Consider the following 57,671-nt stretch of genomic DNA (forward strand, 5'->3'; position numbering starts at 1 on the left):
GAAAAGGCAAGCGGACCGCCCCCCGCGGCGGCGAGCCGGCGATCGAGTTCGGCCTCGGCCGCCGACGCGTCGGCCGCGGTGACCCCCGCCTTCTTCGCCATCGCGACAACCGCATCGTCGGCGCGCGCACTATCGCTCGACAAGCGGATGGCGTGGATGATCGGTATGAGCAGACTGATCGCGACCAGCGCGATAAACAGCCGCTTGGCAAGCCGCAGCATCGCGGGATCGACCGACCAGCTCCGCTTCGGTTTCCACCCGCCGCTGAGCAGGTCGAGCGGCGGCGCAGCGAGCGTCAGAAGTAGCGCCTCGCGCATGCGATCGGCGTCGAGCGGCGCGATATCGTGCCCTCCCGCGATCAATCGATCGAGTTCGGGATCGGACGCATAGGCGCGGTCGGCGGTGCGCACGATCTGCTCGCCGCCGAGTTCGGCGGTCCATAGCGTGCCCGGTTCGGGCGGGGGCACCGTCGCCGCCGCAGGAACGATCGCCGCGGGATCGAAGCCCCGCGCCTTGAGCCAGCCCGTCCATGCGGTCATTGCCGCGTGGGTCGTCACGGCGACGGGCACCGCCTGCCCCGTGTCGGCGGGCTGTCCCGACACGACATGCAATCCGGCGGCATCGCCCAGACTGTCTTTCAGCGTATCGATCCGCGCCGCCGCGGCCGCCTGCGCCGGGGCCGCATCGGGATAGTGCCGCCACTGGATCGGCACGTCGGCGGCGGGAGCAAGCGCGACAAGCCGGTCGTCGGCACCATCGTCTTCCGGCTTTTCCCACGCGTCGACCCAGCCATCGTCCTGGCCCGAATCAACGATCACGCCATCGTCGACGCGCAGCCACGCCGGCCGCGTGCCTTCGTCGTCGAGCGCCGCCAGTGGAGGAAGCCACAGGATGAGCGTACGCGCCACGTCAGTCGCCCTCGCCCCAGTCGCGGCGAACGATCGACGGCGGCGCGGTACCGGCAGCGGGTGCACCGCCATTGGCATCGATGAGCGAAACCGAAGTCAAGAAACCGTCCCCCATCGTCACATTCGTCGTCAGTGTCAGCCAGCGGCTCGTCATTCCCGCCTGTTCGGCGGCGTCGCCCGGGTCGATCCCGGCAAGCGGCCCCGCCTTCCAGAATCGGACGCTGCTGCCATAGCCGTCGGCGGGCCGCGCTGCCAGCGCAGCGCGCGCATTCGCCACCCCGATCTCGCCGGGACGCAGCATCGCGACGAGCGGCGCCTGTTCGGGCGCCAGCGTGTTAACATTGAGCCGGATCGGATCGGCGACCGGCAGCACGCAAATCCACGGCTTGAGCCGCGCATAGATTTTCGGCGTCACCCCGCGCACCGCGCGCAATTCGCTGATATCGGCCATCTTGCGGTTACCGGGCAGATAGGATGCCTGCATCGAGCGGTAGACGCCGTCCTCGGCGCCGAGAGGCCCTTCGTTGCTGTCGCTGTCGATCCAGTCGGCCGCCGCCGCCGCGATCGCCTTCGCCTGACCGGGGTCGATGCCGAGCAGGCTCATCAGTTCGGCGAACTGCGCCACGGCGCCGGCGCGCTGGCTGAGCCGGCCGGGCGCCGCTTCGACCACGAGCGCGTTGAGATTGAAGCAATTGTTCGCATCGGTCAGCCGCGCCCGGCCTTCGCCGCCCGGCAGCGGCAGCACGAACTCGCGCCCGAGCCAGCCGCCGGCAAGCGTCAGCCGCGACGGATCGCGCCCGACCAGATCGGCGACGCGGCGCAGCGCAATCTGTTCGGCGGCAAAGCTGTAGGCGCGGCCCTGATCGATCGTCGATGCGCTGCCCGCGATACGCGTCGCGAGCGTCAGCCGGTCGAGCGCCGTCGCCGCAATCACCGCCATGACCGCGACGAGCAGCAGCACGCTGAGCAGCGCGGCGCCGCGTTCGCCTCTCGCCGGCGGCGTCATGGCGCAGGCGCCTGCAAGGGCGGCGGCGGCAATGCCGGGGCGGTCAGGAACAGCATGGCAAGCGGCGCCCGGCCCCGGCGGGTCAATCGCACTTCGACCGCGCGCGGCAGGCGGTCGCCGGGCTCCGACGTCCAGCTCTCGCCCCAATTGCCCTTTTCGTCGCGATAGCGAACCGCGACCGCGTCGACCTCGCCGATCAGGCGATCGCCGTCGCTCAGCACCGCGCCGTCGAGCATCGGCTGTATCGCGCGCCGCCATTCGCCGCCGGTCAGGGCATAAGCGACGCGTTCGACAGAGGGCCGCGGCCCGCCGTCCTGCGACGGTGCGCCGCCGTGGACGAAGGCGAAGCCGGTGGACGAACCGATGAATGCGGGCACGGGCTCCCCCGCCTGCCCGCGCGTCGGACGCTGCACCGCTTGCGCAAGATCGTTCGCCATCAGCGCCCGCACCCGGTTGACACCGCCCATTGCCTTCAGGCGAAGCTGAACGGCATCCTGCGTATCGATACTGCTGCGCAACAGGCCAACCCCCATCGCGGCGATCGCCGCAAAGATCGATAATGCAACGAGCATTTCGACGAGCGTGAAGCCGCGTTCGTCCTTCATTGCGACGGCCTGATGATCGTCAGGACCGCCTGCCCGCGTCCGCTTTCGGGCCGGACGGTCAGGTCGATGCGGAGCAGGCTGTCGTCGGCGGTCCTGGCGACGCGCTGTTCGACGCGCCAGTTGCGGCCGGCATTGGCGACGCCCGTCGCGCTGTTGCCGATCGTCGGCGGCGCCGGATCGGTCCACAGTTCGACAGCACGATTCTGCGCGACGATCCCCGCCATGGTGCTTTCGTCGAGATCGCCGGCTGTCCGTACGGCAAAAGCGTCGAGACGGACGAGCGTCAACGCCGCAATGCTGATGATGCTGAGCGCGACGAGCATTTCAAGCAGCGTAAAACCGCCTTCACGATCATTGGCCACGGCTGACCTCCCCCGTCGCCGAAACGCGCACGGTTTCGCGCGCGTCGCCGCCCGCGAGGACGACGGACTGCGGTGTCGGGCTGGTCCCGACGCGATCGAAAAGGATGCGCGATACGCCCTGCCCGTCGCCGGCAACGAAACGGACATCGCCCGGCCAGTTACGCTGTTCGAACGCGCGGCCGGGCAGCGGCTGCCACGTCCCTTCGACCCGCCGCTCGAAGCCATAGCCCGACGGCGCGAAGTTGACCGCGACGCTGCGCCCCTCGATCACCGCCACGTCGCGCGCGGCGGCAAGACGGGCGGCAAGGCGGTCGGCCTCGCTGCGCACCGTGCGTTCGTCGCCGGGGATCGTCAGCACCACTGCGGCAGCGGCAAGCGCGAGGATGGCGAGCACGACCATCAGCTCGACCAGCGTGAAGCCGCGCTGGCCGTCAGGGCAGTGCGCCCCGGTGGAAACCGGGGCCCCGAAAAGATTGGGTTGGCGCGAATGGGCCCCGGCTTTCGCCGGGGAACATCCAGCGAGCGCCTCAGCCTTCTCCGTGGATGTCGGCATTGTCGTCGGTCCCGCCGGGCGCGCCGTCGGCGCCAAGCGACCAGACGTCGAACGCCTTCCCGTTCGGCCCCGGCGCCTGATAATTATAGGGACGGCCCCACGGATCCTCGGGCAGCTTCTTGATATAGCCGCCGCGGCGATAGCGTTCGGGCTGGGCGAGTGCCGGCGGTGCCGCGGTGAGCGCGTTCAGCCCGTCGGTCGTGGCGGGATAGGTGAGATTGTCGAGGCGATATTGTTCGAGCGCGGTTTCGAGCGTTGCGATGTCGGCCTTCGCCTTGGTCACCATGGCGCGATCCTGGCTGGGCAGCACGTTGATCATCACTACCGTGGCGAGCAGCCCGATGATGAAGATCACCACCATCAGTTCGGTGAGCGTGAAGCCGCGCTCGCCCTGCTTGCGGCGATCGGCTGGGGACCGGCCGGGATCGAGCATCAGGCGAAAGAAAAGCTGCATAAGCGACATATTATAGACCTGCGAGGTTCTGCAACTGGAGGATCGGAAGCAGGATGGCGAGAATGATGAGCGCGACGCAAGACCCCATAATGACGATTATGACAGGTTCGAGAAGCGCCATCGAGGCGGCGGTGAAACGGTCGAACTCGCGTTCGAGATAGTCGGCCGCGCGTTCGAGCATCTGCTCGAGCCGCCCGGCGCTTTCGCCGCTCGCGGTCATATAGACGAGGAGCGGCGGGAAAACGCCCGCGTCGCGAAGCGCGGCCGAAAGGCTACCGCCGGCACGGACCTGATCGACGATCGCTGCGGTCGCGCCAGCGAGCGCCGCATTGCGGATCGTCGGGACGGTCAGGCGCAGCCCTTCGACGAGCGGCAGCCGGCTCGACACCATCGTCGATAGCGTGCGCGCGAAGCGGGCCGCGTAAAGATCGCGGAGCAGGCGGCCGAGCAGCGGCAGGCGCAGCAGCCGCGCATCGACTCGCGCCTTGAACGCCGGGCGGCGCATCGCGGTGACCCAGCCGAAAATTCCGGCGGCCAGCAGCAGCGCGACCAGCCACCACCAGTTGGCGGCAAAGCCCGAGATCGCAATCACCGCGCGGGTCAGGAAGGGCAGTTGCTGTCCCGTGTCGGTGAACTGTTCGACGACACGCGGGACGACGAAGATCATGAGTGCAGCGACGACACCGACCGCGACCACGGCGAGGACGATGGGATAGGCGAGCGCGGCGACCAGCTTGCCGCGCACTTCGGCCTGCCGTTCGAGCAGGTCGGCGAGCCGTGCGAGGATCGTCGTCAGGCTGCCCGTCGTTTCGCCCGCTGCGACCATCGCGCGATAGAGCGGCGGAAAGCTCGCCGGCTGGCGCGCCATCGCATCGGCGAGGCGGCGGCCTTCGAGCAGCCCGGCATGAACGTCGGCGATCACCGCGCGCGCGCTTTCGGCTTCGCTCTGGCGGGTCAGCGTGCGCAGCGCTTCCTCGAGCGGCGCCACTTCGACGAGCGTCGCCAACTGGCGCGTAAACAGCGCCAGCTCCTTGCGGCTGAGCTTACTGCGGCGAAAGGCGAGCAGCGAGCGCGAGGCGGGGCGCGACCCCGCCGCCTCGACCGCGACGATATGGAATTTCCGCCGCACGAGATCGGCACGCGCGGCATCGTCGTTCGCCGCGGAGACCCGCCCCTTGCGCTCGCGACCCTGCGGGTCGATCGCGACATAGCGGTAATCAGGCATCGACATCCTCGCGCCGCGCGACGCGGATCGCCTCTTCGGCGGTCGTGAGGCCCTTGGCGACCATCGTCCGCGCCGCCGACGCCAGCGTCGGCGCCTTCAGAAACGCATGTTTGGCGATCATCGCCTCGTCGCCGCCCGCGTAGATGTAGCGGCGCACCGTCTCATCGACCTTGATCGCTTCGAACACCCCGATGCGGCCCTTGTAGCCGCTGCCGCCGCACTGGTCGCAGCCCTTGGGCCGCCAGATGACAGTACCGATATCGAGCCCGAGCATTGCCGCAACGCTGTTGTCGGCCTGCACCGGTTCGCGGCAATGCTCGCAGAGCTTGCGGACGAGCCGCTGCGCGATCACCGCGCGCAGCGTCGAGGCGAGCAGAAAGGGCTCGACCTTCAAATCCTTGAGGCGCGTGATCGCGCCCACCGCATCGTTGGTGTGGACGGTCGACAGCACGAGGTGGCCGGTCAGCGATGCCTGCACCGCGATATCGGCGGTCTCGCGGTCGCGGATTTCGCCGACCATCACGACGTCGGGGTCCTGGCGCAGGATCGCGCGCAGCCCGGCCGCGAAATCGAGCCCGACCTTGCTGTTGACCTGCGTCTGGCCGACGCCGTCGACGGCATATTCGACCGGGTCCTCGACCGTCAGGATATTGCGCTGGCCATCGTTGAGCTGCTTCAGCGCGGCATAAAGCGACGTCGTCTTGCCCGATCCGGTCGGCCCGGTGACGAGGATGATGCCATTGGGTTCAGCGAGCGCCTCGCGCAATATCTGGTCGGCGGCGCCCGTCAGACCGAGGACATCGAAATCGATCCCCGCGCTGTCCTTGTCGAGGATACGCATCACCACGCGTTCGCCCGCGCGGCTGGGCAATGTCGAGACGCGCACATCGACCGCCTTGCCCGCGAGCGTCAGGCCGATACGCCCGTCCTGCGGAATGCGGCGTTCGGCGATGTCGAGCCGCGCCATCACCTTGATGCGGCTGACGACGACTGGCGCGACGTGCGGCGGCATCCGCAGATGCTCGCGCAGCACCCCGTCGGTGCGCATCCGTACAACCAGCCCGCTTTCATAAGGTTCGATATGAATGTCGCTGACGCCCTGCCGCACCGCTTCGGCAATGATCGCATTGATCAGCCGGATCGCGGGGGCATCGTCGGCGCTGTCGAGCAGGTCTTCGGCGCTGGGCAGGCTGAAATCGAGGTCGCTACCGTCGAGCGATCCCGCCATCGCCGCGGCCGAGGCATCGACGGCATAATGGTCGGACAGCAACCGGTCGAAATCGGCGGCGCTGGCCGTCGCGACCTTGAGCGGCTGCGCGAGGTAGCGCTTGACCTCGATCAGCACTGCCGGGTCGCTGTCCTCACGGAGCGTCGCCAGCCAGATACCGCCCTCCCCCGGGGCGATCACGACACCGTGCGCGCGCGCGAAGCCATAGGGAATATCGACCGGCGCCGGCGGCGCGGCGGTCGGTTCGGAATCGGTCACGGATATTCTCCGGGCGGCGGCGCGGGGGCATTCGAGATCGAGGGCGGCACGTCGGTACTGATCACATTACCATCGGGCCCACGCAGCGCGGGCAGATCGACGGGAGTGACGGTCACATCGCCGGCCGAGGGCGGCGACGGCGGCGTCGTCCCCATATAGTCGCGGACCAGCGTATCGATCGCCGGTTCCTGATCGGGGTTCCGCTGCAACTGGAAATTGCGGACATAGCCGTAACGCCGCGCGGTCAGCGCAGCATTATCCTCGCGATTGCGCAGGACGGTCGGGCGGATGAAGACCATCAGGTTCGTCTTCGAGCGTGACCGGCTCCGCGACTTGAACAATTCGCCGATCAGCGGGATGTCGCTGAGCAGCGGAATACGCTCGATCGTCTTGCGCTCGTCGTCGTTGAGCAGGCCGCCGATCGCGAGGATTTCGCCGTCGTCGACCGTCAGCACCGTCTCGAACGAGCGCTTGTTAAGGATGAGGTCGCTGTTGCGCGACGACACCGGCCCGGCGACGCTCGACACTTCCTGACGGAGGAACAGCTTAACCTCGCCCGCGCCGTTGACCTGCGGCGTGACCTCGAGCTTGATGCCCACCTCTTCGCGCTGGACGGTGCGGAAGGCGTTGTCGAAATTGTCGCTCAGCGCCTCGCCCGTCGTAATCGGCACTTCCTGTCCGACGAGGAATTTTGCCGCCTGATTGTCGAGCGTGACGATATGCGGCGTCGCGAGCAGGTTCGACGTCGTGTCCGATTTCACCGCGTTGATGATCGCGCCGAAGATCGTGTTCTTGCCGATATCGCCCGCGAACCCCGCGAAACCGCCGGTCGCCTGGAGCAGCGACGCCGCCGCGGCTTCCTGCAGGCTGCTGCCGAGCGCGCTGTTTGTCTGGGTCACCGTGGTGTTGCCGTTGACCGTCGTCGTTTCCTGCGACAGCCGGTTCGCCGCATAGGCGCCGCCCAAGGTGAAGATGTTCGGCTGGGCATTGCTGTAATTGGTCGCGACGAACGGGATGTTCTTGCCGCCGAGCAGGAACTGGACGCCGAGCCGCTTTGCCGCATCGTCGCCGATCTCGACGACGATCGCCTCGACGAGCACCTGTTCGCGGCGGCTGTCGAGCTGGCGGATCAGTTCGCCGAGCATCCGCTGCACTTCGCTGTTGGCGGCGACGATGATCGCATTGGCGCCTTCATAGCGGGTGACGATCGCCGGTCCGCGCGTCGAGATGCTGCCCCCCGCACCGCTGACCGAGGTCGGCGCGCTGTTCGTTGCGGCGGCAGGCGCGGCACTAGCGCTGCCCGACGACGAGGAAGAGGACGAAGCCGGCGGCAGCCCGGCCTTCTGCGCCGGATCGCTGCCGCCGCCGATCAGTTGCTGGAGCGTCGGCAGCAGCGTTTCGGCATTGGCATGTTCGAGCCAGTAGACGCGCAGTTCGGTGCCGCCCGCCGCCTTGGCATCGAGGTCGTTCGCCATCTGGACGAAGCGCGCGACCATCGCCTGATCGCCGCGCAGCGCAATCGCATTGCTGCTGTCGATCGGCACGATGGCGACGGGCGATTGCGCGCCCTCGCCGGCTGCGGGCACCAGCGCCTGCAGCGCGGCCGCGATCTCGCGCGCGCCGGCGTTTTTCAGCGTCACGATCTGGCTGGTCGAACTGTCGCGGTCGATGCTGCTCGCGAGCGCGCGGATGCGGCGGATATTGTCGGCGAAATCGGCGACGACCAGGCTGTTGGCGTTGCGGTTGGCGGTCAGCGAGCCCTGCGGGCTGACCAGCGGGCGCAGCGTTTCGACCGCCGACACAGCGTCGATGTGGCGGAGGCGGATGATTTCGGTGACGAACTGGTTCTGCGCCGCGCCGCCGCTGCCGATCCGGCCGGGCTGGGCGGCGGCGCCGTCGATCGGCTGGACGCGATAGCTGCCGTTCGGTCCCGGCACCGCGACGAGGCCGTTCGAGCGCAGCGTCGACAGGAAAATCTCGAAATATTCGCTCCGCGACAGCGGCCGGTCGGTCACGACCGACACCTTGCCGTTGACGCGGCCGTCGATGACGAAGGTGCGGCCGGTGATCCGCGCCGCATCCTGGATGAACGCGCGGATATCGGCGTCGCGGACGTTCAGCGTATATTGCGCGAGCGCGGGTCCCGGCGTTGCGGAAACGAGCGCGGCGGCGAGCATCAGGGACAGTTTGAGACGCATAAACCTATTGCTTCGAGAGGAAGATGGCGACGGGGACGACGCTGGCACCGCGCTCGACCTCGAGCGAGATGCGCGCCCCCGGCGTGAATTGGCCGGCGAGCGAGGCGGCATCGCCTGCGGAGCCGATCGGGCGGCCGTTGACCGAGCGGATCACGTCGCCGGGACGCAAACCCGCAGCGCGGAACACGGCGCCGTCGCCCTGCGGCTGGACCGCGAGGCCGGTGACCTTGCCGCTCTCGGTCCGCGGCGCGAAGCCCACGCCCGATTTCAGCGCCGCCGGCGACATCTCGCCGCTGGCCGAGACACCGCTCGCCGGAGCCGCAGCCGTTTCGGGGGTCGGCATGGCGGGGGCGGCCGCGGGACTGGCGACCGGCGCCTCGCCGCTCTGGTCGAGGAACAGGCTTTCGCGTGCGCCGCCGCGGTCGAGCAGCACATGGTCGAACGCGACGCCCACCAGCTTGACGCCGGGCGCGATCTCGTCGCCGACGGCGTAGCTGTTCTGCACCCCGTCCTCGCCGGCGATGATCGCCGAACCGCTGCCCGTCGCTTCGTTGATATTGACCCCGAAGATGGTGAGGCCGAGCGCGGTGACGGTGGCGCTGGCGGGGCCCTGCGGTGCGGTGCGGAAGAAGGGATCGAGGCCGACGAACAGCGCACGGCGCTCGGCGGGCGACGCAATGACCGCCGCCTGCGGTTGCCAGGCGCCGAGCGGCGACAAGGGCACGATCAGGGTCCAGAGCAGGCGGACGCATTGCCAGAGCAGCAGCGCGCCGAGCAGCGCAACCAGCAGCAGCGGCCATATGTCGCGCGGCGCGCGTTTGGTCCGCAGCCAGGCGGGCAGACCACGCGGCAGCCGAACGGCCGATCCGGGCATCAGCGTCGCCATGAAATAACCCTGTCCCCCGCCTGAAAGCATTGCACGCGAATCGCCTAGAGGCGATTGATGACAATCAGTTGACGGGAAGATTACAGTTTTTTGTCAGCCGGGCGAGTCCGGTGCGATGGTGAGAATGATCCTCCCTGTGGCGTAGCCATCGGGAGGTGGCAGCCCGCAGGGCTGACGGAGGGGCCGTAACGCGACGGCGACGCCCCTCCACCACCGCGTCGCGGTGGTCCCCCTCCCCATCGCTTCGCGACGGGGAGGATTCTTTACCTCAGAACTTCACCGACGCGCTGAGCGAGAAGGTCCGGCCCAGCTTGTAGCGGTTGAAGAAGATCTTGTTGTCGCCCGCGGTCTGCACTTCCTGATATTTGCGTCCGGTCAGGTTGCGCGCCTCGAACTTCAGCTCGATTTCCTTGTTCAGCAGCGTCAGCCCCTGCCGCGCCACGAAGTCGAGCTGGATGCCCGGCTTTTCCTCAAGGTCGGGCTGGCCCGACGGACCGCGGCTGGTGACGCGCGGGCTGGCATAGGTCAGCAGCAGCGTCTGCTGCGACAGCTTGTCCTGATCCTCCAGCCCGATCTGGAAATTGAGCAGGTGGTCGGACTGACCCGTCATCGGCGCGCCGTCGAAGAAGAAGTTGGCGGCATTCTGCACCACGCCGTTGATCACCGTCGTGTCGCCGTCACGGACCCGGATTTCGGATTTGGTGTAGGTATAGTTGCCGATCAGCACGAGGCGGCGGCTCTGCCAGAAGGGCGAGTCCGACAGCTTGTCGAGCGGGAAATATTTCTGCACCTCGAACTCGGCGCCGTACAGCGTCGCCTTCGGCGCGTTGGCGTAGCTGCTGTTCACCGACGAGTCCGAAATCGAGGTATAGGTTTCGATCGGATTGTCGATCGACTTGTAGAAGCCGGCGACCGTCAGGCGCTGATCCTTGGCGAAATACCACTCATAGCGCGCTTCGGCGTTCCACAGCTCGCTATCGGTCAGCGACGGGTTGCCGCGGAACAGGCGGTTCGATTCGGGGTCCTGGTAGACCTGCGCCACCAGCTCGCGGAACTGCGGCCGTGCGATCGTCTTCGATCCGTTGACGCGAAGCTGCATGTCGGGCGCGACCTCCCAGGTCAGCGTGACCGCAGGCAGCCAATAGTCGTTATTAAGGTTGGTGGCGACGATCGCCGACGATCCGGTGCCGAACAGGTCGATCGGAACCACGGTCTGCTTCGCTTCCTCGTAACGCACCCCGGCATTGACGTTGACGCCGGGCACGATCTCCGCCTGGATCTGGCCGTAGCCGGCGTGCGTCGTCAGCTTGGCGTCGAAGGCCGCGGTGCCGTCCTGCGCCGAGGTTTCGAGCAGCGTGATGTCGTAAAGCTGGATCGTCGCGTCGGAGAGCAGATAGTCGGGGCGCAGTTGCTGCACCGCCAACGGCAGGTTCGAGGCGCGGAACTGGAAGGTCCGGCGTTCCGAGACACGATGCGTGTCGCTGTAGGCATAGCCGACCGTCGCGGTGATCCGCGGGGCGAGCTCGTACGACAGGTCGACGCCGCCCGACCACAGATCCTCGTTGAGGTCCGAAAAGGCGATCGTCGCATCGCCGCGGTTGCCGCCAAGGTCGTTGACGAACTTGTCGCCCACCGGGTCGCCCGGCTGGTTGGTGCGGACATAGGTGAAGCCGCGCTCATAAGGCGCTTCGCGCTGCGAATTGGCGTAGGCGCCGCGCAGGTCGAGCTTCAGCCGGTCGAAGTGGAATTCGCCGACGAGCTGGGTGTTGATGAGCTGGCGCTCGTACCAGGCCGTATCCTGCTTCATGATGTCGCGGTCCGACTGGTTGGCGTCGGTACCGAGCGCAAGGCGCGCCTGCTTCAACGTGTCGCGGATATAGAGGTTGGTCCAGCGGATCTTGTGGTCGCCGAGTTCGAGCCCGAAACCGAGCAGCCCGTTCACCACGACGCGATTGTCGGTGATGATGCGGTTATAGCTCGTCTGCGGATCGCCCGACAGGTCGTCGTTGACCGACGTCTGCTGCAACGTGTCGCGGGTGCGCCACTTGTTGCTGATCCCCGCGGTCGCGATGATACCGAGTTCGCCGTTCGGCAACGCAATCGTCGTGCCGCCGGTGATCCCGGCCGACCAGTTGATCGGGATATGGTCGTTCTGCTGGAGCAGCGTCGTTTCGGCGTTGACCAGCTCCATCTGGATCGCCTCGAGCTGGTCCTGGGTGAAGTCGGCGCCTTCCAGAATCGGCTTGCCACTGGCGAGCGCGGCCTTGAGCAGCGGCGGCACGTCGCGCGTGCCGTCGTCGAAACCGGTCCAGTCGGTGTCGCTGCCATAATAGGTATAACCGAGCTGGTTCGTCGTTTCGCTGTCCCAGCCGATCCCGCCGCTGAAGGTCAGGAAGGGTTCGCGCGGCGTCGCCTTGGTCGTGAGATTGATCACGCCGCCGCCGAATTCGCCGGGGAAGTTCACCGAGAAGCTTTTCTGGACCAGCGTCGAATCGATGACATTGGTCGGGAAAATGTCGAGCGGTACGACGCGCTTCAGCGGCTCGGGGCTGGGCAGCGGCGAACCGTTGAGCAGCGCCAGCGAATAGCGATCGCCGAGGCCGCGGACATAGACGAAGCCGCCGCCGACGACCGACAGGCCGGTGACGCGCTGCAGCGAGCCCGAGATATCGCCCTCGCCGGTCCGCGCGATGTCGGCCGACGACAGCGACGACACGACTTCGGGGGTCGAACGGACGATGTTGGGGGTATAGCGGCCCGTGACGACGATCTCCTGATCGGCGCCGCCCGGAATCGAAATATCGGCTTCTTCATCGGCGGGCGCGGCGTCGTCGGTGGCCGGTTCGGTGGCGACGGGCGGCGTGTCGGCGGCGGGTTCGGCGCTCGCATCCTGCGCCAGGGCGGCAGGCGCGACGAGCGCGGAACTGAGGAGAAGCAGGCTGGCGAAGATCGGCCGCTTGGTCATGTGAAAGTCCCCGAGGAATATGCAGGTAGGGAGCGGGCCGCCTGTGTCAGGCCTGCCCGCTCCCCATTTGGCTTGCGAGCAGCGGTCAGGTGACCGGGAGCGCCGAGCAGCTGCCGCTGCTGGTGCCGAAGTCCGCCGTCGCCGAGTTACAGGTCCAGCCCTGATACCAGGTGTCGTTGGCATCGCGGACCGCGCCGACATAGGCCGTGGTGTCGAAGAAGGGCGCGATCGTCTTGGCATCATAGGCCGCGAAGCCCGTTTCGGTCGCGCCGTTGATGAACAGGTTCGCGAGGCTCGGCGCATAGTCGAAGCGGTTGTCCGTGCCGGCGTTGAAGATTGCCTGGACTTCCGCGTCGGTCACCGCCGGGCTGCCGCCACCGCGGAACGGACGATCGGCGCTGCACTTCAGCGATACCGAGAAGAAGCGCGGCGGCCCCTGTTCGTCGGCACCCGCCGTCTGCGTCGTCGACGTGCTGTCGATACGGATACACGAGGTATCGCTGGTCATCAGACCGTTGACAAAGCTGTAGTCGGCGCCGCCGCGGATGCGGATGGCGGCGGCGTTGCTGTTGTTGGCGTTGCGATGGATGAAGGTGAAGTTCGAGATGGTGACGTTCTGGCGCGGAACGGCCTGTTCGTTGCCGTCCGAGTCGATTTCCATCATCGAGTCGCCCACCGTTCCGCCGGCGCGGCCGATCGCGATCGCATATTGGATATTGCCCTTGTAGCCGACGTCGGTGTCGAAGCTGTCATCCTCGGCGCCGGTGACGACCATATGCTTGAAGTTCGGCCGGCCGCCGAAAACTTCCATGCCGTCGTCCGAGCTGTTGTGGATCTGGATGTGGTCGAACTGGGTGGCCGAACCGACACCCGACGGGGTGAGGCCCTGCAATTCCTTGTCGGCGCTCAGGATGAAACCCGAATAGCGGATCTGGACGTACGACATGCGGCCCGAATTGTCGGCCGGCTGCGCACCGCCGTAGAGCGCGTTCGACGTGCCTTCGGTGTCGCGTTCGCAATCGACCGTACCTTCGGCGGCGCCCGGCGCGAGGCAGTCGGTGACCGGCGCACGTCCGAGCACAACGACACCGCCCCACAGCTGCGAGGTGCTGTCACCCGCCGAACTGACGACGTTGCCACGACCGGTGAAGATGATCGGCTGGGTCGGGGTACCGACGGCATCGATCTTGTTGCCGCGGTTGACGACGAGGTACGAAACGCCCGTCGAGCCGAAGACGATGACGCCCGGATCGATGGTCAGCGTCGCGACGGTGTTGGTGCTCGCCGCACCCTGGTCGGTGCCGACGTCGACGCGGCCGGGCAGCGAGTAGATGACGCCGTCGACCTTCGGGATCGCCGTCGTCGAGTTGAAGCGCGCGGGGAAGCCGCAGTTGCGCCACGTGCCTTCGTTGCCGGTGATCGTGCCGAGGTCGGTGAGCTGGTCGGCACCCGCGATGGTCGGGCAATTCGCCGCCGGGGTAACGCCCATCGGGGTCGGCGTCGGAGTCGGGGTCGGCGTGGGCGTCGGGGTCGGCGTCGGAATGACGATCACACCTTCGCCCGGCGATGCGACGCCGTCGGCGCCGCACGCCGCAAGAATGGAACAGGCCACGCCGCTGAGCATGACCAAACGAACGCGTGCGAAAGCCGCCATGAAAATCTCCGTTCCCGGTGCGCCTTCGCGCCCCACATGAAAAACCACCGATCAACGAGAAATGTCTGTGCTCGCCCCCGGTGACGCCGCCACTAGGGTGATTCGATGACGGTCTGACGCCAGAACGATGACAGTTGAGTGACGGTTTCAGGACGCTTTGGTGACACGCCCGGCGCGCGGGGCCCGGCATTGCCGTGCCGCGAAGAAACAAATGCTGCGAAGCTCGCTTGCATCGCCCCCAAAGCTTTGCTAGGCGCCCGCTCCTACCTGGTGCCGGCCCGTCCGGACCATCATGATGTGCGGTCGTGGCGGAACTGGTAGACGCGCAACGTTGAGGTCGTTGTGGCCGAAAGGCCGTGGAAGTTCGAGTCTTCTCGACCGCACCATCATCGCCATTTCGTGGCGTATTTTCCTGATTTGGCGGCCCTTCGCGGTCGCGCTGGGCCGTTCTTCCAATGCTGGTGGACGGCGTTGTCACCGCATCCGGCCCGTCGCGCCCTGCTGACGACGGTAGAAACCGGCGCGCGCATTTCGATGGCCATGCCAGTTATGCACTGCGAATAACGGCGCCCCGAACTTCATCGCGGCATCGGCTTGCGCGCATCGGCGCATCGGCTAAAGACAGCCGATGGATCAGATCGTCATTCGCGGCGGCCAGCGACTCAAGGGCCGAATCCCCATCTCCGGCGCGAAGAATGCGGCGCTGACATTATTGCCCTGCGCACTGCTCACCGACGAGCCGTTGACGCTCCGCAACCTGCCGCGCCTCGCCGATGTCGACGGTTTCGGTCACCTGCTCAACCAGCTCGGCTGCTCGACGACGATCGAAGGCTCGCGCCCCGAGGATTTCGGGCGGGTGATGACCGCGCGCGCGACTACCCTCACCTCGACCGTCGCGCCCTATGACATCGTCCGCAAGATGCGCGCCTCGATCCTCGTCCTCGGCCCGCTGCTCGCCCGCGCCGGCGAAGCGACGGTGTCGCTCCCCGGCGGCTGCGCGATCGGCAACCGTCCGATCGACCTGCACCTGAAAGCGCTCGAAGCCTTCGGCGCCGAGATCGAGCTCGCCTCGGGCTATGTGAAGGCGAGCGCGCCCGGCGGGCGCCTCGCGGGCGGCAAATTTACCTTTCCCGTCGTGTCGGTCGGCGCGACCGAAAATGCGGTGATGGCCGCCGTCCTCGCCAAGGGCAGCTGCATCCTCGAAAACGCGGCGCGCGAACCCGAGATCGTCGACCTCTGCAATTGCCTCGTCGCGATGGGCGCGCAGATCGACGGCATCGGCACCGAAACGCTCACCATCGAGGGCGTCGACCGCCTGCACGGCGCGACCTATCGCGTCATGGCCGACCGGATCGAGGCAGGCAGCTATGCCTGCGCCGCGGTGATCACCGAAGGCGACGTCGAACTCGTCGGCGCCAAGGCCGCCGAAATGGAAGCGACGCTCGCCGCGCTGCGCCAGGCCGGCGCGACGGTCGAGGACACGAAGGGCGGCATTCGCGTCGCCATGTCGGGCCGTGCCGAGCCCGTCACCCTGTCGACCGCGCCCTATCCGGGCTTCGCGACCGACATGCAGGCGCAGTTCATGGCGATGGCGACGCTCGGCAAGGGCGCCTCGCTGTTCACCGAGACGATTTTCGAGAACCGCTATATGCATGTCCCCGAACTGGCGCGCATGGGCTGCGACATCGACGTGCGCGGCCGCAGCGCGGTGGTGCGCGGGGTCGACAAGCTGATCGGCGCGCCGGTGATGGCCACCGACCTGCGCGCCTCGATGAGCCTGATCATCGCCGGTCTCGCCGCCGAGGGGACGACCGAGGTCAACCGCGTCTATCACCTCGACCGCGGCTATGAACGGCTCGAGGAAAAGCTCCAGGCCGTCGGCGCCGACATCGAACGGATCAGCGCCGGGTAAGCTCCCACACCTTCATTATCGTCATCCCGGCGGAGGCCGGGATCTCTCCGGCGGTTCAAAACGCGATGGCGAGATCCCGGCCTTCGCCGGGATGACGAATATGATTTAGACCTAACGGGTCGCCGTCAGATGTTCGGCGCGGCCGTATGTGCCGTGCACATCGCCCCTGATCCAGTCGCCGAGCAGTTTCAGATAGCCGTCGGTGATGCGGGTCGCGCTGCGCGACCCGTCGGCGGCGGTGGTATATTCGACCATGCCATGGTCGGTGTCGGGGAAGAGATAGACGTCGAACGGCTTGCCCGCCTTGGCAAGGTCGAGCAGCGCGGCGCGCGTCGTTTCGATCGGCGCCTCGCGATCCTCGCCCGCCAGGACCCAGAGCAGCGGAGTATCGAGCCTCCCCAGCGCCGCGACCGCGTCATAGTTCCAGATCAGCTCGACATTGTCGAACCGCGCGCGGCCGATCCGCCGCAGTTCGTCGTCGGTCATCCGCGCGATATCGCCGCTATATTCGCCATCGATCTTCGCCGCCCAGGGCTTGTCCGCCATCTCGCGCCGGACCGCGTCCAGATCCGCATATCCGGCGGTAAAATTCGACAGCACCAGCTTCGCCGTCGCCGCCGACAGCCGGTTGACGAGCGCCACCGCATCGTCGCCGAGCCCGGCGGCGCGAACCTCCGACACCATCTGCTCGCGATCCTCCTCGATCGGCGAGGCGACGAGGCCGAAGCCGATCGCGACGAAATCGGCCTTGGTGCGCGTCGCGGCGAGCGGCGCAACCCAGCCGCCCTGGCTGCCGCCGAAGAAACCCGCGCGGCCGAAGCGGCCCGCCGCCATGCTCCGCGCCTGTTCGAGCGCATGCGCCGCGTCGTCGGCGAGCAGTTCGAAATTCTGCGTATATTCGCCGTCCGATCCGCCGGTGCCGCGCTTGTCGTAAACGAACACCGATATGCCGTGCGCCGCCATCGCATAGCCATAGACGCCGCCGATCGGCGACGTCCGTTCGGACCCGTGGACCATGACGACCAGCGGCCGCTTCGCATCGGGCGCGCCTGGCGGCTCGATCAGCACGCCGTTCATCTTGGTGCCGACGCTGTCGAAAGTGGCAGGGGTCTCGCGAAAGGCGATCCGGGCCCAGCGCTCGCCGCCGACCGTCGCCGCGTCGGCGCTGCACGCCAGCGGCACACCGGCATCGGTCGTTGCGCCGCGGCGCCCGTCGCGAAACAGGTAACGCAGCCCGGGCGCCGGAATATTGGGTGCCTTTGCAAGAACGACGAAATCGCCGCCGGGCGCCCGATAGGCCCCCGGGGTGCAATCGGCGGCGGTCTGTGCCGACGCCGGCGCGATCGATGCGAGGGCGAGTGCGAACCCGAACACTATGTTTTTCATCGCGCGGGTCTAGCGCAGGCCGATGGGGCCTGCAAAGGCCCCGCGATCACTCGGGCCGGTCGACCGTCACCGCGACCATATTGCCGCTCACCGTCGGGCGCTCGGGGCGCTTCGCGACCGCGATCACCAGCCCGACGAGCGCGACGACACCCCCGGCGATCGACAGCGGCGACCAGCGATAGCCTTCGAAGGCGGTCGAAAACCCCATGGCGATGATCGGGACGAGGACGCTCGACCACGCCGCCTGCCCGGGTCCCACGGCGCGGATCACGTTGAAATAGAGCGGAAAGGCGAGCGCGCTTGCGATCACGCCGAGATAGAGGACACCGCCGAGATAAGCGAAGGTCGGTTCGATCACCGGCGGCCCCGTGGTGATCCATGCGTAACAGCCGTCGAAGAGCGTCCCGAACAGCATCGCCCACGCGATCATCACCGTCATCGATTGCGCACGCGCGATGCCCGTTCCCTGCATCACATTGGCGACCGACGCGCTCATCACGCCGGCGAGCGTGAAGGCGGTACCCGTGAGCACCGCCGCCGGCCCGAGCGCCGCGGCGCGATATTCGTGCAGGATCATCATGCCGACGCCGACGATCGCGATCCCCGCCCCGGCGAGAAAACGTCCCTCGAGCGGCGTTTTCAGGAAAGCACGGCCGAGCAGCGTGTTCGGCACGATCAACAATGCAAAGAGCACCGCGACCAGTCCCGAGGTGATATGCTGCTCGGCGCGATAGACGAAGTTGAAATTGAAGGCGAACTGCGCCGCGCCGAGGATGACCGCAAACGCCAGCGCGCGCGGTTCGAGCCGCAGTCGCTCGCCTCGGATCATGGCAAAGGCGAACATCGCCAGCCCCGCAACCGCGAAACGATAGGTCACCGACCAGCTCGGCGGGACGATGCCAAGCTGTCCCGTAATGACGATCCAGGTCGATCCCCAGATCAGCGTTACCAGCGCGAAGGGAATGAGGACGCGCGGGCTCAGCAGCGAATGCGCTGCCGCGCCGCTCATAGCGCCGCGATGGCCGCCGCGAGCGGCGCGACCGATTCGCTATCCTGGTCCCAGCTGGTGACGAGGCGCGCCGCGCCGGTTCCCCAGTCGTAGAAATCGAAGCCCGCCTTGCGGAGCCGCGCGGCTTCCTCCGCGGTCAGCTTGACGAACAGTTCGTTCGCCTCGACCGGATACATCAGCCGGTCGCCGCATGCCGCAGCGAGCGCTGCCGCCCCGGCATTGGCCGCCCGCGCGTTGGTGAGCCAGAGGTCGTCCTTCAGCATCGCGCGAATCTGCGCCGCGACGAAGCGGCCCTTGCTGAGCAAGTGCCCGCCGCGCTTCTTGAGCTCGCGGACGCCCGCACCGCCGCTGCCGCCGAAAAAGACGATCGCCTCGGCCATCATCGCGCCGTTCTTGGTGAAGCCGAACGATAGCGCATCGACCCCGGCGCGCCACGTCACATCGGCGGGCGCACATCCGGTAAAGGCAACGGCATTGGCGAAACGCGCCCCGTCCATATGGAGCTTCAGGCCTTCGGCACGCGCAACCTCGCTGATCGCGCCGACCTCTCCGGGCCGCCAGGCGAGGCCATATTCGGTCGCATTGGTGATGCTGATCGCCGCCGGCTGGACCTGATGGACATCCTTGCGGACCATCGACAGGCGGGTCTTCAGTGCCTCGGCGTCGATCTTGGCCCCGCGCCCGGGCAGCGTCATCAGTTTCGCGCCGCCCGAGTAAAAGGCGGGCGCCCCGCATTCGTCGACCTCGATATGCGCTTCCTCGTAACAAAGGATGCCCTGCCAAGGCCGCACGAAATGAGCGAGGATGATGCTGTTGGCGGCCGTTCCGGTCGGGATCCAGACGACTTCGCAGGTCGTTTCGAATAGATTCGAAAAGGCCGCATCGAGCGACTGGCTGAGCGCATCGCCGTCATAGGCGGTGTCGACATGGTTGGCGGCCGAAAGCGCCTCCATCACCGCAGGATGGACGGCAGCGGCATTGTCGGAAAAAAAGCGGGTCGCAGTCATGAGCGGCGCCTTAGCGCAGGTCATGCGTCATGCTAAGCCTTCATTTGGATTGCTGTGGGTCATCCTCGTCGGCCCCCGCCCCGCGCGCGACGCTGGCGCCGCCGGCAAGACCGAGGCCGCCGGCCATTCCCATGCCGCCACCTCCCGCGCCGCCACCGCCGCGGCCGCCACCGCCGCCGCCCGATTCGCCGCCGCGCCCGGCTCCGCCGCCCCTGCCGCCGCTGCCGGACGGCCGCGCCGGCCCCTGCACCGGGATGCTGACATCGGCGGGGACCGGGTCGAGATCGAGCGCCTTGCGGATGAAATCGCGCAGCGCGACGACCAACTCATGCACATGCACCGGCCGGCCGGCTGTCAATTCCTCCGCGGCGCGGCTGGCGAGGCGGACCTGCTCCGCCGTCCCCAACAGGATGATGTCGGACAGCGCCGCCTCGACCGCATCGCGAATGCGGCGCGGCCGGTCCGATTCGCCCGCTCCGCTCTCGCTCACCGACGAATCGGCTGCGGGCGCACCTTCGGGCTCGCTTTCGGCCTTTGCGCCCGTTTCGCGCCGCAAGTCACGCAAATGCCGCGGATCGACCGCGAGATTGCCGGTGAAGGAACCGCCAAGCGTCTTGTAGGCGGCGATCAGCGTTCGCAGCCGCTCGTTGATCTGGCGGTTCATCCGCTCGCGGCGTCGCTGGATCGTCATCATGATCATCAGGCGGATACCAACGCCGAGAAAGGTGACGAGCGCCAGTCCAAGCAGGGTCGTCCCGATGCTTTGCCATGAAGAAAAGTCGAACAGGCGCATTGCAGTGGCTCCCCTGACGAAGGCTTGCCCCGTGCCGGAAACCGCGCGCTGCAAGCACGGCCGGTTTGGCGCGTTCAAACCCGCAAGGCCACCATGTTTTTCAGGTCAGGGCCATGCCCTCAGGCGCGGCGGTAAATCCACTGCCCCAACGTCCGCGACCGACGGACCAGATAATGACCCGGCATGATCACGCGGGTGCGCGGTCCATGCCGGCTCAGGATCAGGCCGACACGCGGCAGGACGAAGGAACAGGGTTGCCAGTCAAAAGCATCCTGATCGGCATATTGTTGATTTGCCATGATAAATCTTCCGCTAAAACAGCGGCATCCTCTCCCGGAATATCTTGTCTCGGAATCGCCAGCGACTCCGGCGATATGAGTCAGGGATAATCGAGGCAGAGGCAAATTTTGTGACAGGCGGCGGGCGCGGCTTTCCATCGCTTGGGCGCGATCGGACACCCAAGTGCGATGAGCCGAGTCGGCAGGACCGAATCGTGCGCGCAGTCGGCCCGGGAGCCGACGGCTCAAGCGTCGCCTAGCGGTCGCGTTTTGCGAGGAGCTTCAGGCGCAGCGCATTCAGCTTGATGAAGCCCGCCGCATCCTTCTGGTCATAGGCGCCGGCATCATCCTCAAAGGTCACATGGCGTTCGCTGTACAGGCTGTTCGGCGACCTGCGGCCGACGACGCTTGCATTACCCTTGTAGAGCTTGAGGCGGACGGTGCCCGACACCTTTTCCTGGCTGTGGTCGATTGCCGCCTGCAGCATTTCGCGTTCGGGAGCGAACCAGAAGCCGTTGTAGATGAGCTCGGCATATTTCGGCATCAGCTCGTCCTTGAGATGCGCCGCGCCGCGATCCAGCGTGATGCTTTCGATGCCGCGGTGCGCCCGGGCATAGATTTCGCCGCCCGGCGTCTCGTACATGCCGCGCGACTTCATGCCGACGAAACGGTTCTCGACGAGGTCGAGGCGGCCGATGCCGTGCTTGCGGCCAAGGTCGTTGAGCGCCGCGAGCAGCGTCGCGGGCGACATCGCCTGTCCGTTCAGCGCGACGCCGTCGCCGCGTTCGAAATCGATCGTGATATATTCGGGCGTGTCGGGCGCATCCTCGGGATTCACCGTGCGCGAATAGACGTAATCCGGCGTCTCTTCCCACGGATCCTCGAGCACCTTGCCCTCCGACGAGGTGTGGAGGAGGTTCGCGTCGGTGCTGAACGGGCTTTCGCCGCGCTTGTCCTTGGGAACCGGGATCTGGTGCTGCTCGGCCCACGCGATCAGCGCGGTGCGGCTGGTCAGGTCCCAGTCGCGCCAGGGTGCGATAACCTTGATGTCGGGATTGAGCGCATAAGCGCTGAGTTCGAAGCGCACCTGGTCGTTGCCCTTGCCCGTCGCGCCGTGCGCGACCGCGTCGGCGCCGGTTTCCTTGGCGATCTCGACCAGCCGCTTCGAGATGAGCGGGCGCGCGATCGACGTGCCGAGCAGATAGTCGCCCTCGTAACGCGCATTCGCGCGCATCATCGGAAAGACGAAATCGCGGACGAATTCCTCGCGGACATCGTCGATATAGATATGCTCGGGTTTCACGCCCATCAGCACGGCTTTCTCGCGCGCCGGGCCCAATTCCTCGCCCTGCCCCAGGTCGGCGGTGAAGGTCACGACCTCGCAGCCATAGGTGACCTGTAGCCATTTCAGGATGACGCTGGTGTCGAGCCCCCCCGAATAGGCGAGGACAACGCGCTTGATGGAATCGGACATGATGGTTCCCTTGGCGAGAAAAGACGGTCGCGCGCCTAACAGGACCGCCCCCGCGGCGCAACGCCTTGGCGCGTTCTTACAAGTATCGGGCGCGAATATGCGCCAAGATGCGATGGGGTATCTGGGGGGAGAAATTTGTCATGCGGACGATATTGGCGATTGCGGCGCCCTTGCTGGCGCTGGCGACGGCATCTTCGACGACCGGCGGCGGCGGGTCCATGCCCGATCCGGCGCGCGAATATCACCAGAATGTCGACTGCCATAACGCCTATGACCGGCTGGTCAGCGACCTTCAGGCCGGCACCGCGATCTCGCCCGCCGAGCGCGAATGGGCGGTGGCGCACGAAGCGGCGGCGAATGGCGGCACGCCCTGCGCGCCGCCGCTCCCCGAAATGATCGCGCGCGGCGACGCGTGGCGGATCCGTACCATCGAAGGCCGCGACACCGCGGCCGCCTTTTATCACAAGCAAAAGGACCCGGCGGCGCTCAGCGAACTCGGCATGGCGTGGCTGGGCGGCACGGTCGAGGGCGGCACCCCGCAAGAGGGGCTGGAAATGATCAACGAGGCGGCAAAGCTGGGCGACCCGGTCGCGCTGTTCACGATGGGGACGGTATATGCGGCGGGCGCGCTGGGGGCGAAGCAGGATTATGCCAAGGCATTCGAACTGCTCAACCAGTCCGCAGCGGCGGGCCATATCGACGCCATCTATCGCGTCGGGCTCCAATATCATGAGGGCCTTGGCGTCAAGAAAGACTATAAGAAGGCCTTCGAACATTTCCGCATGGCGGCCGAGCGCGGCCATTTCTATGCGATCATCATGGCGTTCGACATGATCAACAGCGACCGCGGCGTGAAGCAGGACTTCAACCTCGCCTATCGCCTGTCGCGCACCGTCGCCGAACAGGGCGAACCCTATGGCGCCGTGATGGCGGCGTCGTCGCTCCTCCAGATGAAAGACCCGCTCAAGGATGAGGACGAGATTCTCTATTGGATGGACGAGGGCATCAACAAGGGCGACGAGAATATCCGCAACCAGTTGATCCCCCTGCGCGAGCGGGTCGTCGCCGCCTTCACCAAGGCCAAGGCGCCGCCGCAATATGTACCCCGGGCGTTCAAGGCCTGTCCGATGAAGACGGTGTGCACGGTCAATCATTATTCCGGGCTGCAAAGCTGCACCACGAACAAGGATTATTGGAACGACTGCGACGGTTAGCCGGAGCCCCGGGGCCGGTCAGCCGGCCCGCGTCCAGTCCATAAACCAGCCGTCGTCCCACGTCCGGCCACCATCTCGCGAAACGCCTTGAAACCAGCGGCAACTGGTCGGCGTGATCCGGTCCCAGACGCCGCGATAAAGCTCGCCCCCTTTCTCGCCCTCGCCTGCGGAGAGGAAGGGGCCGACGCCATCCTCGAACACGCCAAGCTGCCCTGGCACGCCGATAACGCCCGATTTGGCGTTAACCCAATGGTCGGACCAGATTTTCTTTTCGACGTCGAGCAGGCGGAGGCCCATGCCCGAAAAGCCGCGGGCCGGGATGCGCAATTCCTCTACGCTCGCAATGCCGCGGAGGATGGCGACCACGGTCGCTTCACCAGCAAACTCGATCCACTTATCCCCTTCGCGGAAGCGGTTGTGGATTCGCCACTCGCCGGTGAGAAAGTCGAAGTCGCCGGGCTTGCCCACGGGCCTGGGGTCGATTGCGGCAACCGCCGCTGGGGGAATCAGGCTGGTCATCATCGCTCCTGTGCTGAGGGCGATCATGCGGCGTCGGTCGATCTGGCTCATGAAATCGCTCCTTGATGGGGCGCCGATGTAAATCGGCCTACCTGACATTTTCTGTCAGTTATTTTCTGCTAGGACGAAAAAATGCGCGCGAGCCGTCTCCTCTCGATCCTGATCCTGCTGCAGTTGCGCGGTCGGCTGACGGCGGCCGAGCTTGCCGCCGAATTCGAAGTGGCGGAGCGGACGATCTACCGCGACATCGACGCACTCTCTGCGGCGGGAATTCCGGTCTATGGCGATCGCGGCCCGGGCGGCGGGTTCCAGTTGCTGGACGGATACCGCACCCGCCTGACCGGCCTGTCGGCGGACGAAGCAGAAGCGATGATGATGATCGGCCTGCCTGGTCCGGCAAGCGAACTCGGCATCGGCGCCGCAACCAGCGCTGCGCAAAACAAGCTGATCGCCGCACTGCCCGGCGGCGGCGGCGCGATTGCCGACCGCATGGCCTCGCGTTTCCATATCGATACCGTCGACTGGTATCGCAGCGGCGAGGACTTGCCCTTCCTGCCCATGATCGCCCGCGCGGTGCTCGACGAAAGGATGCTCTCGATGCGCTACGAAGGGTGGAACGGCGCGCGCGACTGGATGGTCGAGCCGCTCGGTCTCGTCCTGAAAGCCGGCATCTGGTACCTCGCGGCGCAGGGCGGCGGCAAGATACGCGCCTTCCGCATCGCAAATATCGCCGCGCCGACGGTAATCGACACCGCCGTCCGGCGACCCGCCGGTTTCCATCTCGCAACATGGTGGCAGACCGAGCAGGCGCGGTTCGAGGCCGAACTGTTCGCGACGCGCGCGACGATCCGAGCGTCTGCCAGCGGTTGCCAGCGTCTCGCCGCCCTATCACCGCGCGGCGCCGAAGCGGTCGCGGGGGGCAGCGAGCCCGACGCCAACGGCTGGCGCAATATGACGATGCAGGTCGAGGACAGCGACCATGGCGCGCGCGAAATGCTCGCGCTTGGCGCCGAGGTCGAAGTGGTGGCACCCGAGAGCTTCCGCCGCTGCATCGGCACGCTTGCCGAAGCCATCGCCCTTCGACACCGCTGAACGCCCCGGATCAGATCATCTGGTCGATATCGGCTGCAGACGGTTCCAGATCACGGCTGTCCGGCAACAGGGCGTGATATTCCTGCACGATCTCCGAAAGGATCGAGAGCGCCAGCGTTGCCGGATCGCGCGTCGCGGGAATGAAGCCGACTGTCTTGCGAAGCCGCCGGACGAGATGGTCGGGCGTACCCGCCGACCGCAAGGCATCGCGCCGGATCGCCTGCGTCCGCGGGCTGCCGATCGCGCCGACGTAAAAGCCCGGAAGGCCCAGCGCACGCGGCAGCAATTCCTCTTCCCAGTCGCGGTCGTGGAACACCGAGACGAAGGCGGTCCACGGGTCGCTGGCGAAGGACGGCAGATGCGCCCGCGCGACCCATTCGACGGTGTCGATTCCCTCGGCGGCAAGCCCAGCCAAGGCCCCCCGGTCCGGCGAAACGGCGCAGACCTCGGCACCGAAACCGGCAGCGAGGCGCGCCAGCGCGGTGAGTTCCTCACCCTGCCCCATCGCCAGGAGGCGAAGCCCCGGCAGGTAGCGGATATGGAAGCCGTCGCCTTTCCAACCGCTGGCCATCGCGTCATCGACGCTCACCCCTTCGTGCGACAAGCGCAGCGCCGCCGGTTCGCGGCGGTCGTGGTGGGCCAGCACGCGCGCCAGCGCCGCAGGGTCGGGGTGCGGATTGAACAACAGATCGATACCGCTGCCGCACGGCAGGCGGATGTCGAGATAGGGCGATCCCGCACCGAAACGCACGAGCTTCGCCCGGCCGTCGGCGAGCGTGCCGATCGCCTCGGCGACGACCGCCGCCTCGATGCAACCGCCGGAGAAGGATCCGGCGTAGCGGCCATCGTCGGCCACCGCCATTTGCGCACCGATCGCGCGCGGCGACGATCCCTCGACATGGGTGAGCGTGACGAGCACAGTGCCCAGCCCTTCGTCGATCCGCGCCGCGGCGAAGCGCAATATATCGGCAGGGGTGGTTGCTATCATCGGGCTATTGCGCTGAGACGGGGAAGGAAGGGCAAGCCCGAATGAACGACGCCGCGACCATTGCCGCTGTCCTGCTCGCTGCCGGCCGGTCGCGGCGCTTCGGTCCCGAGGACAAATTACTGATGCCGCTCGCCGGCGAACCGCTGGCGCTGCACGCGGCGCGGCGGATCGCCGAACTGGCACCGGGGCGCCGGATCGCTGTCTGTCCCGACCGCGACGGCGAATTGGCCAAGATTTTGTCCGCGCTGGGATTCGAGATCGCCGTCAATGCCGATCCACAGTCGGGCCTCTCGCAATCGCTGTCGCTGGGCATTGCGGCGGTCGCGCGCGGCCCCGAGCCCGCCGCGCTGGTCTGCCTCGCCGACATGCCCTTTGTCGGCACCGGCCATTTGCGGAGCCTGCTCGCCCGGTTCGATCCGGTCTCCGCGCCGGTCGTGGCGTCGAGCGACGGCGAAACCGCAATGCCGCCCGCGCTGTTCGACCGCGCGCTGTTCGACCGCCTGCGCGCGAGCGAAGGCGACCGGGGCGGCAAGGCGCTGCTGGCGAATGCGACGCTGGTCATGGCAGGTGCCGGCGAACTGGCCGACATCGACCGGCCGGGCGATCTGCGCGCAATCTGACCCCTCGCCCGCATGGCATCATGCGATTTCCGGCAACTGACCGAGCAGCTTGTCGAGCGTCACCGGATAGTTGCGCACCCGCACTCCGGTTGCATTATAGACGGCGTTGGCGACCGCGGCGGCGACGCCGCAGATGCCGAGTTCGCCGACACCCTTGGCCTTCATCGGCGAGGTCGTCGGGTCGGTCTCGTCGAGGAAGATCACCTCCTGATGCGGGATGTCGGCGTGGACCGGCACTTCATAGCCCGCGAGGTCGTGGTTGACGAAAAAGCCGAAACGCTTGTCGACCGCCAGTTCCTCCATCAGCGCCGCGCCCGCTCCCATCGTCATCGCGCCGATCACCTGGCTGCGCGCCGATTTGGGGTTGAGGATGCGGCCTGCGGCACAGACCGCCAGCATCCGGCGGATGCGGATTTCGCCCGTCATCGCATCGACGCCGACCTCACAGAAATGCGCGCCGAAGGTCGATTGCTGATATTTTTCGGCGAGGTCGCCATATTCCATCATGTCTTCGGCGACGAGTTCGCCGTCGGCGGCCGCATCGCCAAGCGCGGCGCTCCGCTTTCCGGCCTTCACCTTACCGTCCGCGAACACGGCGTCGGCGGCATTCATGCCGAGCTTCTGCGCCACCGCCTCACGCAGCTTCACGCAGGCGGCGTAGACGCCGGCGGTGGAGCTGTTCGCGCCCCACTGTCCGCCCGAGCCCGCCGAGACCGGGAACGCGGAATCGCCGAGCTTCACGACGACCTTGTCGAGCGGCAGTCCCATCATTTCGGCGGCAGTCTGCGCGATGATCGTATAAGTGCCGGTGCCGATGTCGGTCATGTCGGTCTCGACCGTCACCACCCCCGACCGGTCGAGCCGGACCCGCGCCGCCGACGGCCCGTTGAGGTTGTTGCGGAATGCCGCCGCGACGCCCATCCCGACCAGCCAACGCCCGTCGCGGACCAGCCCCGGCTTGGCATTGCGCTTCGCCCAGCCGAATTTTTCGCCGCCCAGCGTCAGGCATTCGCCCAGCTGGCGCTGCGAAAAACGCCGCTCGGGCTTTTCCGGATCAACCTGCGTATCGTTGAGGATACGCAGCGCGATCGGATCCATGCCCAGCTTCTCGGCCAGTTCGTCGACCGCGATCTCGAGCGCCATCAGGCCGGGCGCTTCGCCGGGCGCGCGCATCGCATTGCCTTCGGGCAGGTCGAGCACCGCGAGCCGCATCGCGGTCATCCGGTTCTCGCCGGCATAAAGCAGCCGCGTCTGCGCCACCGCAGTTTCGGGGCCGCCGCCCGGCAGGTCGCCCGACCAGCTTTCGTGGCCGATCGCGGTAATCTTGCCTTCGGCGGTCGCGCCGAGCCGGACGCGCTGGATCGTCGCCGGCCGGTGCGTCGTGTTGTTGATCATCAGCGGCCGGGTCAGCGCGACCTTGACGGGCCGGCCCGCCGCCTTGGCACCGAGCACGGCGAGCAAGGCATCGGCGCGGTTGAACAATTTGCCGCCGAAGCCGCCGCCGATATAGGGCGAGTCAAAGCGGATATTTTCCTTCGGGATACCCAGCGTCTTGGCCATGTCGCCGACCGACCAAGCGATCATCTGGTTCGACGTCCACACGGTCAGCTTGTCACCCTCCCACGCCGCGATCGACGCGTGCGGTTCCATCATCGCATGGCTGTGGTCGGGGGTGGTGTAGCGCGCGTCGACCTGCACCGGCGCCTCCGCAAAGGCGTCGGCGAAATTGCCGATGGCGGTGTCGGGTTCGACCCCGAAAGACGCCGCCGGTTTGGCCGCGCCATCCAGCGCGGCGGCGAGGTCGTAGTTCCCCTTGCCGCGGGCATATTCGACGCGGACGAGCCCCGCAGCGGCGCGCGCCTGCTCGAAGCTTTCGGCGACGACAAGCGCAATCGCCTGATGATAATGCTCGATCGCGGGGCCGCCGAGCAATTTGGCGGTGTTAAAGTCGCCTTTCGTGAGCTTGCCGGCATTGTCGGCGGTGACGACCGCGAGCACGCCGGGTGCCGCCTTGGCGTCGGCGAGGTTCATCGACGCGATCCGTCCCTTGGCGATCGCGGCGCCGACGACGAAGCCATAGGCCTGGTTCGCCGCGACATCGTGGCGTTCATAGGCATAAGGTGCGGTGCCGGTCGTCTTGAGCGGGCCGTCGATGCGGTTGGTCGGTTTGCCGATGACCTTCAGCTGGTCGATCGGGTTGGTCGTGGCGGGGGTCTCGAATTTCATGGCTCAGCCCCTCGCCTCTGCCAGCACCCCGGCGAGCGTTCGCTCGACCAGCGGCAGCTTGTAGGCATTTTCATGGGTGGTCTTGGCGCCCGCAAGCAAACCGGCGGCGACCGCCTTGGCGCCGCGCGGCAATTCTGCTTCCGCCGCCTCGACACGCCACGGCTTGTAGCCCACCCCGCCGAGCGCGACACGGCCGGTGCCATCGGGCTGGACGATCGCACCGACCGAAATCAGCGCGAAAGCATAGGAAGCGCGGTCGCGGACCTTGTGATAGACATGCGTGCCGCCGACCGGTCTGGGCAGCGTCACTGCGGTGATCAGCTCGCCGGGCGCCAGCGTGGTTTCGAGATGCGGCGTCGTGCCGGGAGCGCGGTAGAAATCGGCAATCGGGATGGCGCGTGCACGTCCCCCCGCATCGACCGTCTCGACCGCCGCGTCGAGCGCGCGCATCGCCACCGCCATGTCGCTGGGATGCGTCGCGATGCACGCCTCGCTGGCGCCGACCACCGCGTGCAGCCGGTTAAAGCCGCCGATCGCGGCGCAGCCGCTGCCGGGCTTGCGCTTGTTGCACGGCTGGTTGGTGTCGTAAAAATAGGGACAACGCGTTCGCTGGAGCAGATTGCCCGCGGTCGTCGCCTTGTTGCGGAGCTGCCCCGAAGCGCCCGCGACCAGCGCGCGCGACAACAAGCCATAGTCGCGCCGCACCCGTGCATCGCTGGCAAGATCGGTGTTGCGGACCATCGCGCCGATGCGCAGCCCGCCCTCCCCGGTCGCCTCGATCTTGTCGAGCGCAAGTCGGCTGACATCGATCAGATGCGCGGGGGTCTCGATCTCGAGCTTCATCAAATCGAGCAAATTGGTGCCGCCGGCGATGAAACGCGCGCCGGGCGCGCGGGCGAAGGCGGCGGTGGCGGCGGCGGGCGTATCGACGCGTTCGTAGGTGAAGCTTTTCATGCCTTCACCCCCGCGACATCGGTGATCGCATCGATGATGTTCGAATAGGCCCCGCAGCGGCAGATATTGCCGCTCATCCGCTCGCGCAGTTCGGCCGCCGTTACCTTCGGCCGCGCGGTCAGATCGGCGGTGACATGGCTCGGCACGCCGGCCTTGATTTCGTCGAGCACCGCGACCGCCGAGCAGATCTGCCCCGGGGTGCAATAGCCGCATTGATAGCCGTCATGCTCGACGAACGCCTGCTGCATCGCATGCATGTCGCCGGGCGTGCCCAGCCCTTCGATCGTGGTGATCCTGTCGCCGTCGTGCATCACCGCCAGCGTCAGGCAACTGTTGATCCGCCGCCCGTCGACGATCACGGTGCAGGCGCCGCACTGGCCGTGATCGCAGCCTTTCTTGGTGCCCGTCAGATGCAGATGTTCGCGCAGCGCATCGAGCAGCGAGGTGCGCGTGTCGAGATCGAGCGTGCGCGTCGTGCCGTTCACTTCGAACGCGACCTTGGCGGTAGGTGGCGGCGCGGCCGCGGGCCGTGCGCCTTCGGCGGCTTCGGCGGGCACCAATGTCGCGGCTGCGACCGATGCCGCGCTGCCCGCGAGCATACCGCGCCGCGACAGCTCGAATTCCCCGGGGGTCTGCATGCATGTCTCCGATTCTCTTTATCTGTTTGCCGGCAGGCGCGGAACCTGCGGGAAAGGTCAGGCAGTCGATGCCGCGCGGTTCTGTGCTGTGCCGCGTCGGCTAAGAAATTTCGGACGTGTTTGATAACGGTATCAGATTGGCGTGGGCGCGAACAGATAGCGGGCAAGAAATGTTCTTCAGCGAGTTCCCTAATCGCGAGCAATCGTGACGCATCTGCGAGCCCAATCGAAATTGGCGCCATTGCCTGCTACGAGGGTCGACCGAAGGGATTAACATGTTCGACTTCTTCGCCTTTCTTGCCATCATCACCCTGTTCATCCTGCTGATGGATACGCGCAGCCGCCTGAAGCGATCCGAGGCGATGTGGAAGGACACGGCAAAACGGATCGGCGCGCTGCAACAAGGCCGGATGGTAGTGACGGCGGCGGAAGAAGCGGCGCAGGACGTCGCAACGCCCGTTCCCGAAACCGCCGTTCCTGTGCGAGGCGAGCCCGCTGCCGCATTCACGGCGGCACCTCCCGCAGCGATATCCGACATGGCTCCGGAGACAGCGAAGGCTGAACCCGCGTCTCCGGTCGCAACGCCGTCGCCGCGAAAGAAGGCGAAAGCCCCCGCACCGTCCGAACCGCCACGCAGCCTCGCGTCGCGGTTCGAGAATCTGTTCGGCAAGACGCTGCCGATCTGGGCCGGCGGGCTGACGCTGGCGATCGCCGGCGTGCTCATCGTCCGCTATGCGATCGACGCAGGTTTCTTTGCGCGCGTCTTCACGCCCGGGGTGCAGATCGTCACCGGTCTGCTGTTCGGCATCGCGCTGATCGGCGGCGCCGAATATGCGTGGCGCAACGAGGCGAAGCTGCGCGACGTGCGTGTGCCGCAGGCGCTGTCGGGCGCGGGGATCGCGACGCTCTATGCCGCGATCATGGTCGCGGCGAATGTCTACCAGCTTGTCGGACCGCTGCTGGCCTTTTTCGCGCTCGCACTCGTCACCGCGGCGGCGCTCGGCCTGTCGCTCCGTTTCGGCCCGCCCAGCGCGCTGCTCGGCCTCGCCGGCGGGCTGGCAGCGCCGGCGATGGTCGGCGCGGTCGAACCCAATGTGCCGCTGCTCGCCGTCTACCTCGCGCTGACGATCGCGGGGCTTGCGGGCGTCGCCAAGACCCGGCGCTGGCCGTGGCTGGCGCTCGCCGCACTCGTCGGCGGCGCCGGCTGGGGCGTGTGGATGGTCCTCACAAGCGCCGCGCTCGACACACTCGCATCGCTGTCGACCGGCGGTTTCGTGCTGCTCCTCGCGATTGCCGTGCCGATGCTCGGCTATGACGGTCCGCGCGCGGCGATGCTGCGCGCGGCCTCTGCCATCGTCGGGGCGCTCCAGCTTGCCCTGCTCGTCGGCTATGGCGGTTTCGCGCCGCTGCACTGGGGCCTGTTCGCACTGATCGCCGCTGCCGGCCAGTGGCTGGCATGGCGCGAACGCGGCTTCGCCATCGTCCCGACGATCAGCCTGCTCCTTTCGCTGGCGCTGCTCGCCGCCTGGCCCGACCCGACACCCTTCTGGTTCGGCCTGATCGGCCTTGCGCTGCTGGCGATCCACGCGGGTCCGCTTCTCGCGCGGCTGTGGGCTGTGCCAAAGGAATTGCGGCGCACATGGGAAGTCTGCGCGCTCGCCGTCGCGCCGCTGCCGCTCACCAAATGGCATTTCTGGGATATCGCCGACAATAGCCTCGCCCTCGTGGCGCTCGGCGGCGCTCTCCTTGCGGCTGCGGGCATTGCGCGCGGGTGGCAGGCCCCCGATCGCGGGAGCGACAGCCGCGTTGCATGGCTGGCAGCGACCGCCGGTGCGCTGCTGGCGCTCGCGCTCCTGCTGATCCTGCCGATGTGGACGGCGCCGCTTGCCGTCGCGGCCATCGCGGCAGGCCTGCTCTTCTTCGGCAAGGCAGCGGGCGACCGCCGCATCGAGCGGGTGGCGACGGGCTTCCTGGCGGCGGCCGTTGCTGTCCTCGTCGCGACGCCGCTGGCGCTCGACGAATTGCCCCGACTGGTCGAGGGCGCCGCCAGTGCGGATGGCCAGGCGCTGCTCCGCTGGATGGGCCTTGCCGCAGCCGCGCTGCTGTTCGCGGTCCGCGCCGAGGGCGCGGTGGTGCGACGGATCGGGCAGGCCGCGGCGGCGCTGCTCGCCTATGGCGCCTGTGCCCAGTTCCTTCCCTTGCGCGCGCTGATGCTGGTCCCGGCGCTCGGCGGCACGGCGGCGCTGCTCGCGGCACGGCGGGTGCGGATCGACCGCGTCGATGCCGCGGCCGCAAGTTTTGCGCTCCTCGGCCTCGGCTGGGCCGCCCTCCCGATCGCCTCCTGGACGACGGAGGCGTTGCTTTCGCTCGCGGCCATACCGATGCAGCTCAAGAGCGGCCTGTTGACCGCCGAGCCGCTACTGCTGCGGCTCTTGCTTCCCGCGCTGTTCTTCGGGGTTTCGCTGTGGCTGATCCGGGACAGCGTGCCGCGCTGGCTCCGGATCGCCGGCATCGCCCTTGCCGGAACCGTCGGCGGCATCGCGCTGCACGCTTTCTATCGCCTCGGCTGCGCCGCGCTGGCGGGCGACGATTTCGTCGCGACCGGGATCGTCCAGCGGCTTGTTTGGGAAGGCTTGCTGATCGGCGGCGGCTGGCTAGCGCTGCGCCGCGGCATGACGGGCCTCGCCCGCCCGCTTGTCCTTGCAGGCACGGCGCACGCCCTGCTTTACGGGCTTGTCCTCCACAATCCGCTGTGGTCGGCGCAGGCCGTCGGCGCATGGCCGCTGGCGAACCTGCTGCTGCCACTCTTCCTGCTGCCATGGTTCGGAGTTACCCGCATCCCGGCGCTCTTCGCCAAGCCGCCGGCCGCGCTCGACCGGTTCGTGCAGGTCGCCGTCATGCTGCTTGTCGCCGGTTTTGCCTGGGCGACGCTGCGCCAGTTCTTCCACGGCACATTGCTCGCGGAGGGCGGCGTGACCGATGCCGAGAATATCCTGCGGTCGATCCTGCTCCTCGGGCTCGCGCTCGGCTTCCTGCTCTGGGGCATCCGTACGCAGCGCCACGACTGGCGGATCGCTTCGCTGGTGCTGATGATCGGCGCCGCGGGCAAGGTCTTCCTGTTCGACGCCTCGGGGCTCGAGGGGCTGGCGCGGATCGGTTCGTTCGTCGCGCTCGGCTTCAGCCTGATCGGGATCGGCTGGCTCTACAGCCGCCAGCTCGCGCCGGACACGCCGCGCGAGTCAGCGACCGGATAGGGCATGGCCGGCAGCCCGGCCGGCCATGCCCCTCACAGCCGTCAGGCCGCGAGTTTACGGATCGTGTCGCGGCCGTCGGCGAACGACAGGCCGAGCGCTTCGGCGACCGCTTCGTTGGTCACCTTGCCGCCCGAAACGTTCAGCCCGGCGAGCAGATGGGGGTCTTCGTCGAGTGCCGCGAGGCCCTTGTCGGCGAGCGCGAGGCCGAACGGCAAAGTCGCATTGTTGAGCGCCTGGCTCGACGTCAGCGGCACCGCGCCCGGCATGTTGGCAACGCAATAATGGATCACCCCGTCGACCTCGAAGGTCGGGTTTTCATGCGTAGTCGGGCGCGAGGTTTCGAAGCAGCCGCCCTGATCGATTGCGACGTCGACCAGAACCGAGCGCGGCTTCATCCGGCCCAGCATTGCACGCGAGACCAGCTTCGGCGCGCTCGCGCCGGGCACCAGCACGGCACCGACGGTAACATCGGCGTCGACCAGTTCTTCCTCGATGCTGTCGATGGTCGACATGCGCGTCCGCACGCGGCCGCCGAACAGTTCGTCGAGCTGGCGCAGGCGCGGCACCGAACGGTCGACGATCGTCACTTCGGCGCCAAGGCCGACTGCCATGCGCGCCGCATGCGTGCCGACGACACCGCCGCCGATCACGAGCACGCGCGCCGGGGCCACACCCGGGACGCCACCCAGCAACAGCCCGCGACCACCGGCATGGCGACGCAGCGCCGAACCGGCCGCTTCGATCGCCAGACGCCCGGCAACTTCGCTCATCGGCGCCAGCAGCGGCAGCGCGCCGGTGCGGTCGGTGACCGTCTCATAAGCGATTGCGTGGCAGCCCGATTCGAGCAGGCCCTTCGTCTGCTCGGGATCGGGAGCGAGATGGAGGTAGGTGAAGAGGATCTGACCCTCGCGCAACTGGACCCATTCGGACGGCTGCGGTTCCTTGACCTTCACCACCATTTCGGCGCGCTTGAAGACTTCGGCGGCATCGCTGGCGATCATCGCACCGGCGGCGCGATAGACATCGTCGTCGGCACCGATGCCGAGCCCCGCGCCGGTTTCGACGAGCACTTCGTGGCCGCGAGCGACATATTCGCGAACCGAGCCGGGGGTCAGGCCGACGCGATATTCATGGGTCTTGATCTCTTTGGGAACGCCTAACAGCATAATGCCTCCGGTCATTGGGGATTGAGCCGGACGCGCGCCCGGCGGCTGGGGCAACTACCCTCCCCACCCCCGCCCCGCGCAAACGAGTAATGCTGCTTCCGAGGATGAGGGTTTTTCATCCTGCCGCGAGTTTGCTCCGGTGGCGGCCGTAGAGCGCGTAGATCAGGATTCCGACGGCATTCCAGACCAGACACCACAGCAATGTCTGCACGGGCAGGCTGAAGAAGAGATAGAGGCAGCCGCCGACCGCGCCGAGGCTGACCAGCGCGACGGCCGGAACACGAAACGGACGCGGCAGGTCAGGAGAGCGCCGGCGCAAAATAATCAGGCAAAGGCCGACGGCGATGAAGGCGATCAGCGTACCCGCATTGGCGAGCGCCGCAATCTCGCCGATCGGCAGCAGCCCGGCGAGGATCGCGACGAGCACCGCGGTCATCACCGTGATCCGCGTCGGCGTGCCGCGGCTCGAAATCCGCGCCCACCCCTGCGGCAGGAAGCCGTCGCGCGCCATCGCAAGGAAGATGCGGCTCTGCCCGTAGAGGAAGGCGAGAAGTACCGTCGGCAGCGCAATCACCGCCGCGGTCGCGACGACGTGCGCGACGCCTGCTTGGTCGATCGACCGCAGGATCAGTGCGAGCGGCTCGGGACTGTCCGCAAACCGCGTGAAGGAAACCGCACCGACCGCGGTCGCGGCAACGAGCAGGTAAATGAGCGTGCAGACGACCATCGACCCGATGATGCCGATCGCGAGGTCGCGCTCGGGCCGCTTCGTCTCCTCGGCCGCGGTCGAAATCGCATCGAAGCCGTAAAAGGCGAAGAAGATGATCGCCGCCGCCGCCATCACGCCGCGCTGCACGCCATCGCCGCCGGCACCCGCCGCAAAGCCATAGGGCATGAAGGGATCGAGGTTGGCAGCATCGAAATGCGGCAAGGCGTAGAAGACAAAGAGCGAAAGGGTCGCGATCTTGACCAGCACAAGCACGGCATTGATGCGTGCGCTCTCGCGCGTCCCGAGCAACAGCAAGCCCGTGACCACGGCGATGATGAACACCGCGGGCAGGTTGATGATCCCGCCGAGTTCGGGGCCCTGCGTCAGCGCCGCCGGAAAACCGATGCCGGTGAGCAACGGCGAGGCATAGCCCGACCAGCCGACCGCGACCGTCGACACGACCAGCGAATATTCGAGGATCAGGCTCCACCCGACAACCCATGCGATCGCTTCGCCGAGCACCGCATAGGAATAGCTGTAGGCGCTGCCCGCCGCCGGCATCATCGCCGCAAGCTCGGCATAGGCGAGCGCCGCGCACGCGCACACTGCCCCGGCGATGACGAAGGACAGCAGCACCGCAGGACCGGCGCGGTCGGCACCGACCCCGATCAGCGTCAAAATGCCGGTACCGACGATCGCCCCGACGCCGAGCGCCATCAGGTGCGGCCACGACAGGGTTGGCGGCAAGGCGTCGGGGTGGCGTTCTCCGGCCGGGGCGATCGGCTTGCGGCGTGTCCAGCTATTCAATGCGATTCTCCGGGAATGACCTATTCGTCGTCCTGCGAAGGGCGGGATCTCAACGGTGCATTATGATGCAAGGTCGAGATCCCGGCCTGCGCCGGGATGACAATTCAAGATGATCGAAAGACGTCTTAGCGAGCCATCGCCGCCGACTGGTCGAGCGGAACGACGGGCAGCCACACGCGGCTGGGCGTCTTGCTGCCGCGTTCGATCGTCACCGTCGCGGGCCGATAGTCCGATGGCTTCGCGTGGAAGATGTTGGGGACATAGGTCTGCGGATTGCGATCATAATAGGGAAAGAGGCTCGACTGGACCTGCACCATGATCCGGTGCCCCGGCTTGAAGACATGGTTCACCGTCGGCAGGCGGAATTTATACTGCTGCACCTTGCCCGCCGGGATTGCCGAGGGATGCTCGAAACTCTCGCGATAGCGGCCGCGGAAGATTTCGAGGGCGATCGCAAGCTGATAGCCGCCCATCTTCGGCTCGCTCGAATTTGTCGCGGGATAGACGTCGATCACCTTCACCACGAAATCGCCGTCGGTGCCGGTGGTACGCGCAAAGATGTCGGCGATCGGCGTACCCGACACGCGCACCGCTTCGGTCAGCACTTCGGTCTGGTACGTCATTACGTCGGGACGGCCGTCGAACGAGCGCTGATCGCTGGTCAACCAGCTCTGCCAGCTACCGTCGTCGAAATTGACCGGCCGCGGGTAATGCGGAACCGGCTTGGCGGGGTCGGCGACATAGGCGTCGCCGCCGGCCGCTCCCGCCTGAAAGCCCAGCCCGCCATTGGCGCCGAGATAGATCGGCGTCAGCGGCGCCTGACATCCCGTTTCGCAGGCGAGCGGCCAGTTGGTCAGCCGTTCCCAGCGGTCTTCGCCGGTATTGTATGCGGTCACCGCCGGAATATTGGCTGGCGGACCATCGCGGAGATGCTCGTTGAAGAAGGGCAGGATCATGTCGCGCCAATATTGGGTGATCGTATTGCTGCCCCACTGGAGCGGGCCGAGGTTGCGGCCGACGTCGTTGCGGTTCACCTGGCTGTGCGACCAGGGCCCCAGCAGCAGATGGTTGTTGCCCATCTTGCCCTTCGCCTTCAGCACCTCCCACGAACGGATTGCGCCATAGATATCGTCCTGGTCCCACAAGGGCTGGACCCACAGCGTCGGCACGTCCGACGGGTTCGCCGCGAGCAGCTTGTCGAGCGCCAGCCCCTGCCACACCGCGTCATAGGCCGGATGCTCCTGTAACCGCCGCCAGAAGGGCAGCCGGTCGTAGCCCCGCGCCTTGCCCCAGTCGCCCGCCGATCCGGCGACGCGGAAATTGTCATAATCGTCGTAACCGCCGCGCGACGCCGCCTTGGCGATCGACCGGTCGCCCGTTTGCTGCGCGATATAGTCGGCCATCACCTGCCGGAAGGCGCCGTTGTGGAACCAGTCGTCGCCCGTCCACGCATCGACGAGCGGGCTCTCGGGCACCGCGACCTTGACCGCCGGATGCGGCTTGATCAGCGCCTGGACGACCGTCGTGCCCTCATAGGACGAACCGATGATGCCGACGCGGCCGTTGCTTTCGGGCAGGTTCGCCTTGTTTACCAGCCAGTCGATCGTGTCATAGGCGTCGGTACCATTGTCGACGCCGGTGTCGTTCAGCGGGCCGACCATGGGCCGCGTGACGACATAGTCGCCTTCCGACTTATACTTGCCGCGAATATCCTGCCACACGCGGATATAGCCCGCCTTCGCGAACTCGCGATCCTCGAAGGGCACCGCGTCGACCATTACGGGGCTCGTCGTCCGCAGCACCCGCGCCGTGGCATTATAGGGGGTGCGGTTGAGCACGATCGGCGCGTCTTTCGCCCCCTTGGGGACGAGGATGACCGTGTAAAGCTTCACCCCGTCGCGCATCGGGATCATCATTTCGCGGCGCTCGTAATCGGCGTCCGCCGGCAGCGGGCTGTAATCGCCCGGAATGTCGCCGCCCGGCCTGACGATCGGCTCGGCGCCCGCCGCCTGCAACATCACGGGCAGGGGAAGCACGGCAGCAAGCGTCAGCACGACCAGCAGCGATTTCATCATATTCCTATGTCCCCGGCACGCCCAGTTTTTCCAAGGGTGCGCGCGGGGCGGAGATGGCGCAATGCGATTATTCCTGCGCCTCTGGACCAGAATTGCTGCCTCTTGCCGTCACCCCGCCGCGCCGTCCGGCGTTGCCTGCTCGACGATCCAGTCGATGAACGTTTCGGCGATGTCGGAGAGCGGCGATGACGCCTTGGTCAACAGGTAGAACTGATTGCCCGCTGCCACCCGCTTGTCCGAAAGCGGTTGCAGCCGCCCTTGCGCGATCAGGTCGGACAGCACCGACGTATGACCGATCATGAAACCGCGCCCGCTCAGCGTCGCCTCGACGACCATCGAATAGAGCGAAAAGGTCTGGGTGATCAGATTGGCCGGGCGCGCGTGGCCCGTATGCTGCAGCCAATGTTCGAAATCATTCGCCCAATAAGTGTCGAGCATCAGCGGCATTCCGACCGGCAGCCCGTGCTCGTCGCGCTCCGCAGTCTCGATGAGCGACGGCGCCGCGACGGGAACGAGCTCGTCGAAAAACAGCGGGCGGGAATCGCAGCCCGGAAAGGGCGGCTGGCCATAGCGGATGGCGACATCGAAGTTCGATGTGCGCAGGTCGACGATCACCGGATCGGCCCAGATCTCGATCGTCGTATTGGCATGTTCCTTGTGGAAATCCTCGATCCGCGGGCCGAGCCACAGTTGTGCGAGCGCCGGCAGGATGGTCAGCCGCACCGCTTTGGTCCCGCCCGAGGCGGTGATGTCGCGCGTCGCGGCCAAAAGCTGCTCGAGTGGCGGAAGCACGCGCTGCGCATAGCGCTTCCCCGCCTCGGTCAGCCGGACGCCCTGCGGATAGCGCTGGAACAGTTCGACGCCGAGATAGGCCTCGAGCGCCTTGATCCGCTGGCTGACCGCACCCGGCGTCACGCTGAGTTCGCCGGCGGCAAGCGCGAAGCTCTCGGTTGCGGCGGTCGACGCGAAGACGCGCAGCCAGTCCAGATTCGGTAGCTCCCTCGGCATCAGAATATATCTTCCTCAGCAGCAAAATTAGTCGATTGCACAGGCACGCCGTTCGCGCGCCTTATGTCCCCGGACACATAGAGAATCATAAGGCCGCGCTGCGCATGGGCAAGCCCGGAGGAGGATACAGCAATAGTTCCTCTGATGGTAGCCGTCTCGCCGGTGCGCGCCTTGACAGCCATGGAGCGCAGCAGTGCAGACTTTGAGAAGCCTTTATCCGCCGATCGAACCCTATGAAACCGGAATGCTCGACGTCGGCGACGGCCACCATATCTATTACGAACGCTGCGGAACGCCGGGCGCCAAGCCCGCCGTCTTCCTACACGGCGGCCCCGGCGCCGGCTGCTCGCCCACCCACCGGCAACTCTTCGACCCGGCGCGTTACGACGTACTGCTGTTCGACCAGCGCGGCTGCGGGCGTTCAACGCCGCATGCCGAGCTCAGCGCGAATACGACATGGCATCTCGTCGCCGATATCGAGCGGTTGCGCGAAATGGCCGGGGTCGAACGCTGGCTCGTCTTCGGCGGCAGCTGGGGTTCGACGCTGTCGCTATCCTATGCCGAAACGCATTCCGAGCGCGTCAGCGAGCTCATCCTGCGCGGCATCTTCCTCGGCGCCGACCGGGATGTCGACTGGTATTACAAGTTCGGCGTGTCGCAAATCTATCCCGACAAATGGGAAGCCTTCCTCGCCCCGGTTGCGCCGGCCGAACGGTGGGACCTCGTCGCCGCCTATAACCGCATCCTGACCGGCAACGACCGGGCTGCCCAACTGGAGGCGGCGAAGGCATGGAGCGTCTGGGAAGCCGGAACGATCACCTTGCTCCCCGACGAGGAGTTGAGCGCGAATTTCGGCGAGGATCATTATGCCATCGCCTTCGCCCGGATCGAAAATCATTATTTCTTCAACGACTGCTGGCTCGAACCAGACCAGTTGCTGCGCGATGCCGGACGGCTCGCCGGTATCCCGGGAACGATCGTCCACGGCCGCTACGACATCCCGTGCCCGCTCCGCCGGGCGTGGGAACTGCACCAGAGCTGGCCCGGTTCGGACCTCCGCATCGTCGAAGGCGCCGGCCACGTCTTCAACGAGCCCGGCATCCTTCATGAACTGATCGAAGCAACCGACCGCTACGCGCGCAGCGGATAACCGGTTCGCCCGCCGCTATTTCCGTTTGGCGGCGGGCTTGCCCGTCGCAGCGGGCAGGCGTCCGTATTTGGCAAGGATCGTGCGGAGCGCGTCGTGCGGCAGCGCATGGACCGTGACGCCGTCGCGTCCGGTCATCGTCTTCGCCGCAACCAGCGCGTTGACGATCGATTCCTCGGTCGCATCGACCGCCGCCTCGAACACCTTGGTGATCTCGCTATTCGAGATGGCCGAGACCGCCTGCACGCCCGCGGCGCTTTCATCGAGCGCGCCGGCGTTGGCGGTCGAGAAGGCCATGAAGATATCCCCCGACAGATTATGGCTGATATCGCCCATCCGCCCGATCGTCTGCGTCGGCCGCTTGGCGATGCGCTTCAGCTGGTGCGGCAGCAGCGGGATGTCGGTCGCGATCACCACGATGATCGACCCCTCCGGCTCGTAAGGCTTTTTGTCGATCGGGGTACAGCGGCGCTCGGGTTTATAGACCGCCTTGCCCGGTAGGTCGCTGCACGGCAGGTAGCTCGTCGCGAGTTCTTGCCCAACCGGGGCGCCGGCGATGCGGAGCAGCGGCCGCGCGCCGTAATTGCACTGGACGAGCACCCCGACGGTATATTTGCGGTCGCCGATTTCGACCTTGCGCGACGCAGTGCCGATGCCGCCCTTGAACCCGGCGCACACCATCCCGGTACCGCCGCCGACATTGCCCTCGGGTACCGGCCCGCTAGTGGCGGTCGCGATCGCCTGCAAGGCATGTTCGGTCTTCACATGCTGGCCGTTCACGTCGTTGAGGAAGCCGTCCCAGGTCTCGGCAACGACCGGGGTGTAGAACAGGCAGCACGCCTTGCTGTCGGCCAGATATTTGACCACGGCGTCGCGCACCACACCGACGCTGTGGGTGTTGGTGATCATCACCGGCCCGTCGAACGAGCCGCGTTCCTCCATCCAGATCGTGCCGGTCATTTCGCCCGCCGCATTGGCCGTCGCCCATGCGCCGAACACCGGCACGGTGGAATTCTTGCCGCGCGGCAGGATCGCCGTGACCCCGGTCCGTATCGGACCTTCGCCGACCTTGAGCAGGCCGTCGCCGGCGATCAAGGTCGTGTGGCCGACCTCGACCCCCGGCACATCGGTAATCGCGTTGAGCGGGCCGGGCTCGCCATGGAACGGCACGCCGAGGTCGCGGGCACGCGGTTCCTCCGCCGCCGCTCCCGGCGCGAGCAGCCCGACTGCCATGGCCGAAGCCACTACCCACCCGAAACGCCGTGCCGTCATGACCAATCCCCTTGTTTCATCTTTAATTAGCTGGCTTCCCCGGCCGCCCGCCGCGCATCATAGGCGGCGATCGCGCGATCCCGCCGCAGCCAGAGCAGCAGCGCGACGACGAAAGTCGTCAGCGGAATCAGGAAACCGAACTCGTCGATCGCATAGGCGGTGATGTCGCCCTTCGGCGCGGTGAGCGGGGTGTAGATCGTCTGGATGTACAGATTGTGGCTGCCGTGCATGATCGCGGCGGGCCAGACGCTGCCCGATTTCAACCGGAACCACGCCATGATGAAGCTGAGGTTCATGACCATGACGAAGAAGCAGGTGAGCGCGAACCATTGCGGCGCCCCGCTGTTGTAATTGGCGAAGATGATCAGCGGGACATGCCACAGCGTCCAGATGACGCCGGTGACCGCCGCGCCCCCGGTGAAGCCAAACCGGTCGTGGAGCCGCGGCGCCAGAAACCCGCGCCAGCCGATCTCCTCGCCCAGCCCGCGCGCCGTCGCGGCGATGATCCCGGTGATCCCGACGAACAGGAAATAGGCGGGAACGAAGCGCCCCGGATCGGTGAAGGTCCAGCCGAGCCGGTCGGCCAGCGCCGCGATGCTTTCGGGCTCCGCGAAACCGCCCATCCCCGTCGACCAGATGATCAGATAGGCGACCGCCGCATAGCCGATCGGCAGCAGGTAGCTGTACCAGGACGACCGCGTATCGCGCCACGCGAAGCCGAGCGAGGCCCAGTCGAGCTTCTTCCACGCCACGGTGACGATCGCGGCCAGCGCCGGGCCCCACATCAGCGCTGTGACATAGCCGGCGTTGCCGCCGCCGACCTCGCCCGTGTAACCGATCAGGAAATAGGGCAGCGCACAGAATAGCACCGTGAGCACGAGATAGGTCCAGATTACCGATCCCTGACGCGTGTCGTTCATAGTCGCTCCCCTTTATCCGGCCTGCCCTGTCGGCAGGCTCATTGACGGATCGTCACCGGTTCGCCGATCGCCTGCGCCGCAATCTCCTCCTTCGAGAAGGGATAGGGATGCAACGCCAGCTTCGAAAATTCGCGCGTCTGGTCGGCGTAGTGCGGCGACGCAGGATCGGTCGATTGCGAATAGGTCAGGATCGCTTTCGCGACCGGCCCTTTGTCGTCGAAGCTGACCGACTGGACATAGCTTGCCCCGTGGACGACGCCGAAACCGCCCTTGACCGGTAGCGCCGCGGTATAGTTGAGCACCCCGGCGGGCGATCCCGAAATCGGAATGCGCTCATCGCCGCGTTCGGCGAACTGCACCTCGCCCAGCGGCGCGTCGAGCGCGATGCCCATCTTGGTCAGCGTATCGGCCGCGAAAGCAAGGTCGGCGAGCAACGCGGCGCCGGCGGTTCCATCGATGGCGAGCGTGCGCGGCGTACCCACCACGTCGCCGCGGTCGAAGGCATCGGCCCAAAGGTTGGCCCGACGCTCGGTCTTGGACCAGAAGATTGCAAACAGCATCGCCCCGCGGCTGTCGAGTTCGGCCTTGCCGTCCCATTTGGCGAGGGCTGCGCAGGCGGGTTTCGGCGCCTCGGGACGCTCGCACAGCTTCAGGACCGCAGGCATGACGAGGTCGCCGGCGAAATTCTTGTTGCCGAGCATCGTCCGGATGCCGACGTCGATATCGAACTTGCCCGATTGCAGGACGCTCCGGATTTCCTGGAGTCCCGACCGGGTGCGCATGCTGGGCAGCAACAGGAAATCGGGGCCCATCATCGGCCCCCGTTCGGCGATCGGCGCTTCGATATTCGTCCAGCGATAGCTGTCGTTGCTGTTCTGGACATAGTCGCGCCGATAAATCGCGGCCATCTTCGACGCGGGAAGCAGCCCCGGCGCCGGGGTGCCGGGCGTCTTTTCCCATTCGCAGGCCGAACGGCTGCCGTCGAGGACATAGAGCCGCTGCAGAAAACCGGGGGTCGGCGGCGACATCGTGCCGCACGCGGCGAAGCGTTCGGCCGAGACATTGGCCGCGGGGCTGATGTCGGCATAGAGCGCGTCGCCCTTGCGGTCTGCGGCGAGGGTGTTGAGGAACGGCGCATGCAGATAACGGGTCAGCGCGGCGTGGATTTCGCCGACATTCCGGGCCCGCGCCATGGCGAGATAGCCCTCGCCGCTCCGCACATTACCCTTGTTGGCATCGGCGAGGGCATAGGCGGTCTGCCGCGTCCACGCATAGTCGGTGCCGGGCATCGAGAGTACCGGGCCGTAGCGCGACTGGAACAGCGTCCGCACGACGGGCGCCCCGTCCTTCATCGCGACGGTAACCTCGCGGCGTTCCATCGGCACGCGCTTGCCGTCGACGATATAGGCGGTGGGATCGGCGGGATCGAGGGTCAGCTTGAACAAGGTCATGTGCGCCGCGGTGTCGACGGTGTGCGTCCACGCGACATCCTTGTTGAAGCCGATCCCGACATAGGGCTGGTTGGTGATCGCCGCCCCCGCGACATCGAACTTGTCGGGGATGGTCAGGTGGATCTGGTAGAAGCGGTTGGGACCGTACCAGGGAAAATGGGGATTGCCGACGACGAGCCCTTTGCCGTTCGTCGTGGCGTCACCGCCGAACGCCCAGCCGTTGCTGCCCAGCTTCATCGATTCCCGGATTTCGTCGGCGAACTGCGGCGCCGCTGCGACCGGCTTGGCCGCCGCGGCTTCGGCAGCGGGCGGTCCAGCCTCCGCAATCTTCGCGGCGGCCATCGCCGATCCCGCCAGCATGGTGAAACCGTTGAGCGAGCGCAGCACATCGTCGCGGCTGATTTCGCGCACCCATGGCTGGCCCGCGCATCCGGCGGGCAGTTTGTCCCGATTGTCGCGCAGGAAGCGGTTATATCCCGCCACCCAGCCCGCGATGAGCGCCCTTGAATCCTTCGACGTCTTGGCGAAACCGGCGCGCAGCGCCGCGATGTCCTGCATCGTCGCATAATAGAGATCGCTGTCGATATTCTTCGCCGGGACAAGCCCGATCACCGTCGCGCCGTCGAGACCGAAGTATCGCGACCGCTGGCCCGACGCGCTGACATAACCATCGGCCATCAGACAGATATTGTCCTGCGCCTGCGCATAGGCGGCGCCGAACCCCAACCCGCCGAAATCTTTCGCCTCGACGTGCGGAACGCCGAAGGTGGTCCGAGTGATCGTCGCTTCATAGCGGGGCGCTGCAAGCGCGGGCGAGGCAAGCATCGCCGGGATCACGAACAACGCCGCCATCGGTCCCCGCCCGCTCAAGCGGCGCATGCGTCGGCGCGAACGCGGTGCAAGGATGACAGCACTGTTCATTTCTTCTTTTCTTCCTCTGCCTGGATGAAGGGCCGGTCCATCACCCGATAATCTTATAGCCGAACGGCCCGGCCATCGCGCCCCCGCGCGATGACCGGGCCGGTCTTTTGACGCCATCCGGAAGCAAGGGATTGGACGACGCCGATTTCTGAAGTCCCTAGAAACGATAGCCCGCCGTGATCCCGAACGTCCGCGGACGCCAGGTCTGGACCTGGATGCGCTCCGACGGCTGGAAGTGCAGCCGGCCGATGATATCGCGCGAGTTGGTCAGGTTGTTGACGAACAGCGAGACATCGAGGCCGTTGCCGGTGCGCACGCCCAGACGGGCATTCAGGTTGTTCTGGCTGTCAACCGACCCAAGGATCGGATTGAAACCGACATTGCCCGGCTTCGTCGAATAGCCGCTCTTGTACGTCCACTGGACGGTGCCATAGCCCGTCAGATCGTCGGGACCGAGCGGCGTTTCGTACATACCGGTCAGGTTCACGGTCCACGGTGCGGTGAAGCGATCCCCGGCACGCGTGACGGTGTTGGTCGTGCCGGGAACGAAGATCGTCTCGCGCTGCGTGCCGTCGTTATAGCCGAGATTGGCGTCGAGCGTCAGGCCCGTGACGGGAAACAGCGTGATCTGCGCTTCGAGACCGCGGGCACGCGCCTTGCCGAAATTGTCGGTGAAGATGGCAACGCAGCCCTCGACCTGGCGGCTGCGCTGCACGCCGCTCCAGTCGATCTGGAATGCGCTGGCCGCGAACGTCGCGAAATTGCCGACCCGGCCCTTGGCGCCGAACTCATAGTTCCACACGCTGTCGGATTTATAGGTCGCGGGAATGGTCGAATAGCCGATTTTCTCGAGGCCCGGCAGACAGCCCGGATCGACATCGGCGGCGGCGGTGTTGACGCCGCCCGAACGGAAGCCCTTGGCGACGGAGGCATAGAGCATCAAGTTCGGGTTGACATCATAGGTGATGCCGAACTTCGGCGTGAAGGGCTTTTCGACGCTGCGCAGCAGCGGACCCGTCGTGGTGACGTTGGTCGCCGCATCGAAGCTCTCCGCCTGCGATTCGAACTCGAGACGCGAATAGCGTGCGCCCGCGGTCAGCGTCAGATTCTCGATGATTTCGAAATCGATGCTGCCGAAGAAGCCGAGGTTTTTGTCGACGATGCGGGTCTGCGCATAGCCGCCCGTTCCGGTCGGTCCGAGCGGGAAGAACGGCGGGAGCGCCCCGGCGAATATCCCCAGCGGAAATGGCAGAGCGACCGGAGGTGCCGCATGATATGATGAAGGATACAGGTAATTGTCATACGGCGAGAAGCTCATGTCCCCGTCGCGCGCGCGCTGGCGGCTGTTTTGATAGAATGCGCCGAACACATATTTGAGGCGCGAGTCCGGATTGTTGGACTGCAGGCGTAATTCCTGGGTAAAACTGCGTTGGACCTGATCCGACAGGAGGACGAAGCATTCACCGCAATTCGGTCCGCCGGGACGGCCGGGCGACTGGGTATCGAAACCGATCTGCGGAGTGTTGCCACCGGCCGCTTGCGCGAATGCATCATAGATGCCGCGGAGCGGCACATTCGTGCCGAACGCCGGATCATTCCCCAGCCCATTGAGAATATTGTCAAAAATATCGAGGATATAGGCGGTGCCGTCATCGACCGACTGGTTGCGGCGATCGACGATGGCCGAGTTGCTGATCAGCGAGACCGGCCCCATGTCCCACTCGCCCTTGAGCTGATAAAGCTTGAACTCGTCCTCACCCCGCGACGCAATGCCTTCGCCGCTCTGAAAACGCGGCGGTTGGGCGCGCGTGGAACCGTTGCCATAGGTCCAGTAAGTGCTCTGATCGTCGCGGTTGGTCTTTTGATAGAAGATCGACGGCGTGATCGAGATGTCTTCGGTCGGCTTCCACAGCAGCGAGCCGTTGAAGGCCATCGTGCGGTTCGAGTTCGAGTTCTTCTCGGCCGTGCCGCGGGTGGAATAGAAGGGCACGCGATCGATATAGCCACCGTCGCGCCGATAATAGCCACTGACCCGGAAGCCGAGCTTGTCCTCGACGATCGGGCCGCCGACCGCGGCACCGAGTTCATAGGACGGATCGCCGCCCTCGGTGAAGGCCAATTCGGCGCGCGCATTGCCGGTGAACTTGTCCAGCGTCGGCTTCGCCGTGATGAAACGCACCGCGCCGCCCATGGCGCTCGATCCGAACAGCGTGCCCTGCGGCCCGCGCAGAATCTCGACGCGCTCGAGATCGTAAAGCGCCGGAGAGGCAAAGCTCATCAGCACGAGCGAGCGGATGTGGATCGGCGTATCGTCGATATAGATACCGGTCATGGTCGCGCCGACCGACGATTGCAGGCCGCGGATCGCGATATATCGGATACCCGAAAAGCCCTGCGTCAGATTGACCCCGGGGGTGTTGCGGGCGAGATCCTCGACGCTGCGAATACCCTTTTGATCGAGCGTTTCCTGGCTATAGGCGGCGATGCTGAGCGGCACGTCGAGCACCGTTTCCTCGCGCCGGGTGGCGGTGACGATGATGTCATTGTCCGACCGCGGCCGTTCGTCGGCAGCAGTACGCCCGCTCTCGCCCGGCGCCGCCTGCGCCGCGTCCGCGGCCTCTGCGGTATCGACCGTCTCTGCAAACGCCGCGACCGGGTAGCTCAGCGCCAGCGCCGAAATTCCGGCAATCCAATATTTCTTTCCGTAGTTCATGCTATCCCCCTAGTATCTTAATTAACATATTGATTTAACAAAATTAAAATTCACTCGATTGCCATGACGTTGTCGTCGGTATTGCGGTCGATATATTTGAGGTAAGGATCCAGCCCGACGAACAGCGGCTTTGCGTTCACGACCAGGGTAATCTTGCGTTTCCCGGTCGTCAGGCGCTGCGATTGCATCGACAGGACATTGGCTTTTCCGAACCCCTTGGCGCTCGGGTTGGCGGTGAAGACGCCGACATCGATCATTGCATCCAGCGGCGCATCGGTCTCGACACCCTTGCCGTCGGCATAACGCTTGTGCGCCTCGACGGTCATCGTCACCGTCCACTTGCCGTCCGGACGGCGGCTCGCCTGCGCGCCGGCGACCTTGAGGTCGTACAGCGTGATGTGCTGGAAGGAGTCGGTGATCAGTTGCTGTTGCTGGGGCGTCTTCGCCTCGGCGCGGAGCAGGTCCACCAGATGGCGGCCGGTCGGATAGGGCGGGCCCTTGAACGCGAACTGCTGGACCAGCGTGCGCAGCGCGCGGTTGACCTCGACCTCACCCAGTTGGTCCTTGAGCAGATACATGATGTTGCCGCCCTTCTGGTAGCGGACATAGGCCTGCTCCTGAACCCGCTCGAGCGTCGGTTCGGCGACATTCTCCTTGCCGCGCGTCATGAGATAACCGTCCATGCCGCGCTTCAGGAACTTGCGGATCATCGCGTCGCCGTAGCGCTTCTCCATCACCATGATCGCCGAATATTGGGCGAGCGTTTCCGACAGGACGGTGCTGCCCTCCATGTCGGCACCGGTCACCTGGTGGAACCACCACTGGTGCGCCAGTTCGTGCGCGGTGACATAGGCGATGAAGTCGACGCCGTCCTTGTCATCGATCTTGGTGATGAACCCGGCGCCTTCCGAATAGGGCACGGTGCCCGGGAACGCCTGCGCGAAATTATTGTAGACCGGGAATTCGATGATGCGGAACTGCTTGAACTGGTACGGGCTGAAATTCTTCGAATAATAGGCCAGCCCGTCCTTCGCGATGTCAACGAACCGATCGACGTTATAGGTGTGCGTCGGGTGGTAATAGATTTCGATCCCGATGCCGTTCCACTCGTCCTTGCGCACCGCATATTTGGCCGCGTTGATCGAGAAGAAGTTGAGGATCGGCGCCTCGGTGCGGAAGCGCGCGATCTGGCGGCCGCCCTTCACTTCGCGCGAGATCCGCTGGCCGGGCGCCACGAGCACCTGGTCGACCGGACCGCGCACCGTCACGTCGGCATTCACATAATCGCTGTCGTGACGCAGATAGGTGAAGGCGCGGGCATGCTCGTCCTCGAGCTTGCTGAGCTTGAGGTCGGGGTCGAGCCCATATTTGCGCCGCGTCGCGCGATCCTGCAGCAGCGGCCAGCGCGACACGCCGAGGTTCGGCGTCAGCGCGAAATTGTTGAGGAAGGTGCCGTTGCCGACGATCCGGTCCTCGTTGCCCGAGTTGCGGAACCCGCGCTGCTCGCGCAGCGTCTCGAACCGCACTTCGCGCTTCTCGCCCGGCGCCATCGGCTTGTCATAGGTATAGACGCGGAAATTATAGTCCTTCAGTTCCTTCGTCAGCCGCGCGCCGGGCACGTCGAGCGACAGCATCTTGATGCCCGGCTCGATCGTCGTGCCGAGGAAGCTCTTCGAGACCGACGGATGGGCCCATTGCAGATAGACCTGGCTGATCGGCTTGTCGGACTTGTTCTCGATGACATAGCTGCCGCGCGTGACCGCCCGCAACTGATCGGGATACAGATCGACGTCGAGCGTCATGTCGGTGATGTGCGGCTGCGAATGCGCCTCATAGGGCAGCAGCGCCTTTTCGTAATTCGCGGCCCAATGCTGGCTTTCGTTGAACGTCGGGAAGTCGTTCAGGACATAGTTGTTGTAATAGATCCAGCTACCGACCGCGACCATCACCGCGACCGCGACACCGGTGATCGCACCGGCGCGTCCGGCCAGCCGCTGAGGCAGGCGGCGGATGCGCACCTTGAGCGGCGCCGACGCGCCGCGCCGCCACAGCCCCCACGCCAGCACGGCAAGGATGACCGCGCCCGCCGCCCAATAGAGACGATACCAGGCCGCATAGCCCGCATATTGGCCAAGGCCGTTCATGTCGGACAGCGGCATCGGCGAGGTGGTGGCGTAGATATAGAGGTGGCTCTCGAAGCCCATCGTCGGCAGCATCGATTCCGCGACGAAATAGAGCAGCATGATCAGCAGGCCGACGAACTTGTGCGGTGCCAGCGTCTGCACGAACACGGCAAGCACCGCGTACATCACCATGGTCAGGAACCATGGCGCGAGGAACCAGGTAAAATAATGGCCATATTCGATCGCGGTGAAGCCCTTGAGCCATTGCACGGCAATCGCCGCGACGATCGACATTAGCCCCATCGCGAGCAGGATGACGCAGATTGCGAGAATCTTCGGGACCATGAAGGCCCAGTCGGGCGACGGGGTCGAATCGACAATCTCGTGCATCCGCCGCTCGCGGTCGCGCCACACCAGCTCGCCGGCATAGAAGGCGGCGATGAACAGCGGGATCGTGACGAACTGCTCGTGCAGCGCCTTGATCATCACGCGCGTGACGGGGTGGATGACCGTCACCGTGTCGTCGCCGGCGAGCCACAGGCCGATCACCTGGTTCAGGAAAGCGAAGCCGAGCAGGACAATGAACACCGGGCTGCGAAGCACGCCGAGTATTTCGAAGCGGGTCAGTGCGGCGAGCGGTCCCCAACCCAGCCCGCGATCGGTCGGCGGCGGCGGCGCGGTCGTCGAGACGACTGCCTGCGCACTCTCGTCCTCGTTCGCCTTGCCGCGTGCCGGGCGACGGTCGGCGCGCGTCGCAAAGCCGGTGCGGATGAAGGAACGCCACGCCAGCGCCAGGAAGCCGAGTCCGACCGCCAGCCAGATCGCGCGGCTTTGCAGGATCAGACCCGCGAACGGCGGCAACAACAGGTTGCGGTCGTTGGCGGTCCAATTCTTGGTCGCATACGCCAGCGACGAAAGGCCGAACGGATCGCTCAGCGTCGAAAGCGCTCCAAATTCGGGGCGCCCGAGATAGATGCGGGTAAAGAGATAGATAGCGAGAACGACGAGCGCCCCGACATAGGTCGCCACCAGCGAGCGGGTGATCGTCGACAGCGCGAAAAAGCCCGCCGACAGCAGGAACAGCGTCGGCAGACAGAATAGCGCATAGGCGTAGAGATAGTCGCCGATATTGATTGGCCCGATCGTTTCCGGATCGAGCCCCGGCATGAATATCGCCGCCAGCAAGCCGAGCGGTACACTGAAAAACGCCAGCGACGCGGCAGCGAAACCACCGGTGAAGCGGCCGAACAGATAGTTGAACTTCGACAGGCGCGTCGCCTGGATGATCGGCCCGAAGCCGGTTTCGTCATCGCGCAGCACCACGCCGGCGACGAAGGCGACGACGATGAACATCGCGAAAATCGACCAGATCGTCGATTGCATCGCGATGGCGAACGGCGCGTTGCGGAACACCTGACCGCCCCAGCCGATCCGGATGTCGTCCGACACCACCATACCGAAAGCGAGCAGGAAGAAGACGATGAACGTCCCCCAGAACATGGGCGAGCGAAGCTGGTATTTCAGCTCGAATGCAGCGACGTGGCCAAACATGTCCGGTCCCTCAGGCGGCGCGGCGCAGCGGCAGCAGGGTCGAGAAATAGACGTCTTCGAGATCGCCTTCGGCGGCCGTAAATCCGTTGCCCGGATTATTGTCGGCAAGCACGTGGATCACCGTACGGCCCGAAGCGAGGCGGGTCGCGATGATGTCGTACTGCGCGCGGTGCGCGTCGAGCTCGTGCTTGTCGATCGTCTTGGTCCACACGCGGCCCTTGACCTGCGCGACCAGTTCGTCGGGAGAACCGGTTGTGATGATCCTGCCGCCCGCGATGATCGCCGCATTCTGACAGAGATCGGCGATGTCCTGCACGATATGCGTCGAGAAGATCACGACGATATTTTCCGCGACTTCCGACAGGAGGTTGAGGAAGCGGTTGCTTTCCTCCGGATCGAGACCGGCGGTCGGCTCGTCGACGATGACGAGGCGCGGCTGGCCGATCAGGGCCTGCGCGATACCGAAACGTTGGCGCATACCGCCCGAAAAACCGGCCACCGCCTTGTTCCGCACGCTCCACAGATTGACCTGGTTGAGCAGCGTCGCCACTGCATCGCGGCGCTCGCCGCGGTTGCTGTAGCCCTTGAGCACCGCGAGGTGATCGAGCATGTCCCACGCCGAAACGCGGGGATAGACGCCGAAATCCTGTGGCAGGTAACCCAACGTCCGCCGCAGTGCGTCGGGGTCGGCGAGGACGTCGATCGCATCGAACCGGATCGCTCCCGAGGTCGGCACCTGCAGGGTCGCGATCGTCCGCATCAGCGTCGATTTGCCCGCACCGTTCGGTCCCAGCAGCCCGAACATCCCGGCCGGGACATTCAGCGAGACCGAGTCGAGGGCACGTGTCCCGTTCGGATAGACGTGGGTAAGGTTCTCGATCTGGAGCATTAGGGTCCCCGCAGAAATGATAATTAGAGAGATATTCTGACCGTAAATTCCTGAAAGATTCAGAAGTATCTATTGTTATTACTTTTTATTACTTCACGGCTTTAGGTACGCTTGCAATACAAGCGTCGGGTTCCCTGAAAAAGGGGAACAATGGCACCTCTCTGACTTTTATTGGTAACATCTTGCTGCACCAAAATGGCGCGATGCAAAACACAGTAATTCTGGTCCGTAGCACCAGATAGGCTAAGGGTACGGTCGTCGCGCGATCTGGCTGCCCCGCGAGGCCAGGAATGACGCGGCACAGGGCGCGAGCACAGAGCTGCGCCCCGCCTCAGCAGGAGGTTTTCGGACGTTTCAAAACATGCAAGGCCGTCACCGGCGGGCGGGCTTCGCCCGCCCGGCACATCGCGACCGAGACCGACAAAAACAGGGCGTCAGGGGGCCCTGTTTACCTATCTTCGCGGCGCTATTTGGCGCCAGGCGCGGCCGCGTCGAGACCCGATTTGGCGACAGCCTCGTCGTCCTGCGCCGACCCGCCACTGACTCCGATCCCGCCGACGATTCGGTCGCCGCGCATGATCGGGACGCCGCCGCCGACCAGCGCCGCACCCGGCACCGACAGCAGCGATGGCTTCCCGCTATCGGCCACCTGCTCGAGAATCGAGGTCGGAGCGCCGATCGCCGCCGCGGTCGCAGCCTTCTTTTCGGCAAGCGCAAGGTTGATGAAGGAAGAGCCATCCATCCGGTACGACAGAATGACCCGGCCTTCGCGGTTGACGACGACGATCGCCATGTTGAGCCCCTTTTCGATCGCGGCCTGCTGGGCACGCCCGGCAATCGCCTGCGCGTCGGCCAGGCCCACCATCGCATCGCCGGGTTCGGCAACGGCCGGCGCCGCGGCCGAAACGGACAGGCACGCCGCGACTGCGGCCGAAAACAAGATTCGGGTCATTGGATCGATCCTCAATGGATGCTTTTCAGGGCCGTCGCCGGCTCGACCGCAACGGGTTCGGCCAGATAGGCGTGGATGTCGCGCGCGTCGTTCTTGCTCAATATGTCGCCGAAAGCCGCCATGCCTGCATAGACGAACGCGCCGTCCAGCACGATGCTGTTGAAGGCCTCATGCGTTTCGGGCGTCATCTTCCACAGGTTCGGATAACCGCCCGATCCCGTCGAATCGCCATGGCAGCGCGAGCAATTCTCGGCAAAGAGCTGACCGCCGCGCGCCACCTGCGCCGCTGTTCCGCGGAAGTTTGCCGGTGCGGGGAGCAGCGGCATAGGCTTGCGCAGCGCCGCGAGCTTTACCGGTGCGCCGTCCAGCTTGAAGACGATCAGGCGCGGGTTGTTCTCGCGCTCGGCCGCCGCCCATCCGGGCATGAAATAGGCGTTCATCGCACCACCGAACCCCGCTGCCACCGCGACATATTGTTCGCCGTCGACCTCATAGGCCATCGGCGCCGCCATGATGCCGGTGCCAATATTGATCCGGCGCAGCACCTTGCCCGTCCGCCCGTCGTAGACGGTAAGATAGCCGTCGGCCGAGCCCTGCATCACCAGCCCGTTGGCGGTCGTCATCACGCCGCCGCTCCAGAACGGCATCACCTTCGAACTCCAGACGAGCTTCTGCTTCACCGGGTCCCAGGCTTTCAGGACCTGCTCGAACCGCGGCTTGGGTTGATCCTTCAGCAAAGGTGCCAATGCCTTGTCGTTGGGATCGCCGAAGGCCGGCAGGCCGGTCTCCGTCCCCTGCACGACGCTATAGGGCCGATAGGGCTGCGGCTTCATCTGGAAGGTCATCGGCGTTTCGAGGACCGGAATATAGACGAGCTTCGTCTGCTCGTTATACGCCATCGGCGGCCAGTTATGCCCGCCCGCCTCCGACGGCCAGACCAGTTTCTTGCCCTTGGAGAAATCCGACTGCTCGGTCAGCACAGGGCGTCCGGTCTTCATGTCGACCCGCTCGGCCCAGGTGACGGTGGTATATTTTTCCGCCGACAACAGCTCACCGGTCACCCGGTCGAGGACATAGAAAAAGCCGTTCTTCGGCGCCTGCATGATCACCTTGCGCAGCTTACCGCCGACTTCCATGTCGGTCAGGATCATGTTCTGGGTCGCCGTATAGTCCCAGCTATCCTGCGGCGTCGTCTGGTAATGCCATTTCTTGCGCCCGCTATCGGCGTCGAGCGCGAGGATCGACGAGAGATAGAGATTGTCGCCGCCCGCGGGGCTGCGCTGCCACACCGAATGGGGACTGCCGTTGCCGGTGCCGACATAGACAATGTTGGTGTCGGGATCATAGACGATCGAGTCCCAGGCGGTGCCGCCGCCGCCGAGATCCCACGCCGACTTGGGGTCCCACGTCTTGCGCGCCTCTGTAACTTCGGGATGTTCGTCGGGTCCCGCCGCCGGGTCGCCCGGGACGATGAAGAAGCGCCATGCGAACTTGCCGGTCTTCTTGTCGAAGGCGCTGGCATAGCCGCGGACACCCATTTCGCCGCCGCCGTTGCCGATCACGACATTCTTGCCGGCGACGCGCGGCGCCCCGGTGATCGCATAGCTGCGGCTGCGGTCGGTGATCGTGTCGACTTTCCAGCTCGGCTTGCCGGTCTTCGCGTCGAGACCGACGAGATAGCCGTCGAGCGTCGCGACATAGACCATGCCGTCGTCGACCGCGACGCCGCGGTTCACCGCGTCGCAGCAGGTCCGCCGCGCGAACTGGCCGTCGACGTCGGGGTCATATTGCCAGAGCAGCTTGCCGTTCTTCGCATCGAGCGCATAGACAACGCTCCACGGCCCGGTCGTGTACATGACGCCGTCGACGACGATCGGCGTCGCCTCGACGCCGCGATTGGTGCGGCCACGCACGACGAAGCCGTTGAACTCCCATGCGACGCCCAGCTTTTCGACATTCGCGGCGTCGACCTCGGATGCCGGATAATATTGCGCCGTCTCGCGCATCCATGCCGCCGTCGCGCCCGCATCGTCACCCGATCCGCCGCATGCCGCGAGCGGGAGCACCGCCGCGACGCTCAACACCAGTTTCCGCCATCCCCGCATGACCGAAATCCCTTCATTCATCATCGAACACCATCAAACTTCCGAAAAATAACGAACGTCAGCTTCGGCCACGACCGCCGAGCAGGTTTTTGATCTTCTGGAACAGCGATATCCCGAACACGGCGGTGCAGGTCCAGAAGGCCCCCTCGGTCACCACGGCCGCAGCGGTAACCGCCCCGACCCGCTGGCCCAGTGTAGGCTCGAACAGCAGCAGAAAGGCGCCGACCGCGATCCAGCTCAGCACCGCAAGCCCGATGACCGAAAAGGCGATGGTGCGGCCGAAGCGCCCGTGCAGGACGCCTGTCTTGGCCGGACCGGCCGGCGGCGGATTAACCGGATCGTTCATGGTCAGCCCCTCACCAGACCCGGATACGTTTTTCGGGTGCAAGATACAGTTTGTCGCCGGGCTTCACGCCATAGGCGTCATACCAGGCATCGAGATTGCGCATCACCCACACGCGCTGGATCGACGGCGCATGCGCGTCGGTCATCAGCCGCTGGCGCAGGTCCGCCTCGCGATAATTACGCCGCCAGATCTGCGCCCAGCCGAGGAAGAAACGCTGGTCGCCGGTGAAGCCGTCGATCACCGGCGCCTCCTTGCCGCCGAGCGACGCGCGATAGGCATCATAGGCCAGCGTCATTCCGGCGAGATCGCCGATATTCTCGCCGAGCGCGAACTCGCCCTTCATATGCTCGCCGGGCAGCACTTCGTATGTCTCGGCCTGTTCGACCATCGCCTGCGTCGCCTGTTTGAACGCCGCCTTGTCTTCGGGCGTCCACCAGTTCGCGAGTTCGCCCTTCTCGTTATATTGCGCGCCCTGGTCGTCGAAATGATGGATGATCTCGTGCCCGATCACCGCGCCGATCGCGCCATAATTGACCGCCGGATCGGCATAGGGATCATAGAAGGCGGGTTGCAGGAACGCCGCCGGGAAGACGATCTCGAGCTGGTTGTAATGGGCGTGGGCGTTGACGGTCTGCGGCGTCATCAACCATTCCCAGCGCCGTGTCGGCTGGCCGGCTTTTTCGATCATATAGTCGAAGTTGAAACGGTTGGCGCGGACGAGATTGCCGAACAGGTCGCCGCGTTCGACCTGCAATCCGCTATAGTCGCGCCACTGGTCGGGATGGCCGATCTTGACGGTAAAGCCCTTGAGCTTTTCCTTCGCCCGCGCCTTGGTTTCGGGCTGCATCCACGCCAGCTTGTCGATGCGGCGGTCCATTGCGGCGAGGATGTTGTCGATCAACCCGCGCAGTTCGACCTTGTACGCGGGCGGGAAATAGCGCGCGGCATATTCCTTGCCGATCGCCTCGCCGAACGCCTCTTCCATGAAGTTGACGCCGCGCTGCCAGCGCGGTGCCTGTTCGGGCGCGCCCTTCATCACCGTGCCATAGAAGGCAAAATTCTCGCGTCCGATCGCGTCGGGCAGCGCCGCCGACAGATCGTCGAGGCTGCGCACGAGCAGCTGGTCCTTGAGCACCTGAAGCGGCGCGCGGTCGAGGATCTGCGCCGCCGCCCTGGTCGCGCTCGGCATGCGGATCTGGACTTCGGCGATCGCCGGGTTCCACGCCTTCAGCACCGCCGCCATGTCGAGCGTCGGGGTGGAGAATTGCGCCGTCTCGGCCAGCGTGAACTTGTTGTAGGTCTTGGTGGAATCGGTCGAATCGTCGCGGTTCCAATAGGCTTTGGCGATCTCGGTCTCGACCGCCATGATCGCCCCGGCGCGCGCTTCGGCGCGCGCTTCGGCGCCGGTTTCGCCGGCCAGCGTCAACAGCTTCGCGAGATGCGCCACATAAGCCGTACGGATCGCCGCCATTTTCGGGGTATCCGCCAGATACATGTCCCGGTCGGGCATACCGGTACCGCCCTGTTCGATCACCAGAAGCATCCGCCCCGGCTGCTCGTCATCGGGCCAGGTGTAGGGCAGCCGGTAGCCCGCCCAGGCGCCCGACGACCCGTAGACGCCGCTCACCCCAAGCTGCGCGGCCTCGGCGACCAGCGCCGAATAGCCCTTGCGGTCCTTCAATCCCCGGACCTTGTCGAGCCACGGCCGGATCGGCGCCAACCCGAGCGTCTCGACCGTCGCGCCGTCGAGATAACTCGCATAAGCGCGGCCGATCAGGCTTTTGTCGTCGGCCCCGGCGGCGTCGAGAATCCCCCGCACGCGCTGCTTCGACAAATCGTCGAGCGCGATG

At 65.9% G+C, this 57,671-nt stretch carries 43 protein-coding genes and 1 tRNA gene (2 of these 44 running past the window's edge); 7 read left to right on the forward strand and 37 right to left on the reverse strand.

What is annotated here, in order from left to right:
• The 12 genes from gspL to V6U71_RS15565 form a co-directional block, all read right to left on the reverse strand.
• Positions 1–908, reverse strand: the 5' portion of a protein-coding gene (gene gspL / locus V6U71_RS15510) for a type II secretion system protein GspL (protein WP_411339288.1). It extends 235 nt beyond the left edge of the window; only the first 908 of its 1,143 coding nucleotides appear in the window; the start codon lies at positions 906–908; the stop codon falls past the left edge of the window.
• Between the two features lies 1 nt (position 909).
• The gene (gspK, locus tag V6U71_RS15515) at positions 910–1,914 is read right to left on the reverse strand and encodes a type II secretion system minor pseudopilin GspK (RefSeq protein WP_411339289.1); all 1,005 of its coding nucleotides are present in this window, start codon (positions 1,912–1,914) and stop codon (positions 910–912) included.
• Complete coding sequence (gspJ, locus tag V6U71_RS15520; protein ID WP_411339290.1) at positions 1,911–2,519, reverse strand: type II secretion system minor pseudopilin GspJ; 609 nt, start codon at positions 2,517–2,519, stop codon at positions 1,911–1,913. The genes gspK and gspJ overlap by 4 nt, the downstream gene beginning before the upstream one ends.
• Entirely contained in the window at positions 2,516–2,881 is a 366-nt protein-coding gene (gspI, locus tag V6U71_RS15525; RefSeq protein WP_411339291.1) for a type II secretion system minor pseudopilin GspI, read from the reverse strand. Before gspI ends, gspJ begins: the two co-directional genes overlap by 4 nt.
• Positions 2,871–3,434, reverse strand: a complete 564-nt coding sequence (locus tag V6U71_RS15530; protein ID WP_411339292.1) for a GspH/FimT family pseudopilin — start codon at positions 3,432–3,434, stop codon at positions 2,871–2,873. Before V6U71_RS15530 ends, gspI begins: the two co-directional genes overlap by 11 nt.
• Positions 3,409–3,897, reverse strand: coding sequence for a type II secretion system major pseudopilin GspG (gene gspG, locus V6U71_RS15535; RefSeq protein ID WP_411339293.1), 489 nt, complete (start codon positions 3,895–3,897; stop codon positions 3,409–3,411). Before gspG ends, V6U71_RS15530 begins: the two co-directional genes overlap by 26 nt.
• 1 nt (position 3,898) lies before the next feature.
• On the reverse strand, positions 3,899–5,113 hold the full coding sequence (gene gspF / locus V6U71_RS15540) for a type II secretion system inner membrane protein GspF (protein ID WP_411339294.1): 1,215 nt from the start codon (positions 5,111–5,113) through the stop codon (positions 3,899–3,901).
• Positions 5,106–6,599, reverse strand: coding sequence for a GspE/PulE family protein (locus V6U71_RS15545; protein ID WP_411339295.1), 1,494 nt, complete (start codon positions 6,597–6,599; stop codon positions 5,106–5,108). Before V6U71_RS15545 ends, gspF begins: the two co-directional genes overlap by 8 nt.
• Complete coding sequence (gspD, locus tag V6U71_RS15550) at positions 6,596–8,797, reverse strand: type II secretion system secretin GspD (protein WP_411339296.1); 2,202 nt, start codon at positions 8,795–8,797, stop codon at positions 6,596–6,598. Before gspD ends, V6U71_RS15545 begins: the two co-directional genes overlap by 4 nt.
• Positions 8,798–8,801: 4 nt before the next feature.
• Complete coding sequence (locus tag V6U71_RS15555) at positions 8,802–9,683, reverse strand: type II secretion system protein N (protein WP_411339297.1); 882 nt, start codon at positions 9,681–9,683, stop codon at positions 8,802–8,804.
• A 268-nt stretch (positions 9,684–9,951) separates the two neighbouring features.
• Complete coding sequence (locus V6U71_RS15560; protein WP_411339298.1) at positions 9,952–12,648, reverse strand: TonB-dependent receptor domain-containing protein; 2,697 nt, start codon at positions 12,646–12,648, stop codon at positions 9,952–9,954.
• Between the two features lie 85 nt (positions 12,649–12,733).
• Entirely contained in the window at positions 12,734–14,302 is a 1,569-nt protein-coding gene (locus V6U71_RS15565; protein WP_411339299.1) for a hypothetical protein, read from the reverse strand.
• A gap of 299 nt (positions 14,303–14,601) precedes the next feature.
• Between V6U71_RS15565 and V6U71_RS15570 the strand changes: the two genes are divergently transcribed.
• Positions 14,602–14,688: transfer RNA gene (locus V6U71_RS15570), tRNA-Leu, on the forward strand.
• Between the two features lie 242 nt (positions 14,689–14,930).
• Positions 14,931–16,214 carry a UDP-N-acetylglucosamine 1-carboxyvinyltransferase gene (gene murA / locus V6U71_RS15575; protein ID WP_411339300.1) on the forward strand — a complete coding sequence of 428 codons (1,284 nt, stop codon included), beginning with the start codon at positions 14,931–14,933 and terminating at the stop codon, positions 16,212–16,214.
• A 111-nt stretch (positions 16,215–16,325) separates the two neighbouring features.
• Here the strand turns inward: murA and V6U71_RS15580 are convergent, their stop codons facing one another.
• The 6 genes from V6U71_RS15580 to V6U71_RS15605 all read right to left on the reverse strand — a co-directional run bounded on the left by V6U71_RS15580 (position 16,326) and on the right by V6U71_RS15605 (position 22,161).
• On the reverse strand, positions 16,326–17,600 hold the full coding sequence (locus V6U71_RS15580) for an alpha/beta hydrolase family protein (protein ID WP_411339301.1): 1,275 nt from the start codon (positions 17,598–17,600) through the stop codon (positions 16,326–16,328).
• Between the two features lie 46 nt (positions 17,601–17,646).
• A complete protein-coding gene (locus tag V6U71_RS15585; protein WP_411339302.1) occupies positions 17,647–18,609 on the reverse strand; it encodes a DMT family transporter in 963 nt (320 codons plus the stop codon).
• Positions 18,606–19,616: a threonine aldolase family protein gene (locus V6U71_RS15590; RefSeq protein ID WP_411339303.1), complete on the reverse strand. Its 1,011-nt coding sequence runs from the start codon at positions 19,614–19,616 to the stop codon at positions 18,606–18,608. Before V6U71_RS15590 ends, V6U71_RS15585 begins: the two co-directional genes overlap by 4 nt.
• 40 nt (positions 19,617–19,656) lie before the next feature.
• Positions 19,657–20,409, reverse strand: coding sequence for a hypothetical protein (locus V6U71_RS15595; protein ID WP_411339304.1), 753 nt, complete (start codon positions 20,407–20,409; stop codon positions 19,657–19,659).
• Positions 20,410–20,528: 119 nt separating this feature from the next.
• A complete protein-coding gene (locus tag V6U71_RS15600; RefSeq protein WP_411339305.1) occupies positions 20,529–20,708 on the reverse strand; it encodes a hypothetical protein in 180 nt (59 codons plus the stop codon).
• A 235-nt stretch (positions 20,709–20,943) separates the two neighbouring features.
• The gene (locus V6U71_RS15605; RefSeq protein ID WP_411339306.1) at positions 20,944–22,161 is read right to left on the reverse strand and encodes an argininosuccinate synthase; all 1,218 of its coding nucleotides are present in this window, start codon (positions 22,159–22,161) and stop codon (positions 20,944–20,946) included.
• A 140-nt stretch (positions 22,162–22,301) separates the two neighbouring features.
• Here V6U71_RS15605 and V6U71_RS15610 point away from each other — a divergent pair, with 140 nt between their 5' ends.
• Positions 22,302–23,375, forward strand: a complete 1,074-nt coding sequence (locus V6U71_RS15610; protein ID WP_411339307.1) for a tetratricopeptide repeat protein — start codon at positions 22,302–22,304, stop codon at positions 23,373–23,375.
• A gap of 18 nt (positions 23,376–23,393) precedes the next feature.
• On the opposite strand, the gene V6U71_RS15615 is transcribed toward V6U71_RS15610, so the two are convergent.
• Positions 23,394–23,945 (reverse strand): hypothetical protein, encoded by a 552-nt coding sequence (locus V6U71_RS15615; RefSeq protein ID WP_411339308.1) that lies wholly within the window; start codon positions 23,943–23,945, stop codon positions 23,394–23,396.
• Positions 23,946–24,026: 81 nt separating this feature from the next.
• Here V6U71_RS15615 and V6U71_RS15620 point away from each other — a divergent pair, with 81 nt between their 5' ends.
• Positions 24,027–24,986, forward strand: coding sequence for a helix-turn-helix transcriptional regulator (locus V6U71_RS15620; RefSeq protein ID WP_411339309.1), 960 nt, complete (start codon positions 24,027–24,029; stop codon positions 24,984–24,986).
• A gap of 10 nt (positions 24,987–24,996) precedes the next feature.
• Here the strand turns inward: V6U71_RS15620 and V6U71_RS15625 are convergent, their stop codons facing one another.
• Positions 24,997–25,974 carry an XdhC family protein gene (locus V6U71_RS15625; RefSeq protein WP_411339310.1) on the reverse strand — a complete coding sequence of 326 codons (978 nt, stop codon included), beginning with the start codon at positions 25,972–25,974 and terminating at the stop codon, positions 24,997–24,999.
• 41 nt (positions 25,975–26,015) lie between these two features.
• Between V6U71_RS15625 and V6U71_RS15630 the strand changes: the two genes are divergently transcribed.
• The gene (locus V6U71_RS15630) at positions 26,016–26,594 is read left to right on the forward strand and encodes a nucleotidyltransferase family protein (RefSeq protein ID WP_411339311.1); all 579 of its coding nucleotides are present in this window, start codon (positions 26,016–26,018) and stop codon (positions 26,592–26,594) included.
• Positions 26,595–26,612: 18 nt separating this feature from the next.
• Here V6U71_RS15630 and paoC read toward each other — a convergent pair whose 3' ends face one another.
• Genes paoC through paoA form a run of 3 tightly spaced genes read right to left on the reverse strand, consistent with a single transcriptional unit; the run spans position 26,613 to position 30,412 of the window.
• Positions 26,613–28,820, reverse strand: a complete 2,208-nt coding sequence (gene paoC / locus V6U71_RS15635; RefSeq protein WP_411339312.1) for an aldehyde oxidoreductase molybdenum-binding subunit PaoC — start codon at positions 28,818–28,820, stop codon at positions 26,613–26,615.
• Between the two features lie 3 nt (positions 28,821–28,823).
• Positions 28,824–29,774 carry an FAD binding domain-containing protein gene (locus V6U71_RS15640; protein ID WP_411339313.1) on the reverse strand — a complete coding sequence of 317 codons (951 nt, stop codon included), beginning with the start codon at positions 29,772–29,774 and terminating at the stop codon, positions 28,824–28,826.
• Positions 29,771–30,412 (reverse strand): aldehyde dehydrogenase iron-sulfur subunit PaoA, encoded by a 642-nt coding sequence (gene paoA / locus V6U71_RS15645; RefSeq protein ID WP_411339314.1) that lies wholly within the window; start codon positions 30,410–30,412, stop codon positions 29,771–29,773. Before paoA ends, V6U71_RS15640 begins: the two co-directional genes overlap by 4 nt.
• 275 nt (positions 30,413–30,687) lie before the next feature.
• Here paoA and V6U71_RS15650 point away from each other — a divergent pair, with 275 nt between their 5' ends.
• A complete protein-coding gene (locus V6U71_RS15650) occupies positions 30,688–33,666 on the forward strand; it encodes a DUF2339 domain-containing protein (RefSeq protein WP_411339315.1) in 2,979 nt (992 codons plus the stop codon).
• A 41-nt stretch (positions 33,667–33,707) separates the two neighbouring features.
• Here the strand turns inward: V6U71_RS15650 and ald are convergent, their stop codons facing one another.
• From ald to V6U71_RS15670, 4 genes are all read right to left on the reverse strand, one after another.
• Positions 33,708–34,832, reverse strand: a complete 1,125-nt coding sequence (gene ald, locus V6U71_RS15655; protein ID WP_411339316.1) for an alanine dehydrogenase — start codon at positions 34,830–34,832, stop codon at positions 33,708–33,710.
• Positions 34,833–34,947: 115 nt separating this feature from the next.
• Positions 34,948–36,348 (reverse strand): amino acid permease, encoded by a 1,401-nt coding sequence (locus tag V6U71_RS15660; protein WP_411339317.1) that lies wholly within the window; start codon positions 36,346–36,348, stop codon positions 34,948–34,950.
• Positions 36,349–36,473: 125 nt separating this feature from the next.
• Positions 36,474–38,423, reverse strand: coding sequence for a CocE/NonD family hydrolase (locus V6U71_RS15665; RefSeq protein WP_411339318.1), 1,950 nt, complete (start codon positions 38,421–38,423; stop codon positions 36,474–36,476).
• 108 nt (positions 38,424–38,531) lie between these two features.
• The gene (locus V6U71_RS15670) at positions 38,532–39,431 is read right to left on the reverse strand and encodes a LysR substrate-binding domain-containing protein (protein ID WP_411339319.1); all 900 of its coding nucleotides are present in this window, start codon (positions 39,429–39,431) and stop codon (positions 38,532–38,534) included.
• A gap of 202 nt (positions 39,432–39,633) precedes the next feature.
• Here V6U71_RS15670 and pip point away from each other — a divergent pair, with 202 nt between their 5' ends.
• On the forward strand, positions 39,634–40,581 hold the full coding sequence (pip, locus tag V6U71_RS15675) for a prolyl aminopeptidase (protein ID WP_411342364.1): 948 nt from the start codon (positions 39,634–39,636) through the stop codon (positions 40,579–40,581).
• A 15-nt stretch (positions 40,582–40,596) separates the two neighbouring features.
• On the opposite strand, the gene V6U71_RS15680 is transcribed toward pip, so the two are convergent.
• The 10 genes from V6U71_RS15680 to V6U71_RS15725 form a co-directional block, all read right to left on the reverse strand.
• Positions 40,597–41,850, reverse strand: a complete 1,254-nt coding sequence (locus V6U71_RS15680; RefSeq protein ID WP_411339320.1) for a P1 family peptidase — start codon at positions 41,848–41,850, stop codon at positions 40,597–40,599.
• 26 nt (positions 41,851–41,876) lie between these two features.
• Positions 41,877–42,770: a CPBP family intramembrane glutamic endopeptidase gene (locus V6U71_RS15685; RefSeq protein WP_411339321.1), complete on the reverse strand. Its 894-nt coding sequence runs from the start codon at positions 42,768–42,770 to the stop codon at positions 41,877–41,879.
• Between the two features lie 38 nt (positions 42,771–42,808).
• Positions 42,809–45,100, reverse strand: a complete 2,292-nt coding sequence (locus V6U71_RS15690) for a penicillin acylase family protein (protein ID WP_411339322.1) — start codon at positions 45,098–45,100, stop codon at positions 42,809–42,811.
• A 199-nt stretch (positions 45,101–45,299) separates the two neighbouring features.
• The gene (locus tag V6U71_RS15695; RefSeq protein WP_411339323.1) at positions 45,300–47,855 is read right to left on the reverse strand and encodes a TonB-dependent receptor; all 2,556 of its coding nucleotides are present in this window, start codon (positions 47,853–47,855) and stop codon (positions 45,300–45,302) included.
• A 50-nt stretch (positions 47,856–47,905) separates the two neighbouring features.
• Positions 47,906–51,529 carry an ABC transporter permease/M1 family aminopeptidase gene (locus tag V6U71_RS15700; protein ID WP_411339324.1) on the reverse strand — a complete coding sequence of 1,208 codons (3,624 nt, stop codon included), beginning with the start codon at positions 51,527–51,529 and terminating at the stop codon, positions 47,906–47,908.
• A 10-nt stretch (positions 51,530–51,539) separates the two neighbouring features.
• A complete protein-coding gene (locus V6U71_RS15705; RefSeq protein ID WP_411339325.1) occupies positions 51,540–52,418 on the reverse strand; it encodes an ABC transporter ATP-binding protein in 879 nt (292 codons plus the stop codon).
• A 466-nt stretch (positions 52,419–52,884) separates the two neighbouring features.
• Complete coding sequence (locus tag V6U71_RS15710; RefSeq protein WP_411339326.1) at positions 52,885–53,370, reverse strand: heme-binding protein; 486 nt, start codon at positions 53,368–53,370, stop codon at positions 52,885–52,887.
• 11 nt (positions 53,371–53,381) lie between these two features.
• A complete protein-coding gene (locus V6U71_RS15715) occupies positions 53,382–55,475 on the reverse strand; it encodes a PQQ-dependent dehydrogenase, methanol/ethanol family (protein ID WP_411339327.1) in 2,094 nt (697 codons plus the stop codon).
• Between the two features lie 58 nt (positions 55,476–55,533).
• Positions 55,534–55,821, reverse strand: coding sequence for a hypothetical protein (locus tag V6U71_RS15720; RefSeq protein ID WP_411339328.1), 288 nt, complete (start codon positions 55,819–55,821; stop codon positions 55,534–55,536).
• A gap of 10 nt (positions 55,822–55,831) precedes the next feature.
• Positions 55,832–57,671, reverse strand: the 3' portion of a protein-coding gene (locus tag V6U71_RS15725) for a M13 family metallopeptidase (protein ID WP_411339329.1). The gene runs 254 nt beyond the window's last position; only the last 1,840 of its 2,094 coding nucleotides appear in the window; its start codon lies off the right edge, out of view; the stop codon is at positions 55,832–55,834.

Origin of the sequence: Sphingopyxis sp. J-6, from assembly GCF_046603995.1 — a bacterium.
Taxonomy (GTDB): Bacteria; Pseudomonadota; Alphaproteobacteria; order Sphingomonadales; family Sphingomonadaceae; genus Sphingopyxis.

Coding starts and splice junctions, on each gene's coding strand:
- V6U71_RS15625 (WP_411339310.1), bottom strand. CDS start 25,974: ATGATAGCAACCACCCCTGCCGATATATTGCGCTTCGCCGCGGCGCGG.
- V6U71_RS15555 (WP_411339297.1), bottom strand. CDS start 9,683: ATGGCGACGCTGATGCCCGGATCGGCCGTTCGGCTGCCGCGTGGTCTG.
- paoC (WP_411339312.1), bottom strand. CDS start 28,820: ATGAAATTCGAGACCCCCGCCACGACCAACCCGATCGACCAGCTGAAG.
- V6U71_RS15630 (WP_411339311.1), top strand. CDS start 26,016: ATGAACGACGCCGCGACCATTGCCGCTGTCCTGCTCGCTGCCGGCCGG.
- V6U71_RS15715 (WP_411339327.1), bottom strand. CDS start 55,475: ATGCGGGGATGGCGGAAACTGGTGTTGAGCGTCGCGGCGGTGCTCCCG.
- V6U71_RS15620 (WP_411339309.1), top strand. CDS start 24,027: ATGCGCGCGAGCCGTCTCCTCTCGATCCTGATCCTGCTGCAGTTGCGC.
- V6U71_RS15615 (WP_411339308.1), bottom strand. CDS start 23,945: ATGAGCCAGATCGACCGACGCCGCATGATCGCCCTCAGCACAGGAGCG.
- V6U71_RS15710 (WP_411339326.1), bottom strand. CDS start 53,370: ATGACCCGAATCTTGTTTTCGGCCGCAGTCGCGGCGTGCCTGTCCGTT.
- V6U71_RS15705 (WP_411339325.1), bottom strand. CDS start 52,418: ATGCTCCAGATCGAGAACCTTACCCACGTCTATCCGAACGGGACACGT.
- V6U71_RS15640 (WP_411339313.1), bottom strand. CDS start 29,774: ATGAAAAGCTTCACCTACGAACGCGTCGATACGCCCGCCGCCGCCACC.
- V6U71_RS15530 (WP_411339292.1), bottom strand. CDS start 3,434: ATGCCGACATCCACGGAGAAGGCTGAGGCGCTCGCTGGATGTTCCCCG.
- V6U71_RS15700 (WP_411339324.1), bottom strand. CDS start 51,529: ATGTTTGGCCACGTCGCTGCATTCGAGCTGAAATACCAGCTTCGCTCG.
- V6U71_RS15685 (WP_411339321.1), bottom strand. CDS start 42,770: ATGAACGACACGCGTCAGGGATCGGTAATCTGGACCTATCTCGTGCTC.
- V6U71_RS15560 (WP_411339298.1), bottom strand. CDS start 12,648: ATGACCAAGCGGCCGATCTTCGCCAGCCTGCTTCTCCTCAGTTCCGCG.
- V6U71_RS15665 (WP_411339318.1), bottom strand. CDS start 38,423: ATGATGAAATCGCTGCTGGTCGTGCTGACGCTTGCTGCCGTGCTTCCC.
- V6U71_RS15600 (WP_411339305.1), bottom strand. CDS start 20,708: ATGGCAAATCAACAATATGCCGATCAGGATGCTTTTGACTGGCAACCC.
- V6U71_RS15680 (WP_411339320.1), bottom strand. CDS start 41,850: ATGACGGCACGGCGTTTCGGGTGGGTAGTGGCTTCGGCCATGGCAGTC.
- V6U71_RS15585 (WP_411339302.1), bottom strand. CDS start 18,609: ATGAGCGGCGCGGCAGCGCATTCGCTGCTGAGCCCGCGCGTCCTCATT.
- V6U71_RS15650 (WP_411339315.1), top strand. CDS start 30,688: ATGTTCGACTTCTTCGCCTTTCTTGCCATCATCACCCTGTTCATCCTG.
- V6U71_RS15720 (WP_411339328.1), bottom strand. CDS start 55,821: ATGAACGATCCGGTTAATCCGCCGCCGGCCGGTCCGGCCAAGACAGGC.
- gspJ (WP_411339290.1), bottom strand. CDS start 2,519: ATGAAGGACGAACGCGGCTTCACGCTCGTCGAAATGCTCGTTGCATTA.
- V6U71_RS15565 (WP_411339299.1), bottom strand. CDS start 14,302: ATGGCGGCTTTCGCACGCGTTCGTTTGGTCATGCTCAGCGGCGTGGCC.
- V6U71_RS15580 (WP_411339301.1), bottom strand. CDS start 17,600: ATGAAAAACATAGTGTTCGGGTTCGCACTCGCCCTCGCATCGATCGCG.
- V6U71_RS15590 (WP_411339303.1), bottom strand. CDS start 19,616: ATGACTGCGACCCGCTTTTTTTCCGACAATGCCGCTGCCGTCCATCCT.
- V6U71_RS15670 (WP_411339319.1), bottom strand. CDS start 39,431: ATGCCGAGGGAGCTACCGAATCTGGACTGGCTGCGCGTCTTCGCGTCG.
- gspD (WP_411339296.1), bottom strand. CDS start 8,797: ATGCGTCTCAAACTGTCCCTGATGCTCGCCGCCGCGCTCGTTTCCGCA.
- V6U71_RS15605 (WP_411339306.1), bottom strand. CDS start 22,161: ATGTCCGATTCCATCAAGCGCGTTGTCCTCGCCTATTCGGGGGGGCTC.
- paoA (WP_411339314.1), bottom strand. CDS start 30,412: ATGCAGACCCCCGGGGAATTCGAGCTGTCGCGGCGCGGTATGCTCGCG.
- V6U71_RS15610 (WP_411339307.1), top strand. CDS start 22,302: ATGCGGACGATATTGGCGATTGCGGCGCCCTTGCTGGCGCTGGCGACG.
- murA (WP_411339300.1), top strand. CDS start 14,931: ATGGATCAGATCGTCATTCGCGGCGGCCAGCGACTCAAGGGCCGAATC.
- V6U71_RS15690 (WP_411339322.1), bottom strand. CDS start 45,100: ATGCGCCGCTTGAGCGGGCGGGGACCGATGGCGGCGTTGTTCGTGATC.
- gspG (WP_411339293.1), bottom strand. CDS start 3,897: ATGTCGCTTATGCAGCTTTTCTTTCGCCTGATGCTCGATCCCGGCCGG.
- V6U71_RS15595 (WP_411339304.1), bottom strand. CDS start 20,409: ATGCGCCTGTTCGACTTTTCTTCATGGCAAAGCATCGGGACGACCCTG.
- gspK (WP_411339289.1), bottom strand. CDS start 1,914: ATGACGCCGCCGGCGAGAGGCGAACGCGGCGCCGCGCTGCTCAGCGTG.
- ald (WP_411339316.1), bottom strand. CDS start 34,832: ATGCTGTTAGGCGTTCCCAAAGAGATCAAGACCCATGAATATCGCGTC.
- V6U71_RS15695 (WP_411339323.1), bottom strand. CDS start 47,855: ATGAACTACGGAAAGAAATATTGGATTGCCGGAATTTCGGCGCTGGCG.
- gspF (WP_411339294.1), bottom strand. CDS start 5,113: ATGCCTGATTACCGCTATGTCGCGATCGACCCGCAGGGTCGCGAGCGC.